Annotated in this window: 41 protein-coding genes, 1 tRNA gene, 1 pseudogene and 1 riboswitch; of the genes and pseudogenes, 29 read left to right on the top strand and 14 right to left on the bottom strand. The window is 67.9% G+C overall.

Going from position 1 to position 45,999, the window contains the following annotated elements; genetic code table 11:
- The 4 genes and pseudogenes from NA10_RS38945 to NA10_RS28760 form a co-directional block, all read left to right on the top strand.
- Nucleotides 1–136 (top strand): annotated as a pseudogene (locus NA10_RS38945) (type II secretion system F family protein); the annotation flags it as partial.
- 57 nt (nucleotides 137–193) lie between these two features.
- Nucleotides 194–409, top strand: a complete 216-nt coding sequence (locus NA10_RS28770) for a DUF4244 domain-containing protein (RefSeq protein ID WP_373862440.1) — start codon at nucleotides 194–196, stop codon at nucleotides 407–409.
- 47 nt (nucleotides 410–456) lie between these two features.
- A complete protein-coding gene (locus tag NA10_RS28765) occupies nucleotides 457–771 on the top strand; it encodes a TadE family type IV pilus minor pilin (protein ID WP_067573514.1) in 315 nt (104 codons plus the stop codon).
- Nucleotides 771–1,136, top strand: coding sequence for an Rv3654c family TadE-like protein (locus NA10_RS28760; RefSeq protein ID WP_067573512.1), 366 nt, complete (start codon nucleotides 771–773; stop codon nucleotides 1,134–1,136). Before NA10_RS28765 ends, NA10_RS28760 begins: the two co-directional genes overlap by 1 nt.
- Nucleotides 1,137–1,489: 353 nt before the next feature.
- On the opposite strand, the gene sftH is transcribed toward NA10_RS28760, so the two are convergent.
- Nucleotides 1,490–3,868 (bottom strand): DEAD/DEAH box helicase, encoded by a 2,379-nt coding sequence (gene sftH / locus NA10_RS28755; RefSeq protein WP_067573532.1) that lies wholly within the window; start codon nucleotides 3,866–3,868, stop codon nucleotides 1,490–1,492.
- A 453-nt stretch (nucleotides 3,869–4,321) separates the two neighbouring features.
- Between sftH and NA10_RS28750 the strand changes: the two genes are divergently transcribed.
- From NA10_RS28750 to NA10_RS28730, 5 genes are all read left to right on the top strand, one after another.
- Complete coding sequence (locus NA10_RS28750; RefSeq protein WP_067573509.1) at nucleotides 4,322–4,528, top strand: cold-shock protein; 207 nt, start codon at nucleotides 4,322–4,324, stop codon at nucleotides 4,526–4,528.
- A 315-nt stretch (nucleotides 4,529–4,843) separates the two neighbouring features.
- On the top strand, nucleotides 4,844–7,714 hold the full coding sequence (gene topA / locus NA10_RS28745; protein WP_245677970.1) for a type I DNA topoisomerase: 2,871 nt from the start codon (nucleotides 4,844–4,846) through the stop codon (nucleotides 7,712–7,714).
- An 81-nt stretch (nucleotides 7,715–7,795) separates the two neighbouring features.
- Entirely contained in the window at nucleotides 7,796–8,302 is a 507-nt protein-coding gene (locus NA10_RS28740; RefSeq protein ID WP_067573505.1) for a DinB family protein, read from the top strand.
- A 31-nt stretch (nucleotides 8,303–8,333) separates the two neighbouring features.
- Complete coding sequence (locus NA10_RS28735; protein WP_067573503.1) at nucleotides 8,334–9,551, top strand: DNA polymerase III subunit delta'; 1,218 nt, start codon at nucleotides 8,334–8,336, stop codon at nucleotides 9,549–9,551.
- Nucleotides 9,552–9,613: 62 nt separating this feature from the next.
- Nucleotides 9,614–9,689: transfer RNA gene (locus tag NA10_RS28730), tRNA-Thr, on the top strand.
- Nucleotides 9,690–9,747: 58 nt separating this feature from the next.
- Here the strand turns inward: NA10_RS28730 and NA10_RS28725 are convergent.
- Together NA10_RS28725 and NA10_RS28720 are read right to left on the bottom strand one after the other, a co-directional pair.
- Nucleotides 9,748–10,812, bottom strand: coding sequence for an NAD(P)H-dependent amine dehydrogenase family protein (locus NA10_RS28725; protein ID WP_067573530.1), 1,065 nt, complete (start codon nucleotides 10,810–10,812; stop codon nucleotides 9,748–9,750).
- 14 nt (nucleotides 10,813–10,826) lie between these two features.
- Nucleotides 10,827–11,615: an SDR family oxidoreductase gene (locus NA10_RS28720; RefSeq protein ID WP_067573502.1), complete on the bottom strand. Its 789-nt coding sequence runs from the start codon at nucleotides 11,613–11,615 to the stop codon at nucleotides 10,827–10,829.
- A 108-nt stretch (nucleotides 11,616–11,723) separates the two neighbouring features.
- Between NA10_RS28720 and NA10_RS28715 the strand changes: the two genes are divergently transcribed.
- Entirely contained in the window at nucleotides 11,724–12,338 is a 615-nt protein-coding gene (locus NA10_RS28715) for a TetR/AcrR family transcriptional regulator (RefSeq protein WP_084515360.1), read from the top strand.
- A gap of 4 nt (nucleotides 12,339–12,342) precedes the next feature.
- On the opposite strand, the gene NA10_RS28710 is transcribed toward NA10_RS28715, so the two are convergent.
- Entirely contained in the window at nucleotides 12,343–12,669 is a 327-nt protein-coding gene (locus NA10_RS28710) for a hypothetical protein (protein ID WP_067573498.1), read from the bottom strand.
- Between the two features lie 136 nt (nucleotides 12,670–12,805).
- Between NA10_RS28710 and NA10_RS28705 the strand changes: the two genes are divergently transcribed.
- The gene (locus tag NA10_RS28705; RefSeq protein WP_067573528.1) at nucleotides 12,806–13,258 is read left to right on the top strand and encodes a DUF2752 domain-containing protein; all 453 of its coding nucleotides are present in this window, start codon (nucleotides 12,806–12,808) and stop codon (nucleotides 13,256–13,258) included.
- Nucleotides 13,259–13,315: 57 nt separating this feature from the next.
- Nucleotides 13,316–13,504 (top strand): hypothetical protein, encoded by a 189-nt coding sequence (locus NA10_RS28700; protein ID WP_067573496.1) that lies wholly within the window; start codon nucleotides 13,316–13,318, stop codon nucleotides 13,502–13,504.
- Between the two features lie 12 nt (nucleotides 13,505–13,516).
- Here NA10_RS28700 and NA10_RS28695 read toward each other — a convergent pair whose 3' ends face one another.
- The gene (locus tag NA10_RS28695; RefSeq protein ID WP_067573526.1) at nucleotides 13,517–14,830 is read right to left on the bottom strand and encodes an aminotransferase class V-fold PLP-dependent enzyme; all 1,314 of its coding nucleotides are present in this window, start codon (nucleotides 14,828–14,830) and stop codon (nucleotides 13,517–13,519) included.
- Nucleotides 14,831–14,882: 52 nt separating this feature from the next.
- A riboswitch (SAM riboswitch) is annotated at nucleotides 14,883–14,996 on the bottom strand.
- Between the two features lie 194 nt (nucleotides 14,997–15,190).
- Here NA10_RS28695 and NA10_RS28690 point away from each other — a divergent pair.
- Nucleotides 15,191–15,850: a biliverdin-producing heme oxygenase gene (locus NA10_RS28690; RefSeq protein ID WP_067573494.1), complete on the top strand. Its 660-nt coding sequence runs from the start codon at nucleotides 15,191–15,193 to the stop codon at nucleotides 15,848–15,850.
- Nucleotides 15,851–15,957: 107 nt separating this feature from the next.
- Complete coding sequence (locus NA10_RS28685; protein ID WP_067573492.1) at nucleotides 15,958–16,581, top strand: LysE family translocator; 624 nt, start codon at nucleotides 15,958–15,960, stop codon at nucleotides 16,579–16,581.
- A gap of 8 nt (nucleotides 16,582–16,589) precedes the next feature.
- Here the strand turns inward: NA10_RS28685 and NA10_RS28680 are convergent, their stop codons facing one another.
- On the bottom strand, nucleotides 16,590–17,054 hold the full coding sequence (locus NA10_RS28680; RefSeq protein ID WP_084515370.1) for a flavin reductase family protein: 465 nt from the start codon (nucleotides 17,052–17,054) through the stop codon (nucleotides 16,590–16,592).
- Between the two features lie 145 nt (nucleotides 17,055–17,199).
- Nucleotides 17,200–17,673 (bottom strand): YbaK/EbsC family protein, encoded by a 474-nt coding sequence (locus NA10_RS28675; RefSeq protein ID WP_067573524.1) that lies wholly within the window; start codon nucleotides 17,671–17,673, stop codon nucleotides 17,200–17,202.
- 126 nt (nucleotides 17,674–17,799) lie between these two features.
- On the opposite strand from NA10_RS28675, the gene NA10_RS28670 reads away from it, so the two are divergent.
- Nucleotides 17,800–18,621 (top strand): crotonase/enoyl-CoA hydratase family protein, encoded by an 822-nt coding sequence (locus NA10_RS28670; RefSeq protein WP_067573487.1) that lies wholly within the window; start codon nucleotides 17,800–17,802, stop codon nucleotides 18,619–18,621.
- Nucleotides 18,622–18,716: 95 nt separating this feature from the next.
- A complete protein-coding gene (locus NA10_RS28665; protein ID WP_174562565.1) occupies nucleotides 18,717–20,381 on the top strand; it encodes an MDR family MFS transporter in 1,665 nt (554 codons plus the stop codon).
- 12 nt (nucleotides 20,382–20,393) lie between these two features.
- Here the strand turns inward: NA10_RS28665 and ppa are convergent, their stop codons facing one another.
- Nucleotides 20,394–20,885, bottom strand: coding sequence for an inorganic diphosphatase (ppa, locus tag NA10_RS28660; RefSeq protein WP_067573484.1), 492 nt, complete (start codon nucleotides 20,883–20,885; stop codon nucleotides 20,394–20,396).
- Nucleotides 20,886–21,039: 154 nt separating this feature from the next.
- Between ppa and dacB the strand changes: the two genes are divergently transcribed.
- From dacB to NA10_RS28635, 5 genes are all read left to right on the top strand, one after another.
- On the top strand, nucleotides 21,040–22,473 hold the full coding sequence (dacB, locus tag NA10_RS28655) for a D-alanyl-D-alanine carboxypeptidase/D-alanyl-D-alanine endopeptidase (RefSeq protein ID WP_067573523.1): 1,434 nt from the start codon (nucleotides 21,040–21,042) through the stop codon (nucleotides 22,471–22,473).
- A gap of 13 nt (nucleotides 22,474–22,486) precedes the next feature.
- Complete coding sequence (locus NA10_RS28650) at nucleotides 22,487–23,653, top strand: Rv3626c family coenzyme F420 biosynthesis-associated protein (protein WP_084515356.1); 1,167 nt, start codon at nucleotides 22,487–22,489, stop codon at nucleotides 23,651–23,653.
- A 152-nt stretch (nucleotides 23,654–23,805) separates the two neighbouring features.
- On the top strand, nucleotides 23,806–24,846 hold the full coding sequence (tilS, locus tag NA10_RS28645; protein ID WP_067573482.1) for a tRNA lysidine(34) synthetase TilS: 1,041 nt from the start codon (nucleotides 23,806–23,808) through the stop codon (nucleotides 24,844–24,846).
- A gap of 16 nt (nucleotides 24,847–24,862) precedes the next feature.
- Complete coding sequence (gene hpt / locus NA10_RS28640) at nucleotides 24,863–25,417, top strand: hypoxanthine phosphoribosyltransferase (protein WP_067573480.1); 555 nt, start codon at nucleotides 24,863–24,865, stop codon at nucleotides 25,415–25,417.
- Between the two features lie 384 nt (nucleotides 25,418–25,801).
- Nucleotides 25,802–26,689, top strand: a complete 888-nt coding sequence (locus tag NA10_RS28635) for a LysR family transcriptional regulator (protein ID WP_067573478.1) — start codon at nucleotides 25,802–25,804, stop codon at nucleotides 26,687–26,689.
- 100 nt (nucleotides 26,690–26,789) lie between these two features.
- Here the strand turns inward: NA10_RS28635 and NA10_RS28630 are convergent, their stop codons facing one another.
- Nucleotides 26,790–28,169 (bottom strand): amidase, encoded by a 1,380-nt coding sequence (locus NA10_RS28630; RefSeq protein ID WP_373862441.1) that lies wholly within the window; start codon nucleotides 28,167–28,169, stop codon nucleotides 26,790–26,792.
- Nucleotides 28,170–29,020: 851 nt separating this feature from the next.
- Between NA10_RS28630 and NA10_RS28625 the strand changes: the two genes are divergently transcribed.
- The 3 genes from NA10_RS28625 to NA10_RS28615 all read left to right on the top strand — a co-directional run bounded on the left by NA10_RS28625 (nucleotide 29,021) and on the right by NA10_RS28615 (nucleotide 34,071).
- On the top strand, nucleotides 29,021–31,105 hold the full coding sequence (locus NA10_RS28625) for a serine/threonine-protein kinase (protein ID WP_444980065.1): 2,085 nt from the start codon (nucleotides 29,021–29,023) through the stop codon (nucleotides 31,103–31,105).
- Nucleotides 31,102–33,327, top strand: a complete 2,226-nt coding sequence (locus NA10_RS28620; protein ID WP_067573476.1) for a serine/threonine protein kinase — start codon at nucleotides 31,102–31,104, stop codon at nucleotides 33,325–33,327. The genes NA10_RS28625 and NA10_RS28620 overlap by 4 nt, the downstream gene beginning before the upstream one ends.
- Before the next feature lie 66 nt (nucleotides 33,328–33,393).
- On the top strand, nucleotides 33,394–34,071 hold the full coding sequence (locus tag NA10_RS28615; RefSeq protein ID WP_218021604.1) for a nucleoside/nucleotide kinase family protein: 678 nt from the start codon (nucleotides 33,394–33,396) through the stop codon (nucleotides 34,069–34,071).
- Here NA10_RS28615 and NA10_RS28610 read toward each other — a convergent pair.
- Nucleotides 34,068–34,937: a PfkB family carbohydrate kinase gene (locus NA10_RS28610; RefSeq protein WP_067573473.1), complete on the bottom strand. Its 870-nt coding sequence runs from the start codon at nucleotides 34,935–34,937 to the stop codon at nucleotides 34,068–34,070. The genes NA10_RS28615 and NA10_RS28610 overlap by 4 nt on opposite strands.
- Nucleotides 34,938–34,988: 51 nt before the next feature.
- On the opposite strand from NA10_RS28610, the gene NA10_RS28605 reads away from it, so the two are divergent.
- Nucleotides 34,989–36,245 (top strand): TerD family protein, encoded by a 1,257-nt coding sequence (locus tag NA10_RS28605; RefSeq protein WP_067573471.1) that lies wholly within the window; start codon nucleotides 34,989–34,991, stop codon nucleotides 36,243–36,245.
- A gap of 49 nt (nucleotides 36,246–36,294) precedes the next feature.
- Here NA10_RS28605 and NA10_RS28600 read toward each other — a convergent pair whose 3' ends face one another.
- The gene (locus NA10_RS28600; RefSeq protein WP_067573469.1) at nucleotides 36,295–37,131 is read right to left on the bottom strand and encodes an SDR family oxidoreductase; all 837 of its coding nucleotides are present in this window, start codon (nucleotides 37,129–37,131) and stop codon (nucleotides 36,295–36,297) included.
- Nucleotides 37,131–38,795, bottom strand: a complete 1,665-nt coding sequence (locus NA10_RS28595) for an aldehyde dehydrogenase family protein (RefSeq protein ID WP_084515366.1) — start codon at nucleotides 38,793–38,795, stop codon at nucleotides 37,131–37,133. The genes NA10_RS28600 and NA10_RS28595 overlap by 1 nt, the downstream gene beginning before the upstream one ends.
- A gap of 168 nt (nucleotides 38,796–38,963) precedes the next feature.
- On the opposite strand from NA10_RS28595, the gene NA10_RS28590 reads away from it, so the two are divergent.
- Entirely contained in the window at nucleotides 38,964–40,217 is a 1,254-nt protein-coding gene (locus tag NA10_RS28590) for a PucR family transcriptional regulator (RefSeq protein ID WP_067573467.1), read from the top strand.
- On the opposite strand, the gene NA10_RS28585 is transcribed toward NA10_RS28590, so the two are convergent.
- A complete protein-coding gene (locus NA10_RS28585) occupies nucleotides 40,214–40,489 on the bottom strand; it encodes a DUF2277 domain-containing protein (protein WP_067573465.1) in 276 nt (91 codons plus the stop codon). The genes NA10_RS28590 and NA10_RS28585 overlap by 4 nt on opposite strands.
- Before the next feature lie 126 nt (nucleotides 40,490–40,615).
- Between NA10_RS28585 and NA10_RS28580 the strand changes: the two genes are divergently transcribed.
- A complete protein-coding gene (locus NA10_RS28580; protein ID WP_067573463.1) occupies nucleotides 40,616–41,461 on the top strand; it encodes a DUF1266 domain-containing protein in 846 nt (281 codons plus the stop codon).
- 91 nt (nucleotides 41,462–41,552) lie between these two features.
- Here NA10_RS28580 and NA10_RS28575 read toward each other — a convergent pair whose 3' ends face one another.
- The gene (locus NA10_RS28575; protein WP_067573461.1) at nucleotides 41,553–42,482 is read right to left on the bottom strand and encodes a hypothetical protein; all 930 of its coding nucleotides are present in this window, start codon (nucleotides 42,480–42,482) and stop codon (nucleotides 41,553–41,555) included.
- Nucleotides 42,483–42,787: 305 nt separating this feature from the next.
- Here NA10_RS28575 and ftsH point away from each other — a divergent pair, with 305 nt between their 5' ends.
- Nucleotides 42,788–45,178, top strand: a complete 2,391-nt coding sequence (gene ftsH / locus NA10_RS28570; protein ID WP_067573459.1) for an ATP-dependent zinc metalloprotease FtsH — start codon at nucleotides 42,788–42,790, stop codon at nucleotides 45,176–45,178.
- Between the two features lie 204 nt (nucleotides 45,179–45,382).
- Nucleotides 45,383–45,999: GTP cyclohydrolase I FolE (gene folE, locus NA10_RS28565; protein WP_067573456.1), on the top strand; the 617-nt coding region annotated here is incomplete at its 3' end.

Here is a 45,999-nt window from a genome sequence, read left to right as displayed (position 1 = left end):
GGCGCGGGCCGAGCGGGCCGGCGTCCTGATCGGCGGACCGCTCGGCCTGTGTTTCCTGCCCGCCTTCGTCTGCCTGGGGATCGTGCCGGTGGTGATCGGGCTCGCGGGCCGCGTCCTGGGCGGCGGGCTGCTGTGAACGGAATCGACTGTGCCGATGCGGAACAGCCGCATCGGACGAGGGAGAGGAGAGATCGTGCGCACATCCATCGGGACCCTGGGGTGGAGCCTGCGGAACCGCCTGCTGCTGTTCGCGACCGCCGAAGACGGTATGAGCACGGCCGAATACGCCATCGGCACCATCGCGGCGGCCGCCTTCGGAGCCGTGCTGTACGGGGTGGTGACCGGCGACAGCATTGTGAACGCGCTCACCAAGATCATCGACAAAGCCCTGAAGACCTCCGTGAAGTGAGGCCGACGCGAAAGTCCGTCGCTCCCGGCCTCGGTGGTGCCGAGGGGATGGCGACCGTCGAGGCCGCCATCGCCCTGGCCGCCCTGGTCGCGGTGCTGGTGCTGTGTGCGGGCGCGCTGCTGGCGGTCTCGGCGCAGGTCCGGTGTGTGGATGCCGCGCGCGAGGCGGCGCGCCTGGCCGCGCGGGGTGAGGGTGCGAAGGCGGTCGCCGCCGGACAGCGGGTCGCGCCACCGCATGCCACTGTCGAGGTGCGCACGGAGGGGGAGCTGGTGACCGCGGTCGTCCGGGTGCGCGCCCCGCTGCTGCCGCTCACCCTGCATGCGGAGGCCGTGGCCGTCCGGGAGCCGGGGGAGACCTCGTGATGCGGTGGGTGCGGGGCGGTGAGGACGGGGGAGTGACGGTGGTCGCCGGTGTGGCGTTGCTCGCTTTATTGACCCTCACGGTGCTGATGGCGCAGGTCGGTGTCGCGGTGGCGGGCCGGCATCGGGCGCAGTCGGCGGCCGATCTGGCGGCCCTGTCGGCGGCGGCCGCGGCAGCGGGCGGTCGGCAGTCCGCATGCGCCGCGGCGGATGGGATCGGTAGGCGAATGGGAGTGCGGATGATCAACTGCGCGGTGCACGACTGGGATGTGTCGGTGACTGTCGAAGCGCGAATGTCGCTCGGCCCGCTGGGCAGTCGATCGGTGCGCGCGATGGCGCGTGCCGGACCTATGGACGATAGCGACTAATGGCGCCTATCTCGTACCGAGCGGTTGGTTAGACAATGAATGGCGCGGGCCACACCGCGTGTCGATCAATGTTGATATCGGATGAAAGCGCTAGGCGAATGGAACGGGCGCCGATCGCTTTCCAATTCATTTACGAGCGTCAATTCAAAGAATGCACAGGTAAATCCGCGATCGACATTATCGAACGGAGCAACTCTTCAGTTAACAGGATCACATCCCTTTTTATTCGACCATCGCTCGCGTGTTGCGAGACCCATCCCGGAGTGCTCCCGGAGCCGCCCGATACCTTCCAGCGGCCCGGATCGAACTACCTGGTCCGATGGCGTTCCGGCCTCGCTCCGGCGACGGCCCGGTCACGAAACGATATGGTCCCCGTCACCATCGCCGAGCTCGCCCAGCACCGCCGCCAGCAGCCGCGCCGCCCCGGCCTTGTCCAGCGGATTATTGCCATTTCCGCACTTCGGGGACTGTACGCAGGATGGGCAGCCGCTCGCGCAGCCGCAGGATTCGATGGCGTCCAGGGTCGCTCCGAGCCACTGCCGCAGCCGCGCGAACCCCCGCTCGGCGAAACCCGCGCCGCCGGGATGCCCGTCGTAGACGAAGACGGTGGGCAGCCCGGTATCGGGGTGTTCGGCGGTCGACACCCCGCCGATATCCCACCGATCGCAGATCGCGACCAGCGGCAGCATGCCGATTGCGGCGTGTTCGGCCGCGTGCAGCGCCCCCGGCGCCCGTTTCACGTCGATCCCGGCCCGGGCCAGCAGGTCCGGCGTGACGGTATAGAACACGGCCCGGGTCGGCAGCAGCTGTGCGGGCAGGTCCAGCGGGATCATGTCCAGCACCTCGCCACTGGGAAGTCTGCGCAGGTAGCCGATGACCTGGCGGGTCACCAGCACCCGTCCCAGGGCAATGGTCACGGCCCCGTGCGCATGCTCGCGGGTGACCTCCTCGATCTCGATGGAGGTCACCGCCCGCGCGCTGGTGGACCAGCCCGGGGTATCGGCGCGCACCAGCGCCACGCCCTCCGCCAAATCCAGCTCATCCACCACGTAGCTGTCGCCCTGATGCAGGTGAACGGCGCCTTCGTGCAGGGTGGCGGGTGCTCGCCCGGCATCGGTGGTGCCCAGCATGCGCCCGGTCTCGACATCCACGACCGCGATGGCCGCGCCGATGCCGCCGCGCACGTCGACCGCATCGTGCGGATGGGAATCGGCGGTGGTGAACCAGCGCGCCGAACCGTCCCGTCCGTTACCCGGCCGCCGCCGGATCAAACCCTGTTCAGCCAGGTCGGACAGCAGTTCCCAGGCTTGATACGCGAGCACCTCGGCATCGGTGAGCGGTTGTTCCATGGCCGCGCAGAGCAGATGGGGGCCCAAGATATAGGGATTGTGCGGATCGGTGATGGTGGCCTCCACCGGCCGTCCGAGCAGGGCCTCGGGATGGTGCACGAGGTAGGTGTCCAGCGGGTCGTCCCGGGCGATGAGCAGCACCAATGACCCCTGGGTGCGCCGCCCGGCCCGCCCGGCCTGCTGCCAGAACGAGGCCACCGTGCCCGGATAGCCCGCCACCACGACCGCGTCCAGCCCGGCGATGTCCACGCCCAGTTCCAGGGCATTGGTGGTGGCCGCGCCCAGTAGCGATCCCTCCGACAGCGCGGCCTCCAGCGCCCGCCGGTCCTCGGCCAGGTATCCGGCTCGATACGCGGCGATCCGGCCCGGCAGCGTGGGATCCACCTCGGCGAGCAGCCGCCGGGTGTCCATGGCGACGGCTTCGGCCCCGACCCGCGATCGCACGAAGGTGAGCGTGCGCGCCCCCTCGGCCACCAGATCCGCCATCACCTTGGCCGCCTCGGCCCCGGCCGAACGGCGAACCGCCGCACCATTTTCCCCGGTCACGCCCGCCCCGAGCAGCGGCGGCTCCCACAGCGCCACGGTCCGCGACCCCTGCGGCGACCCGTCCTCGGTGACCGCGACGCAGGGTGCGCCGATCAATCGGGAGGCCGCCTCGGCCGGCTCCGCGGTGGTGGCGGAGCACAGGACGAAGACCGGATCCGCGCCGTACCGCTGCGCCAGACGCCGGAGTCGCCGCAGCACCAGGGCCACATGCGAGCCGAAAACCCCGCGATAGGTGTGGCATTCGTCGACCACCACGTACCGCAATTGCCGCAGTAGCCGCGCCCACCGCTGATGGGAGCGCAGCATGCCGACGTGCAGCATGTCCGGATTGGTGAAGACCCAGCGGGCATTGGACCGCACCCACTGCCGGATCTCCATCGGCGTATCGCCGTCGTAGGGCGCGGGATGGATTCCCCGCAGCGGGTCCTGACCGGTGAGTTCATTGATCATCCGGAGCTGATCGGCCCCCAGCGCCTTGGTCGGCGAGAGATAGAGGGCGGTCGCGCGCGGATCCCGCTGCAATGCGGTGAGCACCGGCAGTTGATAGGCCAGCGACTTCCCGGAGGCCGTCCCGGTCGACACCACCACGTGCTGCCCCTGAGCGGCCAGGTCGGCGGCGTGGATCTGATGGGTCCAGGGTTCCTCGACGCCGGTGGCGCGCACCGCGGCTATCACGTCGGGGGAGCTCCATTCGGGCCATTTCGTGACCTGAGCCGCACGTGACGGTAGCTCCGCGATATGGGTGAGACGCGGGTCACCGGTACCCGCCCCGGTAAGGACACGATTCAGCAACGATCGACCATAGCTCGGGCTGTCACCGCCGCCGTCGCGGTCCACGGGATGCTCCGGATTCACGGTCGCGGGGCCTTCTTCGGCGAGGGGGGTGCGAAAGGTGTGTATCTCTGCTCCTCTACCTGCCATTTCACTACAGAGTAGCGGCCTGTGTCACAGGGGGTTTGCCGGATGCTCGCTCTGTTATCCGGAAGCAAACCTACTTCGAGTACGGATTTGGGCATTATGCCCCTCACCTGCGCATTCGCAAGATCAACTTTTTTGCAAATTGTGGGTAACTCGGCTGTTGAATTGCGCGCGGACATGGTTCACTGGTTCCTGGTCGCAAGCTTCTGTGTTCGAGGGAACGGATCCAAAGTCCAAACCATCAAGCAGGATCGATGTTGCGAACGGTGTACTGAGGCTTTCCTGCAGGGGGAACAGAGTACAGCGGTCTCAACGGACCCGGTGGACGAACCTACTTGTCTACCGTTCCGGTATGGAAAGAGAAGGAACAGAATGGCACAGGGAACTGTGAAGTGGTTCAACGCGGAGAAGGGGTTCGGCTTCATCGCGCCCGAGGACGGCTCCGCTGACGTCTTCGTCCACTACTCCGAGATCCAGGGTTCGGGCTTCCGTACTCTCGAGGAGAACCAGAAGGTCGAGTTCGAGGTCGGCCAGGGCACCAAGGGCCCGCAGGCCACCGGTGTTCGCGCGCTCGGCTGAGCGGGCCAACCCCACAATCCCGTCCCCCACCGCCATCGGCGGTGGGGGACGACCCATATCTGGACCCACTACACTCGATCACGACCCGGGGCCATATCGTCGCTGCGACCGAGGCTGAGCCTCTGAACACGGTATAAACGTTGCTGGCAGCGATAATCAGTAGTCGCAGCCGCTTGCCCCAGCCGCGTAATGCGCGCACAGCCAGCGCCGCGCGGATCGACAGGAAAGGTGTGTTCGCCGGTGGCAACACGAGACCGCGGTGCATCGCCGAACTCCAAGGCAGCGCCCGACCAGGGCCGCCCCCTGCGTCGTCTCGTGATCGTCGAGTCGCCGACCAAGGCCCGCAAAATCGCTCCCTACCTGGGGCGCGGCTATGTCGTGGAGGCCTCGGTGGGGCATATTCGCGACCTGCCACGGGGCGCGGCGGATGTTCCGGCCAAATACAAGGGCATGCAGTGGGCGCGCCTGGGCGTCGATGTCGACAATGACTTCGAGGCCATCTATGTGGTCAGCCCGGATAAGAAGGCCAAGGTCGCCGAGCTCAAGAGCCTGCTGGCCGACGCCGACGAGCTGTATCTCGCCACCGACCCCGACCGCGAGGGCGAGGCCATCGCGTGGCATCTGCTGGAGACGCTGAAGCCCAAGGTGCCGGTCCGGCGCATGGTTTTCCATGAGATCACCGAGCCCGCCATCCTCGCCGCGGCCGCCGACACGCGCGAGCTCGACAAGGATTTGGTCGACGCGCAGGAGACCCGGCGCATCCTCGACCGGTTGTACGGCTACGAAGTCTCGCCGGTGCTGTGGAAGAAGGTCATGCCGCGATTGTCGGCGGGCCGCGTGCAGTCGGTGGCGACGCGTGTCATCGTGCAGCGCGAGCGTGAGCGCATGGCGTTCCGCTCGGCCGAGTACTGGGATATCGCGGCCAAGCTGGACGCGGGCGACCAGGGCGAGGGTAATCCGCGGGTCTTCGGTTCGCGGCTGGTGACCGTCGACGGCGCCCGCGTGGCGACCGGTCGCGATTTCGGTTCCGACGGTCGGTTGAAGTCTTCCGGTGTGACGGTGATCGATGCCGGTTACGCGCAGCGGTTGGCCGAGTCGCTGCACGGGGTCGATCTCACGGTCACCTCGGTGGAGTCCAAGCCGTACACCCGCAAGCCGTACGCGCCGTTCATGACCTCGACCCTGCAGCAGGAGGCGGCGCGCAAGCTGCGTTTCACCTCCGAGCGCACCATGCGCGTGGCGCAGCGGCTGTACGAAAACGGCTACATCACCTATATGCGTACCGACTCGACCACGTTGTCGGACACCGCGATTCAGGCCGCGCGGGCGCAGGCGACGCAGCTGTACGGTGCGGAGTACGTGAGCCCGACGCCGCGTCAGTACACCCGCAAGGTGAAGAACGCGCAGGAGGCACACGAGGCGATCCGCCCCTCCGGTGATGTGTTCGTCACGCCGGGGCAGATCCATTCGCGCGTCGACAATGACGAATTCCGGCTCTACGAGCTGATCTGGCAGCGCACGGTGGCCTCGCAGATGCAGGACGCGCGCGGCACCACCATGACGGTGCGCATCACCGGTGTCGCCAATACCGGTGAGGAGTGCGTGTTCTCCTCGTCCGGCCGGACCATTACGTTCGCGGGCTTCCTCAAGGCGTATGTGGAGAGTGTCGACGAGGAGGCGGGCGGCCAGTCCGATGACGCCGAATCGCGTCTGCCCGCCCTGACCGAGGGCCAGGGCGTGACGGCGGTGGAGCTGCTGCCCGATGGGCACACCACCAATCCGCCCGCGCGCTTCACCGAAGCCTCACTGATCAAGACTTTGGAAGAGCTCGGTATCGGGCGTCCTTCCACCTACGCCTCGATCATCAAGACGATTCTCGATCGCGGATACGTGTACAAGCGCGGTAGTGCGCTGGTGCCGTCGTGGGTGGCGTTCGCGGTGGTCGGGCTGCTCGAAGCGCACTTCGGCAGGCTGGTGGACTTCGACTTCACCGCGGCCATGGAAGACGACCTCGATGCCATTGCCGGTGGACGTGAGCAGCGCGGAAACTGGTTGTCCTCCTTCTACTTCGGTGGCGATCACGGTGCCGAGGGTTCGGTGGCCCGCGAGGGCGGACTGAAGAAGATGGTGGGCGAGCGGCTCGACGGTATCGATGCGCGCGAGGTCAATTCGATCAAGCTGTTCCGCGACGAAGAGGATCGCGAAGTCGTGGTCCGGGTCGGCAAGTTCGGCCCGTATCTGGAGCGCATGATCGTCAATCCCGATGACCCGGAAGGGGATTCGATCTCGCAGCGGGCGAACCTGCCCGATGATCTGCCGCCGGACGAGCTGACCCCCGAGGTCGCCGAGAAGTTGTTCTCGACGCCGCAGGAGGGCCGTTCACTCGGGGTCGATCCCGAGAGCGGGCACGAAATCGTCGCCAAGGAAGGACGTTTCGGTCCGTACGTGACCGAGGTGCTGCCCGCGCCGCCGGAGGACGCCGAGCCCAAGAAGGGCGCGAAGAAGGTCGAAGCGCCTAAGCCGCGCACCGGATCGCTGTTCAAATCCATGGATTTGGAGAGTATTACGCTCGATGACGCGCTCAAGCTGCTGTCGCTGCCGCGCGTGGTGGGTGTGGATCCCGAGACGAATGCGGAGATCACCGCGCAGAACGGCCGCTATGGGCCGTATCTGAAGAAGGGCACCGATTCGCGGTCGCTCACGGGTGAGGACCAGATCTTCACCGTCACTTTGGACGAGGCGCTCAAGATCTACGCCGAGCCCAAGCGGCGCGGCGGCCAGTCCGCGAGCGCACCGCCGCTGCGGGAGCTGGGGGTGGATCCGGTGTCGGAGAAGCCGATGGTGATCAAGGACGGCCGGTTCGGACCGTATGTCACCGATGGCGAGACCAATGCCAGTCTGCGCAAGGGCGATGAGGTGGAGTCCATCACCGATGCGCGCGCCTCGGAACTGCTGGCGGACCGGCGGGCGCGCGGGCCGGTGAAGAAGGCGGCCAAGAAGACCGCCGCGAAGAAGGCTCCGGCCAAGAAGGCGGCGGCGAAGAAGACCGCCGCGAAGAAGGCGGTCGCCTCCAAGACGACGGTGGTCAAGAAGGCGGCGGCGAAGAAGGCCGCGGCCAAGACCGCGGACGGGGTCACCACCAAGAAGGCTGCGGCTGCCAGGAAAGCTGCCGCGTCCAAGTCTTGATCAACGCCCCGATCAGCTATTTCCTGTCGGTGCCCTGACGTAGCGTGTGGTTCGAACACGCACCGGCGGAAGGGCATTCGAATGACAGTCGACCACGAGCGCGAAGAGTTGATCACCGTACTGGCGAGTCAGCGCGAGCTTTTCCGAATCACCCTGCGGGGCATCGAGGATGATCAGGCGCGACAGCGCAGTACGGTCAGTGAACTGACGCTCGGCGGTCTGCTGCACCATATCGTCAATACCGAACGGCATTGGACGACCATCCTGGTCGAGCGGGACCCGAACTCCGAATTCGATGTCTCCGGAATGGATTCCGAGTACCGGCTGGATCCGGACGAGACGGTGCAGGGTCTGCTCGCCGAGTGGGAGGCGGTCGCCGAGCAGACAGCCAAGGTGATTCGGGAGCTACCCAATCTCGAGGATTCGGTGCCGACGCCGACCGCGCCGTGGGCGCCCGAGCGGCAGTGGCTGACGGTCCGGTACATCCTGCTGCACATTCTGCGTGAGATTTCGCAGCACTCCGGGCACGCCGACATCATTCGCGAAGCGCTCGATGGTGCGAACACCACGTACCAGCGCGCGGTCTGAGCTGTCGTAGGTCGCCAGTAGTCTGTACGGCGTGGCAGGAGTCTTCGATCGGCTGGTGGGACAGGATGCGGTCGAGTCCGAGCTGAGGAGCGCGGCCGAGGCGGCGCGGGGCGGGGCGGTCGTTTCGGCATCGGCCATGACGCATTCGTGGTTGTTCACCGGTCCGCCCGGTTCGGGTCGCTCGGTGGCGGCGCTGTGTTTCGCGGCGGCGCTGCAGTGCACCGATTCGGGTGCGGTGGGATGCGGGAAGTGTCATGCCTGCACCACCACCATGGCCGGAACGCACGGCGATGTGCGGCGCGTGGTGCCGGAGGGTTTGAGTATCGGCACCAAGGAGATGCGCGAGATCGTGCAGGTCGCCTCGCGGCGGCCCAGTACCGGGCGCTGGCAGGTGGTTGTCGTCGAGGATGCCGACCGCCTCACCGAGGCCGCCGGAAACGTGCTGCTCAAGGTGGTGGAGGAGCCGCCCGCCCGCACGGTCTTCCTACTCTGCGCACCGTCGGTGGATCCGGAGGATATTTCCATCACGCTGCGTTCGCGCTGTCGCCACGTGCATTTGGCGACGCCCTCGGTGGATTCGATCGCCAAGGTCCTGCGTGAGCGCGACAATCTCGCACCCGAACAGGCCAACTGGGCGGCCTCGGTGAGCGGCGGTCATGTCGGCCGGGCTCGCCGTCTGGCCACCGATGAGGAGGCCCGCGCCCGCCGCAAGCGCGCCCTGGCCCTGGTGGCGGCGACCGCCCGCCCCGGTGTGGCCTACACTGCCGCCGACGAATTGGTGAAGTCCGCCGACGATGAGGCCAAGCAGGTCAGCGCCACCCGCGATGAGAAGGAGCGCGACGCCCTGGCGACCGCGCTCGGCGCGGGCGGCACGGGTAAGGGCGCGGCCTCGGCCACCCGCGGTTCGGCGGGCGCGCTCAAGGATCTGGAGAAGCGTCAGAAGTCCCGCGCCACCCGCACCGGCCGTGACGCCCTCGATCGCGCGCTCATCGATGTGGCCGGTCTCTACCGCGATGCCCTCGCCGTCCGCTTCGGCGCCGCCAACGCCACCGCGAAAACCGGTGTCGCCCTTACCCATCCGGATATGGCCGACCAGATCCGCGAACTCGCGACCGATATCCGCCCCGAGGGCCTGCTCCTCTCAATCCAGGCGGTCCTGGATTGCCGCGCCGCCCTGGACACCAATGTGAAACCCCGCTTCGCGGTAGCCGCCATGGTCGCGGGCCTGATAGCGGCCCGTTCCGCGTGAGGATCACCACCGATTTTCGCGATCCGCCCCTCAACAGATAGACTCGCCTCGCCGCAAGGCACGCCGCCTTAGCTCAGTCGGTAGAGCGCTTCACTCGTAATGAAAAGGTCGGGGGTTCGATTCCCCCAGGCGGCTCCACGGAAAAGGCCCCCGGCGCACAAAGCGTCGGGGGCCTTTTCGCTTGTGCCGGGGTGGGTCAGGAGACCAGGCCGCGGCCGGTGGTGAGGGGGAGGTCCGTGGCGGTGAGTAGGCCGGGGCGGGCTTGGACCAGGGCGGGGATGGCGCTGACCAGGCGGGCGGCGGTGCCGACTACGCCGGCTTCGGCGTGGTCGCCGTTGCTGTAGAGCTGTAGGTCCAGGAGGTAGTCGGGTTCGCCCTTGATTTCGACTCGGTAGCAGCCCTTTCCGGCGGGTTGGGGCCAGTGGGGGGCGAGGTCGGGGTGTAGGCGGGTGACGTGTTCGAGGGTGAGGATTTCGCGGCCGGCGCGGACACCGTGGACTTGGAAGCGCAGGGCGGCGGCGGTGCCGGGTGCGATGGTGCGCGTGCCGACGGTGAGTTCCTCGGTGGCGGGGAGGCGCTCGAAATGCTGTGTGACCGTATCTAATTCGATGTCCAGGGCGGAGGCGAGCTGGCGGATGACGCTGCCCCAGGCGAGGGTGAGGATGCCGGGTTGCAGCAGCATGGGCAGGTCGTCCAGCGCGCTGCCGAAGCCCATGATGTCGAACAGCACCTTGGGGTTGTCGTAGGTGGAGTAGTCCATGATCTCCGAGCAGATGACGGCGTCGATGCGCTCGGAGCCGCTGGAGAGCAGCAGGGGGAGCCAGTCGTTGGCCCAGCCGGGGTCGATGCCGTTCACCCAGAGTGAGGCGCCGCCCTCGGTGGCGGCCTCGATAATCGGGTCGATGGCCTCGTCGGGCAGGGTGCCGTAGGGGAATTGCAGGAAGACGGGGCTGCTGGAGACCACATTGATGCCCGCGCGCAGGAACATCTTCAGGTCTTCGACGGCCTCCATGAGGCGGTCGTCGGCCATGGCGGTGTGCACGATGCAGTCCGGTTTCAGGGCGATCAGGGCTTGTGCGTCCGTGGTGGCGGTGACGCCTATCTCGCGGTCCAGGCCCGCGAGTTCGCCGGCGTCCTTACCTGCCTTGGCGTCGCTGGAGACCCAGACGCCGACCAGTTCGAGTTCGGGGCGGGCGATGATGGAGCGGAGGGTGCGGCGACCGACATTGCCGGTACTCCATTGCACGACACGGTATTTCATTGCGGGCTCCGGTTTCACAGGTCGGGCAGGCCGAGTTCCAGGTTGGGGGCCTCGATGCCGCCGTCGACCTCGAGGATTTTGCCGGTGATGTAACCGCCCGCCGCGGAGGTGAGGAAGACGATGGCGGCGGCGATCTCCCACGGTTCGCCGAGGCGGCGCAGCGGGGTCGCGCCCTCCATCTTGGCCTTGATTTCCGGTTGCTGTGCAACGACTTCCAGCGCGGAGGTGAGTACCGAGCCGACGGCGATGGCGTTCACGCGAACGCGCGGTGACAGGTCGCTGGCGGCCATGCGGGTCCAGTGCGCGAGGGCGGCCTTGGCGGTGCCGTAGGCCAGGAAGCCGCGGCCGGGTGCGCGGCCCATCATCGAGGAGATGCTGACGACCGAACCGCCGTCGTTCTTCAGCATGTGCGGCAGCGCGGCCTGGGTGAGGGCGTGCGCGGTGGACACATTGAAGTGGAAGGCGTCCTCCAGGAATTCGGGGGAGGTGGTGGTGAAGGTGTTCGGCATGGTGCCGCCGACATTGTTGACGACGATGTCCAGGCGGCCGAGTTCGGCGGCGGCGGTGTCGGCGAACTCGGTGACGGTGGTGAGGTCGTTGAGATCGCAGGGGACGATGACGGCGCGGCGGCCCAGCGCGCGGATCTTGCCCGCGACCTCCTCGAGCTGTGCGGGGGTGCGGGCGGCCAGGGCGACGTCGGCGCCGGCCTCGGCCAGGGCCAGCGCGGTGGCGGCGCCGATACCGCGGCCCGCGCCGGTGACGACGGCGACGCGGCCGTCCAGTCGGAAGGTGTCCAGGATCATCGAGTCAGTCCTATCGAAGTGATGGCAGTCACTCAGAGCTTTAAGAAATTGTTCTTAAATGTCAAGGACTAGTTCTTTACCAGCTGGTGGGCGGCTACTCTGCTCACTGTGACGAGCAGGGAACGGATCATCCTCGCCGCCGAGCGACTGATTGCCGAACGTGGGCAGGCGGTACCGCTGCGCGATATCGCCGCCGCCGCCGGACAGCGCAATAATTCGGCGATCCAGTACCACTTCGGTTCCCGGGACGGGCTCATCGAGGCGATCGTGGAGTTGCGGCTGGCCACCCTCGAGGTGCGCCGACTGCAACTGCTCGCCGAACAGGTGGGTGCGAACGACGGGGTGCACGGCCTGCTGGAGGCGCTGGTGGTGCCGATGTTCGAACTCGGTGTACACGGGATCAGCCACTACGCGCGCTTCTTCGAGCAGATTCACACCCACCCCGCCGTCACCGACGCGTCGAATCTTGACAGCGCGGGGCGCACCTCGGTGCGCATCATCATGCAGCGCCTCGATGACGAATTGACCGCTCTCCCACCGCGATTGCGGGTGCATCGGCTGCGCGCTCTGCCCACCATGCTGTTCGCGCTGCTCGCCGATCATGAGCGGGCGGTGGAATCGGGCCGGGTGGCCGCGGGCGAGGTCGGCGCCTGGGCGGAGGTCATCGATATGCTCGCGGGCGCATTGACCGCGCCGGTGAGCGCGCGGGCGCCGATTCGCTGAAAGGCTACTGCGAGTAGGCGGTCGGGGGAGCGGGCGGGATGTAGTGCACCGGCTGGGTGGGCGGCTCTTGGGAATTCGCGGGGATCGCCGGGGCGGGGACGGTCAGGTCGGCGGCCGGCTCGGGGCGCACCGGCGCGGACCGGCCGCGCCGTTGGGTCAGCAGGTAGCCGCCCGCGCCGAGCAGCGCGAGTACGGCCAGGACGACCAGGGACCAGTCGAAGGGGTAGCCCAGAATGAGGCTTCCCGCCTTGGCGATGATGATCACCGCGAGGAGACCGGCGGATGCCGCCGCGCGGGCGATCCTGCCGCCGTCGGCTCGGCGCTTGCTCATACGACCTACCTCCCCCGAATCGAAAACCGTTGCCGGGGAAGCATACCCACGAGTCTGTCCAGTTGATCGAGCGCACAGGGGGTGCGAAGTCGCGCGCGGTATGGCGGGCGGGCGGGGGCGCGGTTACGGTTGTCTGGTGGATACCGCGCAGGCGCTCGACGCCGAATCAGCTGCTCACCCCAGGTGGTTGAGTGCTGGATTGCCGCTGCTCGCGGGTGCCGCGGTGGCCGGTGGGCTGGTGCTGCTGCATTTTCGAGATCCGCATGTGCAGGGCTCGTACGGTATCTGCCCGTTCAAGGAATTGACGGGATGGTGGTGCCCCGGCTGCGGCGGGCTGCGCGGGTTGCACAATCTCACCGAAGGCCATGTGCTCGACGCCATCCACAGCAATATCCTGCTGTTCCCACTGCTGCTGGGCTTCCTGGCGTGGTGGGGAACCTGGGTGGTGCGCGGGTTCCAGGGCCGCACGCCGCCACCGCGACTACCGCAGGTGCTGCCCAAATCCGCCCTGTGGGTGACCGTGGCACTGCTTGTCTTCTATACCGTGCTGCGCAATACGCCGTGGGGTTCCTGGCTCGCACCGGTGTGATCGGTGCGGCGGCGTGCCTGGCCGGTACACCGCCGTCGATCAGGGCATGCTCGGGATATGAGTGAATCGTTGAAGGAACGTGTGCGCGCGAAACTGATCAGGCAGCTCGAAGAGGATGGGCCGCCGGATCCGGATCAGGAAGATACGCGCCAGGTTTCGGTGCGGGACGATCTCGACATACTCGAGGCCGTCGCCGAGGACGATCCATTCGTCGAGGAACTCGCCCGGCGCTATCTGGTGTTCTGAGCTGGAAACCGCTCAGAATCCACAGGGCGCGGCACCCCCGTCGGAACCGCCGAAAGGGCGGGTCTCCGGGGTTGGGTTCCAATGCCCCTCGGTCTTGGCGTAACCCCAGGCCGGGCCGTTCTCGACCAGGGTGGAGACGGCGTCGATGAGGCGGTCCACATCGGCGGCGGTGGTGCCCAGGCCGATGCTGGCGCGCAGTGCGGCGTCCACGCCGAGGCGCGACAGCAGCGGGTGGGCGCAGAAGCGGCCGTCCCGCACGCCGATGCCGTGCTCGGCCGAGAGGTAGGCGGCCACCTGACCGGGTTCGAAACCGTCCACGGTGAACGCCACAATGCCGACGGCATCGGTGCTGTCCCGCCAGATGCGCAGGAAGTTCACGCCCGGAACGGTTTTCAGGCCGTAGCGCAGCCGGTGGGTGAGGTACTGCTCATGTTCGAGCACGGTGGTCTCGTCGAATTCGGCGAGGGCGTCGCAGGCGGCGGCGAGTGCGGCCACCCCGAGCACATTGGGGGAACCGGCCTCATGGCGCTGCGGCGCGGGCGCCCACTCGACGCTGTCGGAGGTGACCGAGCGCACCGCGCCGCCACCGGCCAGGTACGGCTCGGCCGCATCGAGCCAGTCGCGGCGGCCCACCAGGACGCCCGCACCGAACGGCGCGTACGCCTTGTGGCCGGAGAAGGCCAGATAGTCGATCCCGCTGGTGCGCAGGTCGATACGGCGGTGCGGGGCCAACTGGGCGGCGTCCACCAGCACCCGGGTGCCGCACTGGTGCGCGATCCAGGCCAGTCGCTCCAGCGGGAGCAGTTCGCCCGTCACATTGGAGGCACCCGTAATGGCAAGCAGCGCAGCGGGTTTGCTGCACAGCTCGGCGACGACGCGCTGAATGGTCTCCTCGATGGTGTCGGCGATCGGCACCACGCGGCGGCCGTTGCGCACCCACGGCAGGAAGTTGGCGTGATGCTCCACATCCAGCACCACGGTGTCGCCGGGTACGCAGGCGGCGAGCAGGTTCAACGAATCGGTGGTGTTGCGGGTGAAGACCACGACCTGGTCATCGGCGGCATTGAGGAAGCGGGCGACCGAACCGCGGGCCGATTCGTAGCAGTCGGTGGACACCCGGGAGGCGTAGCCCGCGCCGCGATGCACGCTGGCGTAGAACGGCAGCAACTCCTGCACGCGGGCGGTGACCTGCGCCAAAGCCGGTGCGCTGGCGGCATAGTCGAAGTTGGCGTAGCGGATGGCGCCGCCCTGCACCAGGGGTACCTCGAGCTCACAACCGGAGACGGTGGCCAGGGCGGTGCAGGTCTGATCGGCGAATGCGGTCATCACGAAAATCCCATCGGACTGGGACACGCGATCGGAAAAAGAGAGATCGATGTGTCCGCGCTTGCCGCGCCCGGTCGGGCGGCGGCCCGGTCGTCACCTGGAGCACCCCACCGCGGAGGAGGGTTGCCGACCAGCTAGCCAGGGCTTTGCGCTGGTACTCATGACCTGGTTGAAGAGGCTGGCAGAAGATCGAGGGTCTTGTCAACCCCTTCCGGAAAATCATCCGAAAGTTGGATCGGTCGCACCGAAAAGATCGAATCGCGAGATCGTTGCTGAAGCGTATGGTCGAAGACAAAGTTAGGGTAGCCAAAGGTGGGCACCCCGGAGCCGTAGTAATCGACCCGACCGAGGAGCTCGACCATGTTGGACACCAGCACGCCGTTCTCGACGCTCATTCGCAGCGCCACCGAGCAGCAGCACGCCGAGGCCGAGCATTCCACGTTCATGAAGGATCTGCTCACCGGGCAACTCGGTGTCGAGGCGTTCTACCGCTATACCTCGCAGCTCTGGTTCGTCTATTCCGCGCTCGAAAAGCATTCCGCCGCACTGGTTTCCGACCCGGTCGCGGGACCTTTCGTGAAGCCGGAACTCAATCGCCTGGCCGCGCTCGAGGCCGACCTCGCCCACCTGGGCGGCCCGCGCTGGCGCGATGAGCTGACCGCGCTGCACACCACCGCCGCCTACGCCGCCCGCATCGAGGAGTGCGCGACCCAGTGGCCCGCCGGTTACGTGGTGCACCACTACACCCGCTATCTGGGCGATCTCTCCGGTGGCCAGGTCATTCGCGGTACCGCCGAGAAGCTCTGGGATCTGCCGAAGAAGGGCGACGGCGTGCGCTTCTACGTCTTCGATCAGATCACCAACCCGGCCGCGTTCAAGCGCGATTACCGCGAGGCGCTGGACGCGCTGCCCATCGAGGGCGCGGATGTGGACCGGGTGCTGGACGAGGCTCGACTGGCCTTCACCATGAACACGAATGTGTTCCGCGATCTGGGCGCGGAATTCAGCGCGCGGAACTGAATATCCCAGCTCGGGGGAGCTGTCGGACCTGTTGCCTACCGGCAGGTCCGGCGGCTTTTCGGTTTATCGGCTTGCGCCGGTCCCGCCCGATGCGCTGCGATTGACCCGTGAGTCTTCCCCTGCTGCTGAGCTTCATCGGACTGTGTGTGCTGTTGGCGCTCACCCCCGGCCCGGATACCTTTCTGGTACTGCGCTTTTCGATGGCCGGGCCGCGTCCGGGAATCGCCGCCGCGGCGGGATCGGCCTGCGGCGGCATCGTCTGGGCGGTGGTGGTCGCGGCGGGAGTGGCGACGCTGCTGGAGCAATCCGCCACCGCGTATCGCAGTCTGAAGGTGATCGGCGGGATCTACCTGCTGTACCTGGGGATTCGAGCGCTGCTGGCGCATCGCAAGGGTCTGGCCGAACCGGAGTTGGAGCAGTCGGGTGCTCGGGTCTCCTCGGTTCGCTCGGCATTCGCCGCCGGATTGCTGTCCTGTGTCTTCAATCCGAAGGTGGGCCTGTTCTACCTCGCCGTGCTGCCGCAGTTCCTCGCACAGGTGAATTTCGTCAACGCGCTCACCCTGGGCGCGATCGAATCCACCATCGCCGCAGCGGAAATGGTGCTGTTGGCGGTGGCGGCCGCGCGCGCGGTGACCCTGCTGCGCAGGCCGAAGGTGCGTGATCGGCTGGAGCAGGCCAGTGCCGCAATTCTCGCGGCCCTGGGTGTCGGGACGGTGGCCTCGGCGGCGTGAGCCGGGTGTCAGTCGGCGATCTCGGCGCGGTGGTAGACGCCGTTGTAGTAGACCAGCGGGCCGACGGCGGGCGCGTCCTCGGTGTTGTCGTGCACCCGGGTGACCAGGCCGACCACCAGGGTGTGATCGCCGATCGGGATCAGCTGATGCACGGTGGCGCGCACCCAGATCGGGGTGCCGTGCAGGACGGGTTCGCCGGATTCCAGGGTGGTCCAGAGCGATCGGTCGGTGAAACGATCCTCCGCGCTGCGACTGAACCGCTGCGCCAGATGTTTCTGATGTTCGCCGAGGAAGTGCACGACCACCGATTTCGCCCGGGTCAGCGCGGCGATGCTGGAGGAGGTCTCGGCGATGTTGAACGAGATGAGCGGCGGCTGCGCGGAGAGCGAGGCAAACGAGGTCGCGGTAAAACCGACCGGTCCGGCTTCGGAGTTCAGCGTGACAATGGTGACGCCCGCCGGATAGTGCCGCATGGCGGCGCGATACTGCTGGGCGGTGATGCCGCTCAGGTCGTCGGGCACATGTAGCTCGGCGCCAGGCGTCGGAGAATCGGTCACCTTCCGAACCTACGTCCCATCCCCGCCGGATATTCCATCGGCGGTGCCGACCTGCCGATTCTTAATCGACATCAATGGCCAGACCTGCGGTTATCCGAATCAACTCGCCAAAGGTCGTGCGAAAGACGGTATTCGGATGCCCGCCCGCCGCCCACAGTTCCGAGTACGACCCGAGCGCGTTGTCGATGAAGGTCGGCAGGTTGATCGGATGCCCGACCGGGGCCACCCCGCCCACCGGCTGCCCCGTCACCTGCCGCACCATGGCGGCCGGGGCCCTGGTCAGCGCGCCGTCCAGGCGTTGGCCGGTGCGCTCCAGATGCACGGTGTGCGCACCGGACACGAGCAGCAGCACCGGATCGTCGTCGAGCAGGAAGACCAGCGATTTGGTGATCGCGCCGATATCCACGCCGAGGGCCTGGGCGGCGTCGGCCGCGGTGGGGGTGGGTTGCGGCTGGGTGAGGATCACCCCGTGATGGCCGCGGGCGATGAGCGTGTCGGAGACTTTGGAGGCGACCGGTGGCAGGGACCTGCGCATGCCACCCAGAGTAGAGCGATTGCGGTGAATGTGCCCGGTAGTGCGGAAAGCGATGCGGGACAGCGGATTGCGCATCGGATTCACACCGCCCGCCCATGCCCTCCGCACCCCCGATACGCTGGACCGATGACCGATTGGAAGGCTTTCGAGGTCGAAAGCAAGGACCACATCGCGACGGTGACGCTGACCGGTCCCGGCAAAGGCAATGCCATGGGCCCGGACTTCTGGCGCGAACTGCCGCTCATCTTCCGCGAGCTGGACGAGGATCCGCAGGTGCGGGCCATTGTCCTGACCGGCTCGGGCAAGCACTTCTCCTACGGGCTGGACCTGCCCGCCATGAGCCCGCTGTTCGGGCCGCTGCTCGCCGATAAGGCGCTCGCCGGACCGCGCACCGACTTCCTGCGGCATGTGCGCGAGATGCAGGCCTCGGTCACCGCGGTCGCCGATTGCCGCAAGCCGGTGATCGCGGCGGTCTCGGGCTGGTGCATCGGCGGCGGGCTCGATCTGATCGCGGCCGCCGATATCCGGCTGGCCAGCGCCGAGGCGAAGTTCAGTCTGCGCGAGGCCAAGGTGGCCATCGTCGCGGATATCGGTTCGCTGCACCGGCTTCCGGGGATCATCGGTGAGGGGCATCTGCGCGAACTCGCCTACACCGGCAAGGATATCGATGCCGCCCGCGCGGAGAAGATCGGTTTGATCAACGACGTCTTCGCCGATCGCGACGCGGTGCTGGACGCGGCGTACGCGCTGGCCCGCGAGATCGCCGAGAATCCGCCGCTGGTGGTGCAGGGCATCAAGGATGTGCTGGATCAGCCCAAGGCGGGCAAGGTCGCGGACGGGCTGCGCTACGTCTCGGCCTGGAATTCGGCCTTCCTGCCCTCGCAGGATCTGACCGAGGCGATCCAGGCCGTCTTCGAAAAGCGCCCCCCGAAGTTCCAAGGGAAGTAACAACTCTCGAAAGTCTCCGGTGCTCCGGCCCGGAAACCCCTGGCCTCCCGGTTCCCTCGCGCTTATCGTGAGCGAGGGACCGGGGAGGGTTGGTCATGGCTACATCCGAGGTGAGCTCGTCGACCGATGAGGGTGGCTTCACCCATCGGCAGATTCTGGTGATTCTCAGCGGGCTGCTGCTCGGCATCCTGCTGGCGGCGCTCGACCAGACCATCGTGTCCACCGCGATTCGCACCATCGCCGATGACCTGCACGCGTATTCGCTACAGGTGTGGGCGACCACGGCGTATCTGATCAGCGCCACGCTGGCCACACCGCTGTACGGCAAACTCTCGGATATGTACGGCCGCAAGCCCTTCTATCTGGCGGCCATCACCATCTTCCTGACCGGTTCACTGCTCTGCGCGTTCGCGCACTCCATGTACGAGCTGGCCGCTTTCCGCGCCGTGCAGGGATTGGGCGCGGGCGGGCTGATGTCGCTGGCGCTCACCATCGTCGGCGATATCGTCAGCCCGCGCGAGCGCGCGAAGTATCAGGGCTACTTCCTGGCCGTATTCGGCACCTCGAGTGTGCTCGGGCCGGTGCTGGGCGGATTGTTCGCCGGGCAGGAGAGCATTCTCGGCATCTCGGGGTGGCGCTGGGTGTTCCTGGTCAATGTGCCGATCGGCATGTTCACCCTGCTGGTGGTGACCCGGGCGCTGCGTCTGCCCGCGCGGGAGCGCTCGCGTGATCGCGTGGACTACTGGGGTGCGCTGGTACTGGCCATCGGCATCACGCCGTTGCTGATCGTGGCCGAGCAGGGTCGCGAATGGGGTTGGGGCAGTACGCGATCGGTGCTCTGCTACGTCATCGGCACACTCGGCGTCATCGGTTTCGTCGCGGTGGAGGCGATGCTGGGCGAGGCCGCGCTGATCCCGCTGCGCATCTTCGAGAACCGGACCTTCGCCTTGGGCGTGGTGATCTCGTTCGTGGTGGGCGCCGGCATGTTCGGCGGAATCCTGTTGCTGCCGCAGTATTTGCAGGCGGTGCGCGGGGCGAGCCCCATGATCGGCGGTTTGCAGATGCTGCCCATGGTGCTGGGCATGATGGTCGGCTCGATCATCTCCGGGCAGTTGATCTCCCGAACCGGTCGTTACAAGGTCTACACGCTGATCGGCGCGGGGATGATCACCCTCGGGCTGTTCCTGCTGCACTATCTGAAGGCCGACACCTCGTACTGGCTCGTGGTGCTGTTCATGCTGTGCGTGGGGTTCGGGCTGGGCAATCTCATGCAGCCGCTCATCATCGCGCTGCAGAATGCGTTGCCGCCCAGGGATATGGGCGTCTCGACGGCGGCGGCCACGTTCTTCCGGCAGATCGGCGGCACCCTGGGCGCGGCGGTCTTCCTGTCGGTGTTGTTCACGCGGCTGAGTCCGAATATTCGCACCGAACTCATTGCGGCGAGCCCTGATCCGGAATTTCAGCGGGCGCTGCTCCAGGGCGCGCACGATGGCAATCCGGCGGATATGGCGCTCTCACAAGGGCTTTTGAAACAGGACACCGCGACCGCGCAGAGCGTGCTCAGTGACAGTTCGGTGATCCAGAAGCTGAATCCGGTGCTGGCCAAGCCTTTTCAGGTGGGTTTCGCGGAATCGCTGTCCACGGTATTCCTCACCACCTCCGGGGTGGCGCTGCTGGCGTTGATTCTGGTGGCCTTCTGGAAGGAAGTGCCGCTGCGAACAACGGCGGGCGGCGCGCACACCGCACCACCCGCCGCGTGATTCGAGCCGAGCTCAGTGCCCGCCCTGCTCCTGCAACCGCGCGTACGCCTCGGTGACCAGGCTCTCGGCCTTGGCGCGGTTCTCCCAGCCCTCGACCTTGACCCACTTACCGGGCTCCAGATCCTTGTAGCGCTCGAAGAAGTGCGCGATCTCCTTGCGCTGGAACTCCGGGATGTCCTCGACGTCCTGGATGTGATCCCAGCGCTTGTCCTTGTTCGGGACCGCGACCAGCTTCTCGTCGGTGCCGGCCTCATCGCTCATGATGAGCACGCCCACCGGACGGGCCTCGACCAGCACACCCGGGAACACGGGCTCGGGCAGCAGCACCATGCAATCCAGCGGATCGCCGTCGCCGCCGAGGGTGTTCTCGATGTAGCCGTAGTCGGCCGGGTACATCATCGGCGTGTACAGGTAGCGGTCCAGCCGCACCCGGCCGGTCTCGTGGTCTACCTCGTACTTGTTGCGCTGACCCCGGGGGATCTCGATGGTGACGTCGAACTCCACGTCATCTCCTTCTTCGGTGCGGGTATGGCTGCCGACTCGCCAGCTCGTTCGGGGGAACGACTGCGCAACGAGGATAGTGTGGTCCCCGGATGCGTGGGTTCGGCAGGGACGGGTATCAGGGAGACGGCGGCAGGTGGCTCGGAACAAGCAGAACATCGGTGGGCTGGAAGCCAAGCGGCGTCGGAAGACCTGGATCCTGGTGGCATCGGTGGTGGTCGTGGTGCTGGGTATCGCCGCGGGTGTGATCGTGACGCTGAAACCGTGGACGGACGAGTTCCGGCACGGGGGCTTGACGATCGCCGATCCGCCGTCGCCGACTCAGCCGCTGCCGCAGGTCGCGCCCGCGCCGCCGACCGCGCCCGCCCCGACCGCCAAGGGTTTGGCCGCGGCGCTGGCCCCGGTGGTGGGCAATCCGGATCTGGGCACCTTCGCCGCCTCGGTCTCCGATGCCGACAGCGGCAAGGTGCTGTGGACCACCGATCCGGACAAGCCGATGATTCCGGCTTCCACCGCCAAGGTGCTCACCACGGCCGCCGCGCTGCTGGCGCTGCCGCCGGACCATCGGGTGACCACGCAGGTGGTGACGGGCGCGGCCGCCAATGAGCTGGTGCTGGTCGGCGGCGGCGATCCCACGCTGACCGCGCAACCGGACGGTAAGGGCTACTACCCGGACGGGCCGAAGCTCTCGGATCTGGTGGCGCAGATCAAATCCTCCGGTCACAAGCCGGACACCATTGTGGTGGACACCTCGGCGTACACCGGATCGACCATGGCGCAGGGCTGGGATCCGGCCGATATCGGCGGCGGGTCCATCGCACCCATCGATCCGGTGATGATCGACGGCGGGCGGTTGAATCCGCTGGTCGAGTACTCGCCGCGCTCGGCCACCCCGGGGCTCGACGCCGGTCGCAGGCTCGCACAGGAGCTGGGACTCGATCCGGCCAAGGTCCGGCTCGGCACCGCGCACGCGGGTGCGGCCAAGGTTGCGTCGGTGCAGTCCGCACCGCTGCGGGATCGCCTGCGCGACATGATGGTTCACTCCGATGATGTGCTGGCCGAGACCATCGGCCGGGAAATCGCCGTCGCCGCGGGCTCGGAGGCCTCGTTCACCGGGACGGTCACCGCCATGGCGACCACGCTGCGCGCCGCCGGATTCGACACCAACGGCCTCACCCTGCTGGACGCCAGTGGACTCTCGGTGGACGATCTGATTCCGCCGCGCCTGCTGGATCGCATCGTCACCGTCGCGGCGCTGCCCAACAGCGGTGACGGACAGGGCAATTCGAGTGTGACCGGGACCGCGAACGCCGTGCCGGATCCGCTCGCCGGCCTGCTCGACTATCTGCCCGTGGCCGGGGCCACCGGCTCGCTGTCCGAGCGCTACACCAGCCGCGATCGGGCGGGCGCGGGCTGGGTGCGCGCCAAGACCGGAACTCTGGACGTGGCGAGCGCGTTGGTCGGATATGTGCTGGATCGCGATGGGCGCGTACTGACCTTCGCGCTGATGTCCAATCAGCGGCTGCCCGAACAGAGTCGCCCCGCATTGGACGCCATCGCAGCCGCACTGCGCAACTGTGGCTGCTCCTGACGGGTGGATAACTATGACCGGACCCGAACACCCTGCCGACCGGCCGGGCGCAGAGACAGGTCGTGCCGATGAGAATGCTTCCGGCGGAACCGAATACGCGGGCGGTGAGGTCGTGACCACCGACACTCGGGAACCGGTGCGGTTGAAGAACTCGCTGACCGGATCGGTCGACTGGGGTATCGCCGCGCGCACCGGCGCCGCGCTGGCGCCCTCCGGACCGCGCACCACGCGTTATTCGGCCGAGCAGGCGGTGCTGGAGCTGGCCGAGGCCTCCCGGCGGGCCGAGGGCCCGGTGCGCGAAGTGAGCGGTCTGCTCGACGGGTTCGCCGTGCCCGAGGCGCGGGTGGTGGATCGCAAGGGCTGGATCGCGGCCGCCGCGGAGTCCATGGCCCAGCTCACCGGAACCGGCGTCGAAGCCGGTGGCAAGGGCAGATTCGTCGGCAAACCGGCGGGTGTGCAGGCCGGGGCCATGCTGGCGTTCCTGTCCACCGCGATCCTGGGTCAGTACGACCCGTTCAGCGGTCCGGACGGCACCCTGCTGCTGGTGGCGCCCAACATCATGGCGGTGGAGCGCGCACTCGGCGTGCCGTCCAGCGATTTCCGGCTCTGGGTATGCCTGCACGAGGTGACCCATCGCGTGCAGTTCTCCTCCGCGCCGTGGCTGGCCGACTATATGCAGCGCAATGTGGAGATCCTCGGCGAGGCCGGGGAGGAACCCATGGCCGATATGCTCGGCCGCCTGCTGGAGGCGGTGCGGGATCGCCGCCGCGGTATCGAGGATCCGGCGGGCGGCATGGTCGGCCTGCTGCGCGCCACCCAGGCCGAACCGCAGCGCGAGGCGCTGGACCGGATGCTCATGCTCGGCACGCTGCTGGAGGGCCACGCCGATCACGTGATGGATGCGGTGGGCCCGGCCGTGGTGCCGTCGGTGACCCGCATTCGCGCGGCCTTCGATCAGCGGCGCAAGCGGCCCGGCAATCCGCTGCAGCGACTACTCCGCGCGCTGCTGGGCATGGATGCCAAAGTGGCGCAATACGTTCGGGGCAAGGCGTTCGTGGACGAGGTGGTGGACACCGTCGGCATGGATCGGTTCAACACCATCTGGACCGATGCGGACACCCTGCCGCGCACCGATGAGATCGGTACCCCGCGGCGCTGGGTCGATCGCGTAGTGGGCTGAGCGGCGCACCCCGCGCGATCGGTCCACGGGCCTCGCGCATGGGGCGCGACAGCCCACTCCGCACGAGGGCCGGTGGTCGCCCGGCACCGTCGTGCGACGATCTGGGAGTGAATTCCCGTCCCCGGCTACCCGAGACGCGTGCGGCGCTGGAGATGCGTCATGCCGTGCGGGACTGGCTGGGCCGCTATGCGCCGGACGGCGGGGTCGTCGTCGGATTGTCCGGTGGGGCGGACTCCTTGGCGTTGACGGCGACGGCGGTGGTCGAGGCCGAGGTGGTGGACGCGTGCATCGTCGATCACGGCCTCCAGGAGGGGTCGGCCGCGGTCGCCGCGCGGGCGGCGGAGACCGCCCTGCGCCTGGGCTGTCGTTCCGCGCGAGTTCTCACCGTGGGAGTGGGAACCGGGGGCGGCCTCGAGGCGGCGGCTCGACGCGCCCGATATGCCGCGCTGGACGCGGCGCGGCTGGAATTGGACCATTCGCCCCCGCGGATCGATCGGGGAGCCCCCGATCCGAGCGCCTCGTATCCCCGGCCGCACGGCAGTCGATCGGGTAAGCCGGTTCTCCTGGGGCACACCCTCGATGACCAGGCCGAGACCGTATTGCTCGGCCTCGCGCGGGGATCCGGCGGCCGTTCGATTCAGGGCATGACCGAGTACTCCGAACCCTGGGGTCGCCCGCTGCTCGGTGTGCGGCGCACCGTGACTCGGCAACTGTGCGCGGATCTCGGGCTGACGCCCTGGGAGGATCCGCATAATTCGTCCCCCGATTTCACCCGCGTACGACTGCGCACCGAGGTGCTGCCGCTGCTCGAGGAGGTGCTCGGCGGGGGAGTGGCCCCGGCGCTCGCCCGCACCGCCGCTCAGCTGCGCGAGGACGGCGCGACCCTGGATGCGCTAGCCGAGAATTTGCTGAATGCCGCGATTGATGGCCCGGCCCTGACTCTGGAGACGCTCACCACTGCCGCGCCCGCGCTGCGGCGACGCGTCATTCGGGCATGGCTGCTGGCGGGCGGCGCAAAATCATTGACGGACAGCAATTTACGCGCGGTCGAGGCGCTGGTCACCGACTGGCGCGGGCAGGGCGGGGTCGCGGTCGGCGGTGCGGTCAGCGGGACCAGGTTGGTTGCCGCGCGTGAACGTGGCAGGCTCATACTGACCCACAGCGAACCCGATCGGGGTCGACATCATCACTGAAGGGAAACCAGGCCACGTGTACGGGGATGACATCGCGTCGGTGCTGATCAGCGAAGACGAGATCGCGAGCAAGATCGATGAGCTCGCCGAACTGGTCGCCAAGCGTTATCCCGCCGGTGCTCCCGAGGGTGATCTGCTGCTGGTGGGCGTACTCAAGGGCGCGATCTTCTTCATGACGGATCTGGCCAAGCGGCTGACCGTGCCCACCCAGATGGAGTTCATGGCGGTCTCCTCCTACGGTTCCTCCACCTCGTCCTCGGGCGTGGTGCGGATCATGAAGGATCTGGACAAGGACATCGCCGGGCGAAATGTGCTCATCGTCGAGGACATCATCGACTCCGGTCTGACGCTGTCGTGGCTGCTGCGCAATCTGTCCAGCCGCAATCCGGCCTCGCTGGAGGTGGTGACGCTGCTGCGCAAGCCCGACGCGCTGCGCACCCAGGTCGATGTGATGGCGGTCGGTTTCGATATTCCGAACGAGTTCGTGGTCGGTTACGGCCTGGATTACGCGGAGCGGTACCGGGATCTGCCCTATATCGGCACCTTGGACCCGAAGGTGTACGGCGGCTGAATCCGTCCGTTTCAGCGCTCTCGACGAGACCGTCCGCCGGATTCGGTGGGCGGTCTTCCGCTGTGATGTGACGAAACTCACGCTGAAGGCGCGGGGTCGGTGAAACCGGTTGCGAGCCCCCTTTGCTGAGCGTCGGCCGTCGAGTCGCGCCGGTCGGCGGGGGTGTGTAGCGTGGTGTGTGTTACTGCTGGTCACATGACCGCATGAATTTCGGGGGTGCCCATTCGGGCGAATGGCCAGGAATTCGCGGTGCCGGTTACCGGAAAGTTTCGGGCTGGTCCTATGCTGTCTTTAACAAACCTGACGGCTGTTTTCTGCCTCGATTTCAAACTTTCGGGTCGGATACGGCTGGATATTCAAGACCGATTCTGATAGCAAGGGGCTATGGACCCGCATTTGCGCGACCTGCGGTATTTCGTCGCCGTCGCTGAGGAACTGCATTTCACCAACGCCGCCCAGCGGCTGCACATCGCACAGCCCACGCTGTCTCGGCAGATTCGGCAGCTGGAGCGTCAGCTCGACGTGGTCCTGTTCGACCGCAATCAGCGCAGTGTGGCCCTGACTGTCGCGGGCAAGGAACTGCTGGAGGGTGCGCGCCGCATCCTCGAGCTCTGGGAGGTCACCAATGTCGCGCTGCAGGAGGCGGGTGAGGTGCTGCGCGTCGGCATCCAATCCTCCATCGGCCGCGGCCTGATCACCGATCTGGAGAGCGCCAGCGGTCACCGGCTCGCCCTGCACTCCGCATCCTGGACCGACCCGTCCAGTGGCCTGGCCGGGCGCCAGGCGGACCTGGCGCTCATGTGGCTGCCCGTACCCGATACCGGCCGGTATCGATGGCAGGTGCTGCGCACGGAGCCGCGCTGGGTGCTGCTGCCGGAGAACCACCCGCTCGCCGGGCAGGAGACCATCGAATTCGCGGCCCTGGCCGATGAGCCCTTCATCGCCATGCCCGCCGAAGCCGGTGCGGCCCGCGACTTCTGGCTCGGCGCGGATGCCCGCGGCGGTCGCCAGGCCAAGATCGGCGCCGAGGCGGCCACCGCCGAGGAGCGCCTGGAGGCGGTCTCGCTCGGACTCGGCGTCTGCCTGCTCGCCGAGAACAATGTGCCCATGTACCGCTGGCCCGGCCTGACCGCGCGACCCGTCGCCGGTTTGGCCCCGTGCGAACTGGCCGTCGCGTGGCGCGCCGATGACGATCGGCCGACCATCCTCGAGTTCGCCGCCCGCGTGCTCGAAGGCGGCTTCGCCGACCGGGAACCGGTCGCCGCGCAGTAGCTCGGAGTCACGGCGGTAGTGGGTCGGAGGCACTACCGCCGGTCGAGCGTGAACCGACGAAGAAGGTGGTCCCGCTGATCCCGGACTGCCTTCTTCGCGTTCAGTCCCTACCGGGTGCGGTGCGCTCCCACGGGCAGGCGGTCTCGAGTTGGGCGGCCAGCTTCAGCAGGGTGGCTTCACTGCCGGGCGGGCCGATCAGTTGTGCGGCGACCGGGGTGCCGGTCTTGGGGTGCATGCCCATCGGCACCGAGATGGCGGGCCAGCCGACCAGATTCCACAGCGGCGTGAACGGTGAGAAGCGCGCGCTCGCAACCACATTCGCCAGCCACGGCCGTGAATGCCAGCGCCGGGCGCGCGGCGGCGGAGTGGCCAGCGTCGGGGTGATGGCCACGTCGTAGCGCTCGAAGTAGTCCAGCAGCCGTGCCTCGATGCGGTCCACCTGCGCGGCGCGCAGCAGACCCGACTTCAAAACGGCCCGGCCGAGCGCGATATGGGTGCGGGTGCGGCGTTGCAGCAGTTCGGGATGCGGAACCACGGCCCCCTCGCGGGCGGCATTGGCCATCCAGCGCAGCCCGAGCGCGAAAGCCGCTCCCTGATAAGGCAATTCGGCGACACCGAGGGTGTGCCCGGCGGCCGAGGCGGCGGCCGCGGCCTTGTCGGCGGCGGCGATCCAGGCCTTGTCCACCCGGGTCAGCGGGTTCGGCGCGGCGGTGGCCAGGCCGATGCGCAGCGCCTTGGGCGATTCCAGGTCGGCGAGCGCGGGCCGGTCGGCGAGCACCGACAGCATCAGTGCGGCATCGGCGACAGTTGTTGCGAGCACACCGTTTTCGGTCATGCCGCCCCAGGAATCCACCCCCACCTCGGCGGGCACCAGCCCACGCCCGGGCTTCATGCCGACCACACCCGAGCAGGCGGCGGGAATGCGCACCGAGCCGAGTCCGTCATTGCCGTGCGCGATGGTCACCATGCCCGAGCCCACCGCCGCGCCCGAACCGCCGGACGAACCACCGGCGCTGTAGCGGGAATTCCAGGGACTGCGGGTAATGCGGTCGGGGGTGTCGGTGACGCCCCAGAGTCCGAACTCCGGAACCGTGGTCAGGCCGACGACAACCGCGCCGGCCGAGCGTAGTCGCCGCACGACCGGGTGATCCGCGGTCGCGGGCCGCTGCTGCCCGGCCAGCGACCCGGCGCGGGTGACCTCGCCGGCGACGTCGATATTGTTCTTCACCGCGACCGGCACCCCGGCCAGCGGCAGCACATCCAGGTTCGGGCGCTCGGCCAGCGCGCGAGCCTCGGCGCGGGCGGCGTCCACGCGAACCTCGCTGAACGCGTTGACTTTTCGGTCCTGGGCACGAATGCGGGCGAGGGCTTCGTCCACCATCTGCTCGGCCGTCACGGACCCGTTCTGGACGGCGGAGGCGATTCCGGTGGCCGTGGTCAGATCCAGTGGCGGGAGGATTTCGGGATTATCGGCATCGATATCGTCGGTGTGCGGTTCGGGAGTCGGATTCTCGTCGGCTGCTTCGGCTGATTCGTCAGTGTTCACCACTACCTCGTTCGCCGCGGTCTCGACCGCTGGCGCGGCGCCCTCTTCGTACATACTGGTGTTCCCCCGTCGCCTCGAGTTCGAAATCGGGTGATCCGGTCCTGTGCCGCAAGTTATCATTCCGGCTATTGCTCAGGGATGATGGTGGTCGGGGTGGCGGATTTTTTCGAAAGCGTGCGGACATGGCTTCAAGCTCCGAGCATCGCTCCGGCCGTCACTCGGCCGGAACGGAATTCAGCGTGGTCGCGGCCTTCACCGCCGCCTGGACCAGCGGTTCCGTCCCGCCGCTGATCGCGGATTTCCTGCCCGACGCCAGTACGCTGCGGCGGGACGCGCTGCTGGAGCTGATTCGGGTCGATATGCGCCATCGCTGGCTGCGCCGACCGGGTGTCACCGCGCCGTCGGCGCATCGGCGTAAGCGGCTTGCCGAATACTGCGCCGAATTCGCCGAACTCTCCCCGGGTGATCTGCCCGCCGGGCTGGTGTACGAGGAATTCGTGATTCGGCGGCACAGCGGTGAGCGGGTGGATCCGCGCGATTGCCTGCGCGAATATCCCGAGCAGGCCGCCGAACTGCGGGAGCTGCTCAATGCCGATGACGAGGATCAGAGCACCCGCCGCGCGGGGCTGGGCGACTCCACCCGGACCGGGCTCGAGGAGGCCACCTGGACGGAGGCCGCGACCGATCCGGACTCGACCCGGGTGCCGTCGCAGGAGTTCACCCGGGCGGCGGACATCCTGGTCGAATTCACCCGGGCCGCCGGTCCGTCCGGTGATTCCACATACGTGCGCGCGCAGGACCAACCCACCTATGCCGCAGTCGATCTCGGCGAGGATACGAATCCCGGCGGTCCCCCCGGCCTCGACTCCACCCGGGCCGGTGCTCTCGTGGACGGCGACTCCACCCGCATTCCCGATCCGGGGGAGCTCACCCGGCAGGATCCCCCGGCGCTCGCGGTCGACGGCACCCGTGCCACCGGCGGCGGGCTCAGCGCGCCCGAGACCGGCGAACTGCTCGACCGGCTCGAAATCGGCCAGCGCATAGACGATTTCGATCTGCTCACCAGCCTCGGCAGCGGCGCCTTCGCGCGGGTGTTCCTGGCCCGGCAGCGGTCCCTGCAACGCCTGGTCGCGGTGAAGGTCTCCGCCGATCACGGCACCGAACCGCAGACGCTGGCGCAGCTGGACCACGACTACATCGTGCGCGTATTCGACCAGCGATTGATCTCCGGTATCCGCACCGAGACCGGGCGGCGGCTGCGCCTGCTCTACATGCAGTTCCTGCCCGGCGGCACGCTGCTCGGCGTCCTGCGCTGGGTGCGCGCCACCCCGGCCGCCGAACGCAGCGGGCAACTGCTGCTCGACGCGGTGGACGCCGCCATGGAGGAGAAGGGTGAGATCCGGCCCACCGACTCCAGTGTGCGTGCCGAGCTCGCCGGACTCAGCTGGCCGGAAACCGTTGCCTGGCTTGGCCGTCGACTCGCCGAGGCGCTGGACTACGCGGACGGGCACGGAGTGCTGCACCGCGATGTGAAGCCCGCCAATGTCCTGCTCACCGCCGAGGCCGTGCCGAAACTGGCCGACTTCAATATCAGCTTCAGCCGCAATCTGGACGATGCCAGTCCGGTCGCCTACTTCGGCGGCTCCCTGTCGTATATGTCGCCCGAACAGCTCGAGGCGTGCCATCCGGGCCGCGCGCGGTCGGCCGCCGAACTCGACACCCGCGCCGATATCTTCTCCCTCGGTGTGGTGCTGTGGGAATTGCTCACCGGCGCAAAACCATTCGACGATTCCACCGCCGGGCCCGGCGGCCACGGGGATCGCACCACCCTGGAGGCCATGCTGGACCGGCGGCGCGACGGGGTGGAAGGGGTGGCCCTGGACCGGGTGCCCGACGACTGCCCGGCCGCACTGCGCCGGGTCCTGCTCACCTGCCTGGCCCCCGATCGCGACAATCGCTGGCGCACCGGGAACGAACTCGCCGCGCAGCTGGAGATGTGCCTGGACCACCGCGCCCGCGATCTGGTCGATCCGCCGCCGCACAGTTGGCGAATGCGGTTGCGGCCGTGGCTGATACCGATCGTGGTGCTGGCCATTGCCATACCGAATGTGCTGGCCTCGGTGTACAACATCATCCACAACGACACGCTGATCATCAGCCGCATGTCCGAAGCCTCCATGCACAGTTTCACCCTCACCACCGCGGCGGTGAACGTGCTGTTCTTCCCGCTCGGGGCGGCGCTCATCACCTACCGGTGCCGTCGGGTGATCGTGGTGCCGCGCGGACTGCGCAAGGGGAAGGACTACGACGCGGACACCCTGAGACAGGCGCGCGCGGACGTGTTGCTCGCGGGGGAGCGCATTTCGCTGATCGTCTTCACGCTGTGGCTGGTCTCGGCCGTCACCTTCCCCATCGCGCTGCGACTGGCCACCGGCGAGATACCCACCCGCGGCATGGTGCATTTCGTGGTGTCCCTGGTGGTCTGCGGGGCCATCGCGGTCGCGTACCCGTTCTTTCTGGTCACGTTCTATCTGGTGCGCTGCATCTATCCGATCTTCCTGCGGCACGGGGATATCAGCGCCGAGGACGCGGTCTGGCTGCACCGGCTCGGGCATCGCTGCACCACCTATCTGGCGGTGGCGGCCTCGATCCCGCTGCTGGCCGTGGCGGGCGTGACCTTCCTGCCGCCCGAGGACATTCCGCGCGTCATCGTCGCGGTGCGGGTGCTCAGTGTCGGCGGCATCGTGGCCTTCGTGGCCGTGTACATCATGTTCCGGGCGCTGGAAGCGGATCTGTCCGCGCTGGAGCGGGTGGTCGCGCCCGGCAGGCCCGCGCGCGACACCGGGGAGCCGGTGGGTACCGGAACGTGAGCGAGCATCCGGTCCCGGGGGTTTCGCGCTTCGCCGCCGACTGGGAAGCCACACTGCGCGGCGACCGCGGGGAACCGCCGCACCTCGATCACTACGTCCCAGACGGGGAAGATCTGCGCCTGGACGTGCTCACCGCACTGGTGCGCGTGGACACCCGGCAGCGCCGGCGGCGCGCGGGGATGGAGAAGCGAATCGCGGAGTACCGCAGCGAATTTCCGGCCGTGGTCCACAGTCCGGAGTTCGTCGATCTGGTCTGCGAGGAGTACCTGGTCCGCAGCCGCTACCACGCCCTGGACGTGGACACCTTCAGCGCCGAGTATCCGGAGGTGGCGGGCGAGATCCGCGAGCGCTTCGCCGACGGCCCCGCGCCCACCGCACCGCCCACCCTGCCCGCCGAGATCGAAACCGGCCGCCGCCTGGACGATTTCGATCTGCTCACCGATCTGGGCGGGGCGAACCACAGCCGGATGTTCCTGGCCCGCCAGCGTTCCATGCAGCGCCTGGTCGCGGTGCGGGTCGAGGCGGGCGTGGACAGCGACAGCCCCACCGTCGCTCAGCTCGACCACCACTACATCGTGCGGGTCTTCGATCAGCGGCTCATCGAGGCCGGCTCCGACGGCACATCCCTGCGCCTGCTGTACATGCAGTACCTGCCCGGCGGCAATGCCGACGGAGTGCTGCGGCTGCTGCGTGAAACGCGAAGCGCCGCAGTTGATTCCGGCAATGGGGCGAGGCCGGGCGGTGCCCTGCTGCTGCGGGCGGTCGATGCCGCCATGGAGGCGCGCGGGGAGATCCGCCCCGCGGATTCCAGTGTGCGACAGGAGATCTCCGCGCTGAGCTGGCCGGAGACGGTGGCCTGGGTGGGCCGCCGACTGGCGGTGGCGCTGGACTACGCGGAGCGGCACGGGGTGCTGCACCACGATATTCGGCCCGCGAATGTGCTGTTCACCGCCGAGGGCGTGCCCAAGCTGGCGGATTTCGCCCTGGGCGCGCTGTACTGGAACGCCGGGATTCCGGGCGCGGACGGGGCCGCGTCCGACGCGCCCGGGGAGCTGCGCTGGCGCTCGCCGGAAGCCCTTGCGGCCCGGCTGGACCCGACCGCGCCCATGCCCGACAGCCGCAGCGACATCTTCTCGCTCGGGGTACTGCTGTGGGAGATGCTCACCGGCGCGGCGCCATTCGACGATCCCGAGGCCTCGGCGGCGCCGGGGCACGAGGTGGTGACCGCCATGCTGGCCCGGCGTCGCCGGGGTGTGCCGACCGCGGCGCTGCATGCACTGCCCGCCGATACACCCGCCACGCTGCGCCGGGTCCTGCTCGAATGCCTGCACCCCGATCCGGAGCGGCGCTGGCAGAACGGCACCGAACTGGCGGGCCAACTCGATCTCTGCCTCAACGCGCGCGCCCGCGATCTGGTCGATCCGCCGCCGCGGAGCCGGCGCGCCCGGGCGCGCGGCTGGCCGGTGCCGATCGCGGCGCTGTGCGTGGGCGTGCCGAACGCCCTGGCGAGCGTCTACAACATCCGGCTCAATCAGAGTCTCATCGTGGATCGGCTCACCGCCGCCGATCAGCAGCGGTTCGGCACGGTGGCGCTGGTGAACAATGCCATCGCCTTCCCGCTGGCGGCACTGCTGCTGCTGTGGCTGGCGCGGCGGCCGCTGACCGTGTCGTACCGGCTCGCGCGCGGGCATCGCTACACGCCCGCCGAATTGGCCCGCGCCCGCGCGGACACCCTGCTGGTGGGGGAGCGGGCGGTGTGGATCCCCTTCCTGATGTGGATGATCGCGGGGGTGGCCTGGCCCTTGGCGCTGGCCGGGTCCGGTGCCCGGCTGCCACCGCAGGTGTTCGCGCATTTCTTCGCGGCCCAGATCGTCTGTGCCGCAATCGCTCTCGCGTATCCGTTCTTCCTGGTCACGGTGTTCTCGGTGCGGGTGCTGTATCCGCAACTGCTGGTGCGCGGTGCGGTGGGTCCGGCCGATCGGCGCGGGTTACAGGCGCTGGCCCGGCGCAGCAATGTGTATCTCGCGGCGGCGGCGTCGGTACCGCTGCTGGGGGCCGCGACGGCCACCTTCGTCTCGCGCGAGGATCTGGAGTTGGTGATCGTGCCGGTGCGCTGGCTGAGCGTGGGCGGGGTGCTGGCGTTCGTGCTCAGCTATTGGCTCTTCCGGCTGCTCGAGGCTGATCTGCGGGCGCTGGTGCGGGCGATTCCGTCGGGCAGGTAGCCGGCGGGCGAACTTCATCGGGCGAGGCGGCAACGATTTTCGGGTCGATTCCGTAGGGTTGGCCGCGTGAACCGCGGCAGTGTCGAGATCTCCCTGGCGGAGTTGGCGGCGCGGATTCGGCGGAGTGCGGACGGGCAGGCCGGTCGGTTCGTACTGGGTATCGCCGGACCGCCCGGGGCGGGCAAATCCACGCTCGCGCGCGGGGTGCGCGATGAACTCAATCTCGCCGCCGGCGGGCCGATCGCCGAGGTCGCGCCCATGGACGGCTTCCACCTCACCACCGCGCAACTGCTCGCCATGGGCGAGGTGGGGCGCAAGGGCGCACCCGATACCTTCGACGCCGGCGCGTACGTGGACCTGCTCCGCCGTCTGCGCGAAGCCCCACTCGGACAGTCGATCTCCTGGCCGACCTACGACCGGGAGATCCACGACCCCGTACCCGGCGGAGTCGTCTTCGGTGACCAGCGCATCGTCGTCACCGAGGGCAACTACCTGCTGCTCGAGGATTTCGGGGCCTGGTCCGAGGTACGGCCGCTGCTCGATGAGACCTGGTATCTCGACGTGCCCCGCCCGGTCATCGAACAGCGGCTGGTGCGCCGCCACATTCGCGGCGGCCGCACCCCCGAGGCCGCCAAAACCAAAGTGGCGCAGAGTGATCTGCTCAATGCCCGGCTGGTCGAGGGCACCCGCCCGCGCGCCGATCTGGTGCTGCGCAAATTCGGCCGCGCCTACCGGATCGTCTAGCGCATCCAGGCGCGGGTGCCCACCGAGACACAGGATCGCGATGCCACCTCCGCCGCGTGCGCCAGTGCCGCCGGGAAGGCTTCGCCGCGCGTGTGGAAATGACAGAACGCGCCGTGCAGGATATCGCCCGCACCCAGCGTATCGACGGCTTGCGTTGCGGGGACTGCGATTTCGCCGCGCTCACCCGGCATGGACCACACGATGGGATGCGGTCCGTCGGTGACGGCCGCCCGACCGGGACCGATAGCGTGCAGGTAGTCGAAGACGGCGGCGGGGGAGCCCGGCGGCGCCCCCGGCGGGGTGAAGGCCGCCGAACAGATGGCGATATCGATCAGCGGCAGCAATTCGGCGTGCACGGGACGCCAGCGTCCCGCGTCCAGCACCACCGGAATCCCCCGCGCCCGCGCCGCCGCCGCGATCCGCAGGGCGGGTTCGGCGTAATGCCCGTCCACCAGCACCACCGCGACGCGCTCCAGATGTTCGGCGGCGGTGCTGTCGAAGGGGGCGTGCACGCGAGAACCGTCCAGCGACACGATCGTTCGCGTGGCCGCACCGGTGGCCACGACAATGGAGGAGACCGGCGGCTGCTGTCCGCCCTCGGGCGTGAGATCGGTGATGCCGACGCCGTGCTCGGACAGATCCGCGCGGATCAGCTCCGCCAGTGGATGTTTGCCCAGCGCCGTGACCAGCCTCGGCACCCGGCCGGACAGGTGCGCGAAGGTGACCGCGGCATTGGCGGCCGGACCGCCCGCGCCCAGGAACAGCTCGTCCGCCTGGGTCTTGCTGTCCTCGGCCGGATAACGGTCCACGGCATAGGCCAGATCAAGTGTGGACAGTCCGATGAATACCGCTCCGTTGTCGTCCATCAGCCGACGATACGGCGCTACCGTGGTGGAAACGGGGAGGTAAGGCAGGCAATGGAATTGGTCAAGGGCGCGAACGCGCCGATCGGCACGGACGAGGTGGTCGTCGAGGTCAGCGCGGCGACGCCGGTCGATGTGGCGGCGCTACTGCTCACCGCCGCCGGAAAAGTCAGATCCGACAGTGATTTCATCTTCTACAACCAGCCGGTCGGCCCCGGCGTCACGGCGCAGCCGCCCAACCGGATTCGCATCGCCACCCGGCAGGTGCCCGCCGAGATCGACAAGATCGTGGTGACGGCCAGCCTGGACGGCTCCGGGCCGCCGAACTGGGGGCGCGCCGGACGACTCACCATCACCGTGGCCGACCCGAATCGGCGCATCACCCTCGCGACCTTCACACCCACCGATCTGAATACCGAGACGGCCGTGATCGGCGTGGAGATCTATCGCAGACAGGGCGTGTGGAAGGTGCGCGCGGTCGGCCAGGGGTACGCCGACGGACTCGCCGGGATCGCCACGGATTTCGGTATCACCGTGGACGACGCGCCCGCACCGCAACCGGCGTACACACCGCCGCCGGTGAACTACCCGCCGCCGACGCCGTATTACCCACCGCCGCAGCAGAATTCCTATCAGGCTCCGCCCCCGCCGCAGCCCTATGCACCGCCTCCGCCCCCGCCACCGTCGTACACGCCCCCGCCGCAGCCGCGATTCGGTGAGGCGACGGTCAGTCTGGACAAGGGCCGGGTCTCGCTGTCCAAGAACGAAACCGTCTCGCTCACCAAAACCGGCGCGCCCGCGCTCACCCGGGTGAAAATGGCGCTGGGCTGGGATCCGGCCAAGCGCGGTAGGGATATCGACCTCGACGCCTCGGTGGTGGCCTACAACCGCCAGGCCAAGGAATTGGGTAAGGTCTGGTTCGTCAAACTCTCCGCGTTCAAGGGCGCGATCAAGCATTCCGGGGACAATCTCACCGGTGCGGGCGAGGGCGATGACGAGGTGATCACCGTCGATCTCCCCGCACTACCCGCCGACGTCCACGCCCTGCTCTTCACGGTGAATTCGTACTCCGGCCAGAAATTCGACGAAATCGCCCGCGCCTTCTGCCGATTGGTGGACGACCACTCCGGCGCGGAGTTGGTGCGCTTCGAACTCTCCCGCGGTGAACGCCGCACCGGACTGTTCATGTGCATGCTGACGCGCGCGCCGCACGGCTGGAATATGACCGCGCTCGGCGAATACGGCGACGGCGCAACGGTTTCCAAGATGATCGATCCGGGAAAGCGTTTCGTATTGGCGGCCGTGCACTGAACAGCGAATCGGGTTGTAGCCGAATTGTTCTCGGCTACAACCCATTTCACTAATCGCCCGCGCGCACCCGGGACTCGTACGCCTTGCGCGCGGCGGAGTCCACATCATCGAGGAACGCGCTCTGCGCGCCCAGTGCCCGCCCGAGGGCGTCCCCGACCGCCTCCGGCAGCAAACCCACCACCTGCGCGATGATGCCCGCCACCGCGGTGACCCGGACCTTCGATTTCGGCTCCACGATCAGCCGGGCGATGGCGTCCGCGATCTCCTCCGGCTCGGCCGGGCGCAGCAGTTTGGGCGCGGTGACCCCGGACCCCAGTTCGGTTTTGGTGAGCGTCGGCAGCACCGAGGAGAACCGCACCCCGGTGCCCCGGTACTCCTCGCGCAGCGTATCGGTGAACCCGAGCACCGCGTGCTTGCTCGCGTTATAGGTGGCCAGACCGGGAATGTGCGTTTCACCGGCCAGCGACGCGATATTGATGACATGCCCGCGACCGCGCGGCAGCATCCGCGCCACCGCCAGTTTGGAGCCCAGGATCACGCCGTACACATTGATGTCCAGGATCCGGCGGGTGATCGCGTCCGGTTCATCCACCAGTCGCCCGGTGGGCATGATCCCGGCATTGTTGATGAGCACATCGATCGGCCCGAGCCGCCGCTCCACCTCATCGAGGAAGGCCGTGAACGACTCCTGATCGGTGACATCGAGTTTGCCGTACAGCTCGAAACCTCGTGCGGCGCCGGACTCTTTACAACTGGCCTCGTCGATATCGCCGATGGCGATCTTCGCGCCGAGCGCCTGCAGCGCGGTCGCGGTGGCCAGCCCGATACCGCGCGCGCCGCCGGTGATGACCACGACTTTGCCCGCGACGGAACCGAAGTCGGTCATTACTTGGTCCCCTTCACGGTGTCGAAGACCGCCTGCACGCTCAACCGGCGCAGCCCGCGCGCACCCGCGGCACGCATGGCGGCCAGCGAGAAGGCCAGCTTGGTCGGCGAATACGGGAACCACAGCAGCTCTTTGGTCTGCGTCGGCAGAATCGGCTTGGTGATGGCCTGCTGACGGCAGTACTTGCGCACGCCGTTCGCCCCACCCCAGCGCGCACCCACCCCGGACAGACCCCAGCCGCCCATCGGCAGCGCGAAGCTGAACATATTGGAGAAGACGTCGTTGATATTCACCGCGCCCGCATTGAGTTGGCGCGCAATGCGTTCCGCGCGATCCTTGTCACCGCTCCACACCGAGGCGGAGAGTCCGAAGATCGAATCATTGGCCAGCCGAACGGCTTCCGCCTCATCGGCGACCTTCATCACCGGAATGGTGGGGCCGAAGGTCTCCTCGGTCATACAGCTCATGGTGTGGTCGACATCGGCCAGCACGGTCGGCTCGAAGAGCGTGCCGACACCGGTGCGCTTACCGCCGGTGAGCAGCCGCGCGCCCGCCGCGACCGCATCCTCGACATGGCGCTGCACAATGCCCGCCTGCGCCTCGTTGGCCAGTGCGCCCATGTCGTACTTGGGCTCCCGCCCGTCGACGCCCTGGCGGACCTCCTTGACGGCGGCGGTCAGCTTCCGCAGGAACTCGTCGTAGACCGGCGCTTCGACGTAGACGCGCTCGACCGAGATGCACACCTGCCCGGCATTGAACAGACCGCCGAAGGCGATACCGTGCGCGGCGCGATCCAGATCGGCGTCCGCGAGCACAATGGCCGGATCCTTGCCGCCCAGCTCCAGGCTGTATGGAATCATCCGCTCGGTGCAGGCCGCGGCGATTTTGCGACCGGTCGGCGTGGAGCCGGTGAACTGCACATAGTCGACATGGCCGACCACGGCCGCACCCGTCGCACCCGCGCCGGTGACGATATCCAGCACCGGCGGCGCGCCGATCTCCCGCCAGCCGCGCACCAGCGCGACCGCCGAAAGCGGTGTCACCTCGGAGGGTTTCAGGATGACCGCCGCGCCCGCGGCCAGCGCCGGAATCACATCGATGACCGGCATAGCCAGCGGGAAGTTCCACGGCGTGATGACACCGACCACCGGATACGGCCGGAACACCCGGGTCAGCGACTTCACCCGCGCCAGCGGGCTGTGCGGTGACGGATGCTCATCGGCCAGGAATTTCCCGGCCCGGCGCGCGTAATACCCGGTCAGGTCGATGGAGAAGGCCGGATCGATGAGCGCGTCGATCCGCGCTTTACCGGTCTCGGACTGCAAAATGTCGGCGAGCTCATCGGTATTGTCGACCAGCCAGTCCTGGAGTTTGAGCAGCCATTCCTTACGACCGTCCGGGCCGATGGCCTCCCACTCGGGCTGATGCAGGCGCAATTCGGCGACCTTGCCCGCCACCGTCGCGGCCGAATCGATCGGCACCGTGCCCGCGAGCTCACCGGTGGCGGGATTGCGCACCTCGATCTCGGTCGGTTCCGGCTGTGCGGCAACCGGTTCCGGCTCGACCGCGGGTTTCGGCGCCGCCTTCTTGGCCGTGCCATTGGCGGCGGCCTTACGAGGTGCGGTTTTGCGGGCGGGACCCGCGGCGGGTTCGGTATTGGTCACGATGTGCTCTCCCACGTGCGCTGCATTGCGAACCGGTTCGGCTCAGAGCTGTGTGCCACAGCTCACTGAACTATGATCGTGACACAATTTAGCCGGGACATTCTTGGCACATAGGCTCAAGGATTCCGAATGGTTTTGTACTTTGGAACCAAATCTGGAGGTCCGCCCATGCCCATTATCGAGACCGATCCGGTCACCCGGCAATGGATCGCCGATTTCGTCGCCGAGAACCTGCGCCCGGAAACCCTGGAGCAGATCCTCACCCGCCTCGACAGCGCCGTCATCGCCCGCATCCCCGAACTCCGCGACCGGGATATGCGCCGCGATCTCCGCGCCAGCACCCGCGCGCACGCCTTCGAGGTGCTCAGCGGCCTCACCCAGGACCGCTTCGACTATCCGGTCCCCGAACAGGCGCACGCCTTCGCCCGCACCATCGCCCGCCGCGGCCACGATATCCGGCTGCTGCTGCGCGTCTACCACGTCGGCCAGGAGGCGCTGCTCGACTACATGACCGAGATCGTCGGTCAGGGACAGCTGCCCCGCGATATCGAAAGATCGGTGCTGCTAAGGCTTTTCGACCGCTCCACACGCTGGATCAGCACCTCGGTGGAAGCGCTCACCGACACCTATATGCAGGAACGCGAGAGCGGCCTGCGCGCGGCCATCAACCAGCGCGCCGAAATCGTGCGCACGCTGCTCGACGGCGGCGACCTCGATCCCGAACAGGCCTCCGCCCGACTCGGCTACCGGCTCGCGCAGCGCCACCTCGCCCTCGTGCTCTGGACCGATGAGGACCGCGCTCCCGCCCCCACCGGGGGCGCCGACGACAGCACCGGACTGCTCGACCGCATCGCCGCCCGCTGTGCGAACGCCCTGGGCAACGGCAGTGTGCTGACCGTCCCCGCCGGGGCGGCGGCGCTGTGGGCGTGGATCGGCCTGGACGATGAACTCCCGGATCCCGCGCGGGCCCTGTGGCCGGTCGAGGAGACCGTGCGGGTGGCCGCCGGAATACCCGCGGCCCAGGTCGCCGGATTCCGCGGCGGACACCGCGAGGCCCTCGCCGCCCGGCAGGTCGCCGAACGCGCGCGGCCCGCCCTCGGAGCCGTCGTGCACTATCGCGAAGTCGAGGTGGCCTATTTGGCCGGAGCCGACGAGATCGCGATGCGGGCGCTCATCGATCGGGAATTGGGCGCGCTCGCGGCGTCCGGCGCGCACTCCACACGCCTGCGGGAAACCCTGCATGCCTATCTGCGCGCCCGCCGCAGTCCGGACGCGGCGGCGAAAAGCCTTGGCGTACACAAGAACACCGTGCGCTATCGCATTCAGCGCATAGAGGAACTACTCGGGCACTCCATCGACCGGCCCGGCCCGCGCCTGGAACTGGCACTGGATTGCGCGGCCGTATACGGGGTGCGCGCCTAGCTCGCGCCCTCGTCGACCGCCGCCTCACGCGCGGCGATCCGCCGCAACGGCGGTTCGGTCGGCGGCGGCACCTGGCGATCGGGCAGCTCCGCGAGCAGTTGTGTGGTGGCGGCCGCGATGGCCTCCACCGCCTTGTCCACCGCCGGTTTCGTGGCCGTGGTCAAACCCGAGACGCCGCTGACCTTGCGTACGAATTGCTGCGCGGCCGCGTAGATTTCCTGATCCGTCGCGGGGGGCTCCAGCCCGCGCAGGATGGTGATATTTCTACACATGCCCGAGAGAGTAGTGCCGTATCCACCTCCGTGACAGGTGAAGAAAACCGGGCCCGTTCGGAGCCGGGGCGAACCCGCCGGAGCGAAGCGGGAGCAAATGAAACTGCGATGAGACAGAATCGAGGTATGCCAGCCCGCGACGTGCCCACGTTGACGACCTTCCCCTACCCGGAGCTCGACCAGCGCGAGGACGACCACTGGTCCGGCGCACAGGTCGCCGACGACGAACTCCGCGCCCTGTCGCTGGGGGGTTTCTACTCCGCCCGGTGGGATGCCTTCCACGATGCCCTGCTGCTCGGACCCGAGCGCGAGCATCCACTCGGCGATCGCCGCGAACTCGCCATCGACACCTTGACCGGAGCCTGGGGGATCACCGACGGCACCGAGGCCATGGCATCCATGGAGCAACTGCTCGAGGGCATGCACTCACCGCTCTACGCGCTGGTGCATCCGCTCGTCATGGCGGGGATCAACTCACCCGAACGCGACCGCTTCGGCGAACGCGCCGACCGGCATCGCGCCTTCCTGCGTCAGGTCGGCTCGTTCCGCGGTATGGAGAATCCCGAAGCCCTGGTGCGCGACTACGACATCTGGTCCCAGGCCATCAAACTCGGCCTCACCGAACATCTGGTGCGCCCGTTGCCCACCGATATCCAGGCGTGGGATCTGGCGCGCGTGGTCGCGGTCAGCCGGATGGCCTATACCGCCGGGTATCTGGAGGCCGACGTCGCCTGGGGCTATCTCATGCGCGCACTGCCGCTGGCCCAGCGCAAATACCGCAATTGGCGGCAATTCGGCGATGCCTACCTGGCGGGCTGGACCTACTGGCAGGCGTGTGAGGATCTCGCCGAACTCAAGTCCGGCGGAGTGGATCGGCGCATGGAACTGCTACGCCTGTGGATGCGCCCGACCAGTCCGTGGCGGCGCATCGAACTTCAGCCGGAGGAGCAGCCCGAAGCGCCGGAGGAGTAGAAACAACTCTGACCCGCCCTGCGGCGGGTCAGAAACCCCTGCCGCGCAGGGGGTTTGGGGCCTCAGCCCCGGAGATTCTCGCGTGTGCCCGTCAATCGGGCAGTGAGCGCAGAATGCCGCGGCCGTAACGCTGGAATTGGGCGTCGTCCACCATGGCCAGGGAATGCCGTTCCACCAGCAATTCCCATTCCGAGTAGAGCTTGTGCACGCCCGGATCGGCGGGACCGGCCGCACCGTCGGCGGATTCCCGTTGAATCGCGAAATTCAATGCGCCGGTGACCCTCTCGGTATCGGCGCGATCGGTCCCGGTGAAATGCCAGGACAGATTCCCGTCGTTCACCTCGACCCCGTATTCACCCGGCGCGCCGCCGGAGTCCGCGGAATCGTCGGTGGCGCGCGCCCACAGCAGCGCGGCGATGGGTAGCTCATGCGCGAAACGCTTACTCGTGCCGAGCGAGACGAAGATCAGCCGTTTGGTGCTGATCGCGAGCAGTCCGGCCCCTTTCGCGGCGGGCGGCTGCGCGTTGACGAGCGCGGATTCGAGCACGTACTCGTCGGCGGTGACATAGCGGTGCAGCGCCGCGATGGCGGGCTTGGCATCACGCTTGGGGGCCATCCGGCGCACCGCGCGATCCACATCGGCGCGGGTCGGCCCGGAGCGACCCCAGGACGGGGCGGGCGGGGTGAGGTCGGGCGCGGCCACATCCAGGCGCTGGGTGCCCAGGATCTGATTGTTGATCCGCTCCACGATGACGGTGGCGGCGGGCACATCGTGTTCGGCGATGAGCACCGGCAAGGGCGTGCGGTCGGCGGGCACGCCGGTGAGCACGGGGGTGGGATAGCGCAGGTAGATCTCGATCACAACGGCGTCATCCGCGCGCCGGTTCAACCGCACCTTGAGGAGTTCGGCGACCGGTACGTCGAGCACGCGCTCGCCGTCCGTTCCCGGCCGCAGCACCGTCAGTCGCCCGTTGCCGTGCCGCACAATCGCTGTGGGTGTCCGTAGCTCGACTATGTCCATACCCCCTGCGCTCTGTTGTGTCGTCGCTTACGACGGGACGACCATGCCATCATTGTGACCACTCGGTCCGACACCAACGGGTAGATCATCCCGACGTGTTGCCGCAGATGATCGGGGAACCACCCGCGTTCTTCAGTCGTTCAGCTGTTGAACCGCATTAGCTGCCGAACTGCGCGATGTAACGACTCGACCCTACGGGGTAACGTGGCATGTCCGCATCCGTTCGCCGGAACGGGCGCGCCACAAAGCATCGCAGGCAAACCGGATACACCCCCCGGAAAGGACTGGCCGCCGGCCGACGCTCTATGAACCGCAAGACTGTGTTCCGCAACCTGGCCATAGTCGCGGGCTTTCTGCTCGTGATCTATCTGGTCAGCATCTTCAGTGATGACACGCGCGGCTGGCAGAAGGTCGACACGTCGGTGGCGCTCTCCCAGCTGCAAAACAAAGACAATGTCGACAACGTTCAGATCGACGACAAAGAACAGCAGCTGCGCATCACGCTGAAGAACGGCAATGAAGCGACCGACAGCTCGAAGAAGATCATCGCCAAATACCCCGGTGGCGGCGAGATCTCCCAGCAGGTGTTCCAGGCCGCGCAGAATTCCGGCGCGAAGGTCAACACCTCGGTGAAACAGGATTCCTGGCTGAGCCAGATCCTGCTCTTCATGCTGCCCATGGTGATTCTGCTGGGCCTGTTCATCTTCGTGATGTCGCGCATGCAGGGCGGCGGCCGCGGCGGCATGATGGGCTTCGGCAAGTCCAAGGCCAAACAGCTGTCGAAGGATATGCCCAAGACCACCTTCGCCGATGTGGCGGGCGCGGACGAGGCCGTCGAAGAGCTGTACGAGATCAAGGACTTCCTGCAGAACCCGGCCCGCTATCAGGCCCTGGGCGCGAAGATTCCCAAGGGCGTACTGCTGTACGGCCCGCCCGGTACCGGTAAGACGCTGCTGGCTCGCGCGGTCGCGGGCGAGGCGGGCGTTCCGTTCTTCACCATCTCCGGTTCGGACTTCGTCGAGATGTTCGTCGGCGTCGGCGCCTCGCGCGTGCGTGACCTGTTCGATCAGGCCAAGCAGAACAGCCCCTGCATTATCTTCGTCGACGAGATCGACGCGGTCGGCCGCCAGCGCGGCGCGGGCCTCGGCGGTGGCCACGACGAGCGTGAGCAGACGCTGAACCAGTTGCTGGTGGAGATGGACGGCTTCGGTGAGCGCACCGGAGTCATCATCATCGCGGCCACCAACCGCCCGGACATCCTGGATCCGGCGCTGCTGCGCCCGGGCCGTTTCGACCGGCAGATCCCGGTGAGCAATCCGGACCTGGCGGGCCGGCGCGAGATCCTGCGCGTGCATTCGCAGGGCAAGCCGATCGCCACCGATGCCGACCTCGAGGGTCTGGCCAAGCGCACCGTCGGCATGTCCGGTGCGGACCTGGCCAATGTCATCAACGAGGCCGCCCTGCTCACCGCGCGCGAACACGGCAATGTGATCACCGGTGCGTCCCTGGAGGAATCGGTCGATCGCGTGATCGGCGGCCCGCGTCGCAAATCCCGCATCATCAGCGAGCACGAGAAGAAGATCACCGCCTACCACGAGGCCGGGCACACCCTGGCCGCCTGGGCGATGCCCGATATCGAGCCGGTCTACAAGGTCACCATCCTGGCCCGCGGCCGCACCGGCGGTCACGCCATGACCGTGCCCGAGGACGACAAGGGCCTGATGACCCGCTCGGAGATGATCGCCCGCCTGGTGATGGCCATGGGCGGCCGCGCGGCCGAGGAACTGGTGTTCCACGAGCCGACCACCGGCGCCTCCTCGGATATCGATCAGGCCACCAAGATCGCCCGTGCCATGGTCACCGAATACGGTATGAGCGCCCGCCTGGGCGCGGTCCGCTACGGCCAGGAGCAGGGCGACCCGTTCCTGGGTCGCTCGATGGGCACCGCCTCGGATTATTCGCACGAGGTCGCCCGCGAGATCGACGAGGAGGTGCGCAACCTCATCGAGGCCGCGCACACCGAGGCGTGGGCCGTGCTCAACGACTACCGCGATGAGCTGGACGCCCTGGCGACCGCCCTGCTCGAGCGCGAGACCCTGCATCGCAAGGATCTCGAGGTCGTGCTCGCCACCATCGAAAAGCGGCCGCGCATTACGGCTTTCAATGATTTCGGTGGTCGCACCCCGTCCGATCGCCCACCGGTGAAGACCCCGCGCGAACTGGCCACCGAGCGGGGCGAGCCGTGGCCGCAGGAGCCGGTGCGCCCGGTGGTCCCCGTCGGACAGCCCGCCAACGGCTTTCCCGCGGACCCGGCCTACCAGGGTGGACAACCGCAGTACGGCGGCTACCCGGCACCGCCCGCCCCGGCCGGTTATCCGATGCCGAATACCGGTAGCTACCCCCGGCAGGGCGGTACGCACGGTTCGCGTCCGGATTACGGCGCTCCGGCGGGTTGGTCCGCACCGGGCTGGCCGCCGCAGGAGGACGAGCAGCAGCCGCAGCAGCCGCGTCAGGCCTACGGGGGCTGGGCGCCCGCGGGGGGACAGCGCTACCAGCCGGGTCAGGGCCAGCCGGGATATCCGCAGCCCGGCTACCCGCAGCCGGACTATCAGGCTCCGCAGTCCCCGGGCAACCAGCCCGCCGGGAATGAGGGCGATGACAACAACGGTTGGGACGGACCGAACGGTCGTCGCTGACCGGGACCCGGATACGCTCATCAGGTTCGTGGTCCCGCTCCGGCGGGGCCGCGGGCGAGCGCCGTTGTAGACGGCGCGCCAGCACACAGTTCGCGACTCCGCTCGGGCCGGGTTCGACCCGAGGGCGGACACGGGCCGGTTCAGCCGGCGGCCGCGGACCTGCCGTCCCTCGCGGGTGCGGCATATCAACACAGGAGGTGTCGATTGTCGGCCAACAACCGTGTCGTCTCCGGCCCGATCGCGCTCGGCACCGGACGGCCGTTCGATCAGGAGCGAGCCGAGGCGGCCGTTCGCGAATTGTTGCTCGCGGTCGGTGAGGATCCGGACCGTCCCGGTCTCGCCGATACCCCGGCGCGCGTCGCCCGGGCGTACCGGGAAATGTTCGCCGGGCTGTACACCGAGCCGGAGCAGGTGCTCAACACCACCTTCGACGAGGGGCATCAGGAACTGGTGCTGGTCCGCGACATCCCGATGTACTCCACCTGTGAACACCATCTGGTGGCATTCCACGGCATCGCGCACGTGGGCTACATTCCGGGCCCGCACGGCCGGGTGACCGGCCTGTCGAAACTGGCGCGGCTGGTGGACCTCTATGCCAAGCGCCCGCAGGTGCAGGAGCGCCTCACCAGTCAGATCGCCGACGCGCTGATGAGCAAGCTGGATCCGCGCGGCGCGATCGTGGTGGTCGAGGCCGAACACCTGTGCATGGCCATGCGCGGGATTCGCAAGCCCGGCGCCAGCACCACCACCTCGGCCGTGCGCGGCCTCTTGCAGACCAACGCCGCCTCGCGCTCCGAGGCCCTGGACCTCATCCTGCGGAA

The organism is Nocardia acidivorans NBRC 108247 (genome assembly GCF_001625085.1).
Classification (GTDB): domain Bacteria; phylum Actinomycetota; class Actinomycetes; order Mycobacteriales; family Mycobacteriaceae; genus Nocardia; species Nocardia acidivorans.
The sequence above is the reverse complement of the archived record's forward strand: the minus strand, read 5'-3'. Positions and strand labels throughout refer to the sequence as shown.

Coding starts and splice junctions, on each gene's coding strand:
- NA10_RS28760 (WP_067573512.1), top strand. CDS start 771: ATGCGGTGGGTGCGGGGCGGTGAGGACGGGGGAGTGACGGTGGTCGCC.
- NA10_RS28765 (WP_067573514.1), top strand. CDS start 457: ATGGCGACCGTCGAGGCCGCCATCGCCCTGGCCGCCCTGGTCGCGGTG.
- NA10_RS28750 (WP_067573509.1), top strand. CDS start 4,322: ATGGCACAGGGAACTGTGAAGTGGTTCAACGCGGAGAAGGGGTTCGGC.
- NA10_RS28670 (WP_067573487.1), top strand. CDS start 17,800: ATGACCGATTGGAAGGCTTTCGAGGTCGAAAGCAAGGACCACATCGCG.
- NA10_RS28680 (WP_084515370.1), bottom strand. CDS start 17,054: ATGCGGCACTATCCGGCGGGCGTCACCATTGTCACGCTGAACTCCGAA.
- NA10_RS28610 (WP_067573473.1), bottom strand. CDS start 34,937: ATGGACGACAACGGAGCGGTATTCATCGGACTGTCCACACTTGATCTG.
- NA10_RS28585 (WP_067573465.1), bottom strand. CDS start 40,489: ATGTGTAGAAATATCACCATCCTGCGCGGGCTGGAGCCCCCCGCGACG.
- NA10_RS28720 (WP_067573502.1), bottom strand. CDS start 11,615: ATGATCCTGGACACCTTCCGACTGGACGGCCGCGTCGCCGTCGTCACC.
- NA10_RS28710 (WP_067573498.1), bottom strand. CDS start 12,669: ATGAGCAAGCGCCGAGCCGACGGCGGCAGGATCGCCCGCGCGGCGGCA.
- NA10_RS28600 (WP_067573469.1), bottom strand. CDS start 37,131: ATGACCGACTTCGGTTCCGTCGCGGGCAAAGTCGTGGTCATCACCGGC.
- NA10_RS28605 (WP_067573471.1), top strand. CDS start 34,989: ATGGAATTGGTCAAGGGCGCGAACGCGCCGATCGGCACGGACGAGGTG.
- NA10_RS28690 (WP_067573494.1), top strand. CDS start 15,191: ATGTTGGACACCAGCACGCCGTTCTCGACGCTCATTCGCAGCGCCACC.
- NA10_RS28740 (WP_067573505.1), top strand. CDS start 7,796: ATGACAGTCGACCACGAGCGCGAAGAGTTGATCACCGTACTGGCGAGT.
- NA10_RS28575 (WP_067573461.1), bottom strand. CDS start 42,482: ATGGACATAGTCGAGCTACGGACACCCACAGCGATTGTGCGGCACGGC.
- NA10_RS28675 (WP_067573524.1), bottom strand. CDS start 17,673: ATGCGCAGGTCCCTGCCACCGGTCGCCTCCAAAGTCTCCGACACGCTC.
- NA10_RS28725 (WP_067573530.1), bottom strand. CDS start 10,812: ATGAAATACCGTGTCGTGCAATGGAGTACCGGCAATGTCGGTCGCCGC.
- NA10_RS28650 (WP_084515356.1), top strand. CDS start 22,487: ATGACCGGACCCGAACACCCTGCCGACCGGCCGGGCGCAGAGACAGGT.
- NA10_RS28695 (WP_067573526.1), bottom strand. CDS start 14,830: ATGACCGCATTCGCCGATCAGACCTGCACCGCCCTGGCCACCGTCTCC.
- ftsH (WP_067573459.1), top strand. CDS start 42,788: ATGAACCGCAAGACTGTGTTCCGCAACCTGGCCATAGTCGCGGGCTTT.
- NA10_RS28635 (WP_067573478.1), top strand. CDS start 25,802: ATGGACCCGCATTTGCGCGACCTGCGGTATTTCGTCGCCGTCGCTGAG.
- tilS (WP_067573482.1), top strand. CDS start 23,806: ATGCGTCATGCCGTGCGGGACTGGCTGGGCCGCTATGCGCCGGACGGC.
- NA10_RS28580 (WP_067573463.1), top strand. CDS start 40,616: ATGCCAGCCCGCGACGTGCCCACGTTGACGACCTTCCCCTACCCGGAG.
- NA10_RS28700 (WP_067573496.1), top strand. CDS start 13,316: ATGAGTGAATCGTTGAAGGAACGTGTGCGCGCGAAACTGATCAGGCAG.
- NA10_RS28665 (WP_174562565.1), top strand. CDS start 18,717: ATGGCTACATCCGAGGTGAGCTCGTCGACCGATGAGGGTGGCTTCACC.
- NA10_RS28590 (WP_067573467.1), top strand. CDS start 38,964: ATGCCCATTATCGAGACCGATCCGGTCACCCGGCAATGGATCGCCGAT.